The following is a 57,671-nucleotide window of genomic DNA, read 5'->3' as shown; positions in this document are numbered from 1 at the left end:
TAGCAGCAGTATCCTTATGTTTATTTTTCTATCATTGGAATCTGTTGGGCTGGCATTTTGGTTGAACCCTCCACCCAGGTGGAAGAGGAGAAGAAATATATTGGAGGCATGCATTTGATATGACCCAAATCCTTGTCGTGGACGACGATGTGCACATTCGTGAGCTGATTACCTTGTTTTTGCGGAATGAGGGATTTGAGATCGTAGTGGCTAAAGACGGTGCAGAAGCATTGGATATTGTTGAGAAATCCCCAATTGATCTGGTTATCCTCGATATTATGATGCCAAAATTGGATGGTTGGGAACTATGCCGGGAGATCCGGCGCATGGATCTGAATATGCCGCTCTTGATGGTTACGGTAAAAGGGGAATCGGCTCAGAAAGTGAAGGGATTCCAGCTTGGAACAGATGATTATTTGACGAAGCCCTTCGATCCACTGGAGCTTGTGATGAGAGTGAAAGCATTGCTGAAACGGTATCTGATTGTCTCTTCCCAAACGATTCAATTGGGGGGCATTACACTGAATCGCCGCAGCTTTCAAGTGATTCGAGGGGAGGAGACGCTTAATCTGCCTTTAAAGGAGTTCGAATTGCTGTTCATGCTGGCGAATCAGCCTGGGCAGATATTTACCCGGGAACAGCTAATTACGAAAATCTGGGGGAGCGACTATGAAGGGGATGACCGAACGGTTGACGTTCACATTAAGCGATTAAGGGAAAAATTCGCTGGTGATGCCCACCATTTTCAGATTGAAACGGCCCGAAGTCTGGGCTACCGGTTAGTGATCACATGATCAAGACCTTATACGTTCGCATCATTATCACATTTCTGGTTGTCATTATTTTCAGCCTGCTGTCGTCTTTCCTCATAGGGCTCTTTCTGTTCAAAAAAGAAGTAAACCATCTCGGTCAGAATGACATGATTGCAACAGGTGAGGAAATGATACGTCTCTATGAACAAACACACCCGGAGGACCGGGAGGCATTCATTAAAAGTATGGTGAAGATATCCACCTATCCCATTCATCTATATGATGTTTCCGGCAACGTAACATACTATGATCTGGACAATACGCAGACCGTTCAAATTGCACCAGAGGTGGTTCAAATGGTATTGCAGGGTCAGGTCTATCGTTCTCCGGCTGAGGTGGATCAGACCTTTATCGGTCTTCCTTTCCCATTCCAAGGGGAGCCGCAAGCCGTGTTTATGCAATATTCCCCGCAGAACGAAAATATCATTAATCGGATGGTCCTCCTGATATTATTACTCGCACTGTTTATCGGAAGCCTATGTATTTTTATTGCTGCAAGGTACTTGGTGAAACCGATTCAGGTATTGACTCGTGCAACCAAACAGCTGGCGAAGGGTGATTTTGACGTGGAAATCCAAACGAAACGTGTGGACGAAATGGGAGCTTTGACACACAGCTTTAATGAGATGGCGAGTGAGCTCAAACAGTTGGAACAGATGAGACAGGATTTTGTTTCCAATGTATCTCATGAGATTCAAACCCCGCTGACCTCTATTTCCGGATTTGCCATGGCGATGAAAAATAGTAACCTGGTTGCCGAAGCTGATCGTAACTATTACCTCGATATCATTATTACGGAGAGTGGACGGCTATCCAGACTTAGCGATAATCTGCTGGAGCTTGCATCTCTGGACTCCGATCATCATCCGTTCGAGGCGGCTACCTATAATCTTGATGAGCAAATTCGGCAAATTATCGTTACCTGCGAGCCGCAGTGGTCCACCAAAAATATTCAGGTTCATCTGGAGTTGGCAGAACCGATTCAAGTTACAGCAGATCGGGATCAGCTCGATCAGGTCTGGATGAATCTGCTGGGGAACAGCATCAAGTTTACGCCAGCAGGTGGGCATATTCATATACGGACGCACCAGTTAGAGAACAAAATTCTCATCACGATAACGGATACGGGCATTGGAATAGCGCCAGAGCAGCTCGATTATGTGTTTGATCGGTTTTATAAAACAGATCTGTCGCGAAACCGCAGCATCAGTGGTAACGGTCTGGGCCTTGCGATCGTCAAGAAAATCGTGATGCTCCATCACGGAACCGTCGAAATGAAAAGCCAGGAGGGTGAGGGTACGACGGTGCTGGTTCATCTGCCTATAGGATAATTAAAAAAAGTAGCTGAGGGCTGCCTAACATTAATTTGTTGGTAGCTCTATTTATGTTACTGTACACTGAATCCGCTTCCTTACATTCCTTGTTGTATTTCTGTGGTACATCTCGTACAATTTGGTGAAGTAATTCTGCATTGCGTTAATGTGAATGTGAAAAGGGGAGAATCGTTTGGAATCAAAGCAACTATCTAGAGGGCTAAAGCCCCGCCATGTAGAGCTGATTGCACTCGGAGGTACAATCGGGGTCGGATTGTTCATGGGATCGGCAAGTACGATCAAATGGGCAGGTCCTTCGGTGCTGCTGGCCTATTTGCTGGCCGGGATCATTATCTTTTTTGTCATGCGTATTATGGGGGAAATGTTGATTCAGGAGCCTGTCACCGGTTCATTTGCCACATTTGCTCATAAGTATATCAGTCCACTCGCCGGGTTCCTGACTGCCTGGAGTTACTGGTTCCTCTGGGTAACGGTTGGTATGGCGGAAGTCACCGCGATTGGGATTTATGTAGGCTACTGGTTCCCGGATATTCCACAATGGCTGCCTGCCTTGGCTGGGGTGCTTATTATTGCAGCAGCGAATCTGGCAGCGGTAAAGTACTATGGAGAATTCGAATTCTGGTTTGCACTGATCAAGGTGACGGCGATTGTCTTCATGATCGTGATTGGAACCGGACTGATCTTCTTCGGCTGGGGGAACGGAGGGCAGCCCATTGGGCTATCGAATCTGGTGAGCCATGGCGGATTTTTCCCAGGAGGGATCAAAGGTTTCCTCTTTGCCCTGTGTATCGTAACAGCTGCTTATCAAGGCGTTGAAATGGTAGGGATTACGGCAGGTGAAGCAGAAAATCCGAAGATCACGCTGCGTAAAGCGATCAAAAACATCGTGTGGCGTATTCTCATTTTTTACGTTGGGGCCATTTTTGTCATCGTGACATTGTATCCTTGGAATGAAGTGGGAGAGACGGGAAGTCCGTTTGTACTGACGTTTGCCAAAGTCGGGATTGTCGCTGCTGCGGGAATTATCAACTTTGTTGTGCTTACCGCCGCGATGTCGGGATGTAACAGTGGGATCTATAGTGCAGGACGTATGCTTTACACGCTTGCGGAGAATGGACAGGCACCGGCCTTTTTCAAAAAGCTGTCCAAAGGCGGGGTTCCCCGCAACAGTATTATCATTACGATTTCCTTGCTGCTGGTGGGTGTGGTACTCAACTACCTGATGCCGGACTCCAAACTGTTCCTGTATATCTACAGCGCAAGTGTTCTTCCGGGGATGGTTCCGTGGTTCGCACTCGCCTTCAGTCAGTTCAGGTTCAGAAAGCGTTGGGGCAATGAGATGGCTGAACACAATTTTAAATCCAAATGGTTCCCAATCAGCAACTATATCATCATCGTATATCTGACGCTCGTTATTATCGGTATGGCATTTAACCCGGATACGCGGCTACCCCTGATTGTCGGGGCTACATTTATGGCGATCGTTGTGATCGGTTATTTTGTATTTGGCATAGGAAAAAGACAGCGGGTAGATGAAGGTGAAGATCACTAGCCTCATATTATAAAATCGTTGATGTTAATATCGTAATATCATACGTGCATTCCTTGAATACATGGGAGAACCTTCGGGAGATCCAGTGTCATACAGGGAGTGCATTTTTTTTGTTTTCAAAATTCATGCTTGAATCTCCTGTTACTGGAGGTTTTATGATTGGAAATAGAAGAGATGCTGCACGATATATTTTAATTTCAGTTGTGGCAGAGAAGGGGGCAAGGAATAATGAGAACACTGGAATGGATTTATCTTATTTTCAATGTAGTAATGCTGGTGTGGTTGATTGGGGGCCGAAACAAACCTCGGAAAATGGTGTGGGGAGGATGGGTCATATCGGTTGTATTATTGCTGGTACATGGGGTGCTGGAGGGATTGCGTTGGCCCATGATTCCGGCGTATTTGCTCACACTGGTTCCACTGATTGTGTTAATGGCTAAAAGGTCAAAATCAGCCGTTATGCGGAAATTCGGACGTGTTCGAATCATCGGAACATCGCTGTTGGTATTGGTATACGCTGCTGTGACAATCGGGCTGCCACTCCTGTTCCCGGTATTTTCGTTTGATAAACCAACAGGACCTTACGGAATCGGTACGGTATCCTACGATTGGACGGATGAGAGCCGGGAGGAATTGCTGACGAGTACTACCGGAGACAAACGGGAACTGATGGTGCAGATCTGGTATCCAACGGATAAAGACACCAAGGGAACAACGACTCCTTATGTGAATGATCCGAAAGTGTATGCAACAGCCTTTAATGATGTGCTGAAGCTGCCAAAGCTTTTATTTTCAAACCTGAGTCAAGTCAAAACCCATGCTATTCAGGAGGCATCATTGTCTGATGCGGAAGCCAAGTATCCGGTCATTCTTTTCTCTCATGGCCTACACGGATATGAAAGCCAAAATACGTTCCAGGTGGAGCAACTGGTCAGCCAAGGTTATATTGTTGTGGGCATTAATCATACGTACAGCAGTCTGGTCTCGGTATTCCCGGATGGGCGTGTGTCGCAATTTGAATCGGAGGGCAAGGAAGGATTCGATCAACTGCAGTTCAGTTATATGGACAAGCTCAACGAGACATGGGTGAAGGATGCGCAATTTGTGCTGGATCAAGTGGAGAAACTGGCTGCCAATGACGCAAACGGGCGTTTTAACGGTCATCTAGATCTGGACAACATCGGCATGTTTGGACATTCATTTGGCGGGGCAACAACCGTACAGATGCTGATGGATGATCCTCGTGTCAAAGCAGGTATGAACATGGATGGCGTATTGTTTGGAGAGAAGCGTATTCCTGCTGAAGGTGTAGGCAAACCGTTTCTCATGATGAGCGCGGATACAACCGTTGCAGGTACAAGTGTCATGAGTGACGACGAGATTGCAGCTATGGGTACGACTCGTCCGGAAGCCGAGAAATATTACGAAGAAGTGTATGCACGTTATGAACCGGTGACCGCGGGAGGGAACTACTGGATGGAGCTGAGTAATACCAAACATTTAAGCTTCTCGGACCTCTATCTGGTATCTCCCATTCTGGAATGGTCACAGGGTGTAGATGCAAGGAAAGCACACCAAATTGTAAATGATAAAACAATCGACTTCTTTAACCACTATCTGAAAGGGCAACCGCTCCAGTTGGACAGTGAAGTGGGAGAACACACATCCTATTCATTGAAAAAAGGTTGAATGTAAAAATGGAAGAGGACTGGAATTCAGACTTCTTCCATTTGTTTTAACCGCAGTCGCATGCCTTCCTGCAACAGATTAATGCCGTCCACGATCTCGCTCCATTCAGGATTCACGATCTTGCAGAGCTTGTTAAAACGAAGGATGCGCTCTGTAACGGAGTCGAGCATATATCGAGCTTGTTTGCGGAAAAATGCTTCCGGATCTCCAGCATGTTCAATACTGGCGTACATCATCACAAAATCCCACACCATGCTCTGCACTGCAGGGCTATCTAACGGCCAACGTTTGTTTAGAGCTTCGGTGGCACGAATACGGATGGTCTCCATTTTTTTCACCCAGGCGTCTGCTTCAATCTGTGGATGATTCGCCATGGTGAAGAAGGGAAGTTCGAGGCGGGCCAGATCGGCGATGTAGGCCGGATCGTTGATGATTTCCTGGATTTCCTTCCATGCCAGTGTTTGCTGGGCAGACAGCTTTGTATCTTTCATCATGTATTTATCGAAAAAATGCAGAAACGAAACTCTCCATTCGTGGGGGATTCCGTCCAGCAGGTGAGATTCTTCCATTTTGGCGGAGATGAATTGTTTTCTTTTTTGAGCATTGACGGTCAGCGAATCCACCAGGCTTGAAACATGGGTAAGAGACTGTCCGGAATGAAGCGTATCTTCTACTTCCTGCTCTTTGGCTTGTTGCAGAATGGAGAGCATGGAATTCATGGTCCCGATCTGAGTTTCCAGGGCTTCAATTTGTAGATCCAGCGCCTGTGACACGCCAAGTTCACCGGACATCAGCTTGCGAATATCCGATATGCCAAAATTCAAATAGCGTAGCGTTGTGATAAGTTCCAGCCGCCATACGTCTTGCGGTGTATAAAGACGGTGACCACCTTCTGTATGAAAAGAGGGCCGGAGCAACTCGATTTCATCGTAATAACGAATCGTTTTGACAGTCGAGCCGATCATTTTGGCAGCTTCACCGATCGAATATGTATCTTTGCTTTGATTCAATAAAATCACCTCAGGATCTATTATACAACCTCCAGTTACAGGAGATTCCAAGTCGGAAGGTTTGCCATGGAAATGTTCAGAGCCAGTTTAAATTCCACCCATCTCGGTTACAAAGGAAAGAGTGCAACTTTTATGAAAACAACATAATAAATAAATTTAAATTTACACAGTCTATTTAAATTGAACTTATTTTCTACACAATAACGTAGAGGGCAGAGAAAGCCTGGAGAAGTGAAACGTTCGCCTTTATCACCGGATTTCCCCTTAATTAGGGATAGAAAAAATCTGGGAATAACAGCGATCGGAAGGTTGCTCTGACCGCGTAGTGACCAGTGTAGAATCATTTCGTTCTATTTATAGAGTGTAAATTAATCCGAGGAGGAATTGTACATGGCTAATCAAGACCAGCACACCATGCAAGATCCGACGACACAATATCCGAAGGCAACATCAGATTGGAAGCAGCAGCAGGATGAGCCCGGGCTTCAACGTGAAATGACTCCTGTACCTGATGCAGGTGAGAAAAGCTACAAAGGCAGCGGCCGTCTGACCGGACGTAAAGCTGTTGTAACCGGAGCAGACAGCGGTATTGGTCGGGCAGCCGCCATCGCTTTTGCTCGTGAAGGTGCGGATGTCGTTCTGGCTTACCTTCCCGAGGAAGAAGCCGATGCGAAGGAAGTGGTCAAGCTGATCGAAGAAGCAGGCCGCAAGGCTGTTGCGATTCCAGGTGACCTCAAGGATGAGAAATACTGCGAAGAACTCATTGAATCTGCTGTAAAAGAGCTCGGTGGGATCGATATCCTCGCCAACGTGGCAGGTAAACAGCAGTTTGTTGAGCAGATCGCCGACCTGACTACAGAACAATTTGATGCGACATTCAAAACCAATGTCTATTCAATGTTCTGGCTCTGTAAAGCAGCTGTGAAACACATGAAGCCAGGCAGCTCCATCATTAACACGTCTTCTATTCAGGCATATAAGCCATCTCCAATCCTGTTGGATTATGCGACAACAAAGGCTGCAATCAACACCTTCAGCAAAGCGCTGGCCCAGCAAGTCGGCAGCAAAGGCATCCGTGTGAACGTTGTCGCACCAGGTCCGGTATGGACGCCGCTTCAGGTGGTCGGTGGACAGCCCGTAGAGAAGCTTGCTGATTTTGGATCTAATACTCCGCTTGGTCGTGCAGGGCAGCCTGCGGAAATGGCGCCAGCGTTTGTGTTCCTGGCGAGTCAGGAATCGAGCTATGTGAGCGGTGAAACACTGAACGCCAATGGCGGTACAGTTAGTCCGTAATATAGGGATAGAGAAGGTACTACGTCTAGAAAGGGCGGAGTACCTTTTTTTATTCATAAAAGTTTAATAAATGTTAACTAACTACTATAAATTTAATTAGTATTTGGAAGTTGCAGGAAAACGATTAGTAAATGATAATTCCTTCTGGTACAATGCATGATAAAACGAAAAATGGAGTGGATCGGATGACGCCAGAACAGATTGTCAGAACCTTTTTTGAAGAAGTGCGCTCGGGTCGCAATCTTGATTATGCCAATACACTAATGGCCGAGCAGGTACTGGCTCACCAGGTGATCTCAGAAGAGGAAGTGACAGTCACAAGAACGCCCTCCGTCTATGCGGATCATGTGAGGGGAATGATTGAGGCGTACGGAGATTTTTCGCTGCAGATTCAGGAGTTGCTTGCACAGGGGGATAAAGTATATGTACGCTGGAGACAAGTGGGTACTCATGTTGGAGAAGTGGATGGATATGCACCGACCAACCTGCCCGTGATTGAAATGGCGAGTGCGGTATATCGAGTGGAGAATGAGAGAATTGCAGAATACTGGATTCAGATCGACAGGCTGGGGATCGAAAAACAATTGGAGCGCAATCAGAGCTGATAACCAGCTCTTTCACAGGAGAGATTTATTAAACTGTATAATACAGAGATATAGCAGGTGGAGGTGACATCATAAAACACATCACAAAAATGGCAATGGCTGTTCTAGCCGCCACCGCGATCATTACTACAGTAATAACAACAGCATCAATGAATAATGAAACAGTTGTCACTACATCCACGGCATTATCAGTAATTAATAACGAGGAGCTCGCAGGTACTGCGACTACGAAACAGTTTAATATCCCGGTGGGATTTGAATATGTGAAGGTGAGCTTTAAAAACACAGGTTCGAAAGTGTTTACGTTCACGATCAACCAAGGATCTACTGCTGGAACCGCAAAAATGAATTATACTGTCCCAGCAGATGGAAAAGAGCATACTTATTGGAGTGACCAAGCTTGGTCAAGGGTTTGTTTTATGTGAGCGTGTCTTCTGCACAAGGGATGTCCGGCAGATTGAGTGTGTGTCTGGGTACCGACCTCAATAAACTGAAAAGTTTGTAAATTCTAGCCCCCTCGGCTCATGGTGGTGAAGTGATGGTAGGATAGCCTAAGCTTTCTTGACCCTATACCAGTATGTATAGATTTCCGAGAATCCAAGTTTGGCATACAGTTTTATTGCGGGAGCATTATTAGCAACTACTTGCAGGTAACTGGAGGTAGCGCCATTCTCTTTTCCCCAGTGCAATAGATGAAGGATCATCTGCTCGGCTAATCCCCGATTCCGAAAGTTAGCGTCCGTAATAATGTCATACAGTCCAATATAGCCTCGTTCCACCACACCGAATCCACAAGCAACGACTTGTCCGTCGATGAACAGCGAGATGAAACCTGTGCGCGTACGGATGTTGGTCAACATTTGTTCCATCGTTCCCCGATGCAGATCATTTACCTGATTTAGTCTGCAAAAGTGATCCAGCCACTCTCCGGTTAACTGTTCGTCCATTTTTACAGCAGAGTGCTCAGGCTCCTTAATGGTATCCAAGCTCCGAGTCTGGACCCGGCTCAGATCCACAACATCATACCCCTTTTCATGTAAAAGCTGGTCGAGATGATCCGGCTGGATAAACGGCGTAATCTTGAATATGGTACTTAATTGATTGGAAGCGTAGATTCGCTCGCATTGCTCGATCTTTTCATGCACATCTTGGGTAGAGTAGTGAAGGGGTTGAATGGAGTTGGCGCGCTTCGTATATCCCTGTGCAAAACGCAGTACCCATCCGTCAAAAAGTAAGGTGGATAAGGGCTGCCAATGGTTGAGTGATAGTTCCTCAATGGTTTTATAATCCGAATTCGATGTAGGGATCATATCTATCCTCCTATCTTATAATTTTATAATAATACATATTAATGAATAAAAATTCAATATAAAATATGTAATAGCGCTGAACATTATGCATAGAGTCACAGAATGGGTTACAATTTGAATGAATAAATCCAAATTATGAAATTGAAATATCGAAAGAAGTGGAGCAGGTTATGCTATCTATTGAAATAAACAATCACATCATTAACTGTCACATCGAATATGGGAAACGGAAGAAAGCTTCCATTACGATGGATTTACCCTATATGGTCACAATCAAGGCTCCCAATGGTACCAGCGAAGACATGATCCGGCAGCTTGTTGCGCAACATGGGGAAGTAATTTTGACAAAATCTGCTCTGATGCAACAAGCGTTGGACGGTCCTCAAGCGAAAGAATATGAAGAGGAGGGCAAAGGGAAGTTTCTGCTCTTTGGCAAAGAACATGCACTGCATGAGTTAATTGACGTAGAGGGATGTTCGGAAGAGGAATTGCGTACGAATCTGAAGAAGTTTTATTTTGCCGAGTGTAAAAGAATGATCGGTGAGCGCATCGGCCGTTACCAGCAGGAGTTAAAGGTGAAGCCGAAGTCTGTGGATATCGTAGAATCGGCGACCAAGTGGGGAAGCTGCAGTTGGGATAAAAAGCTGACGTTTAACTACCGTTTGGCGATGGCTCCACTAGAGGTGATTGATTACGTGATCATTCATGAGTTATGCCACATCCATCATATGAATCATGATCGTTCGTTCTGGCGCCGTGTGGGCAGTATTATGCCCGACTACAAAGCCAAGGAGGATTATCTGATGCGAAATGGCCGAGCCATGACGTTGTGAAAAATGCCCATACCACGAATGGACGTGGTGGAAGGAGTTCAAGATGTCAGAGAGTACCTCTTTTGATGTGTTGGTAGATGAATATATCTCCCAATTTCCTTCGGATGTACAGGTCAAATTACAATCATTAAGACAGGTTATTCGCGATTCCGCTCCCAATGCCGTGGAGAAGATCAGTTACAAGATGCCAACGTATGCAGAGCACGGGAACTTGGTTCATTTTGCAGCCTACTCCAAGCATATCGGATTTTACCCAGGTGCCAGTGGGATCGAAGCGTTTAAGGAAGAACTCTCACGGTATAAAGGAGCCAAAGGATCGGTGCAATTTCCCTTGGATCAACCATTACCAGAAGAATTAATCCGCCGGATCGTGGAATTTCGGGTGCAGGTCAATGTGGAGAAGGCTAAGGAAAAGAAGCGAAAGAAGTAGTGGATTTGGGGAAACGCCTATCGATTTACTAAAGCAAGGGGAGAGCGCATGAACAAAGCCCTGATTGTATTGGATGTGCAATACGGGATTACGTCATTGAGAGATTTCTCAGCACAGCTAGGCAAAATTGAAGCGGTTATCGCTGAATTTGACCAGCGGAATGAACCGATCATTTACTTGAAACATGTAGACTATGATCACGAGGGGTCTTCACTTTTTTACAAGAATGCTGCGGGTCTGGAGATTGTAGTCGACACTGGGCGGCATACGGTTCTGGAAAAAAGTAAACCTAACGCCTTTAGCAATCCGGAGTTGAAGAATTGGCTTCATGAACATCAGGTGGAACATGTGTTTATTGTTGGATTTAACACAGAATATTGTTGCCTGTTTACGGCAATTACTGCGGAATATGAAGGATTCAAAGTCACTCTGATCGAGGATGCAACGGGTTCGGTAAACACAGAAGAGACGTATGAAATGCCAGGGTTGGATATTCAGGACTTTGTTGGTTCGATTCTAAACTGGTCCAATTGTATTGAGGTTCTATACTGGCATGAATATAAGAGAATGTACGATGATTAACACGGTTTATATGTGACTTCAAAGATTTGAGTATGGTATAATTAGAGCAGATTAGACGTAAAATGCAAAGAGAGCCGTGCTGGTAACACGACTCCTCTGAGCAATAGCCGCTTTTAAGGGCGGTGGGCTTCGGTAACATAAGGGCACGATGAAATAGACCGCGATCCTTTGCTATGGGGGCGGTCTATTTGCGTTTATCGGACAGAATGGCAACGATGAGCGTACCGAAGGTAAGCATCAACATGATTGCTTCAAAAACTGTCACAGGGCATCCCTCCCTTCATGGCGAGGTAGCCGACCGACCCTTTAAGCCTATTCTATTGCTTTGTTGATTATAGCATATTTTGTAAGAAGCTATGGCGTCAGAATCTTTGTATATGTAACTCGCTCATTAGTTGCAGGGCATCCCGAAACCCTTGTAAATAAATCTCTCTTTCCAGAAGTGTTTGCATAGAAAGTTGAGTATCTTCATATAAAAAAATGGTCTGATTCAGATGTTCAGGTAAAGCTTGACGGATGGTATGAAAATAATGATCAGATTCTTCAGATAGTTGGGTATAATCAGGCTGCGTGTGAGACAAATTGTTGTATAATAACTCTAAGCGCGTTCGGATTAACGGTTCTGCCAAAGATTCCAGAGATTCTATCATGCATTCTCCTACTTTCTATGAATTGAACTATAGAGATTTAATAACTCATAGAGTTATGATAACTTAATTAGTTATTAACGTCAAGAGTTACTATATTTTATGTTAAGGGATGTTTTCAGATGATCAAATTCACTCTCGAACAAGTTCTGAAGGATAAGGGTATGTCTATGTATGCTTTGGCTAAAAAAACAGGAGTTCGTCCGAATACCATTGGACAATGGGTAACGGATAGCGGTTTTGAAGTCAAATCGATCACAATCGAAACCCTTGAGAAAATTTGTATAGCACTGGAATGTCAGCCAGGCGACTTAATCAAGTATATTGACGAGAAGTGATGTTTAACAGGCAATATTAGGCTGAGGTGCACTTTTACAATCATGGGGTTATACCTGTTTTGTATGATTAAGATTCATTTATCTCGCATTATGGGAGAGAAAAGAATTAACATTGCCGATTTATCCCGATTTATCCCGACTAACCGGACTACATAGAAATGGGATTGCCAAATTATATAATGAGGAAACAGATGGTGTGAAGTTTGATACGCTGAATCGATTATGCGAGGCTTTGGATTGTGAGATCCAGGATATTATTGAGTTTATTAAGGATGAGAAGTGATCTTCAACGATTAGCTTAAAGCCCACACACTCTTTAAAAAAAATAGAAATACGGACCGTTACCTTATCCAAGGAATGGTCTTTTTTTGTGCTGTAAATCATCCTTCAATGAGCATTCTTAAGCACGAATCTGAATTCAGCCTTTTTTCAGGTAGAGGCATTATACTATTCCCGAATCCTGTACTGGAAAAGGAGTTTTGGCATGTCTAAGGTGATCCATAAGTCGCTTTATCTCATTCTGCTTGTTTTTGTCGGCGTGTTTATCGTATCGTCCCTGTTTGTCCGGGCGCAGTACAACTACACCTTGTATGGGGATAATCCGATTCTGGGTACGCAGCAGTGGAGTATTTTTATCCCGGTGATTGCTTTGCTTCTAGTATCGGGTATCGGGCTATACCGTCTTTGCCTGAAGCTGAACAAATACAGTCCAAAGGTTGTCATTCCGGTGGTGCTGCTATGTTCTCTTGCCATTCAAATCATCATTATCTTCGTGTTTCCACGAGTGCCTACGGATGATTCACAGACCGTGCTTTCACTCGCGATGAACATGCTTTACGATCACGATTATTCTTCGTTTGAATCGGGCGGATATCTGCACATGTTCCCGTTCAACTTTTCCACCGTCTTGTATCTAAAGACATTGCTGTACCTGTTCCCGGATAATTATCTGGTAATCAAGCTGTTCAATATTTTGTTTGCAACGGTAACGACATTAATGATTTATCTCATTTATAAACAGTTAAATCATAAGTCCGCGGAACGTGATTACGGGGTTCTGATCTTTGCAGCCACGTATCTGCCATCCCTGTTCCTGAACAACCTGATCTATAACGATGTTATTGCTACGGCATTTCTGACATCTTGTTTATACTTTTTGATTCGGTTTATACGTGAAAAGTCTTGGCAGACGATCGTTATTGCCGCCATTCTGCTCGCCATTGGCAACTACTTCCGAAGCATTGGCGTAATTGTGCTGATTGCTGCTATGTTAACCATCCTGCTGAATATGCGAAGTATTGGATTCAAGAAAGTGATTGCCTCCATCTTCGTGCTGGCTATGTTGTTTAACGTCCCAGGATGGACTCAGAATGCGGTATTAAAATCTTCAGGTGCTGTAAGTGAGCCTGTTGGGGAAAATTCAGCACCGGTCTATATGTGGTTGAACATGGGTATTAATTTGGAACGATTCGGCTTCTGGGACAACATGGAGAGCTACCAAATTTATCAAAGAGAAGCCAACTATAATAAAGCTGAAAGTACAGAACTGTACAAGCAGGAGATTGAACGCAAGTTGTCGGAAGCTAGCTTAAGTGACTTGGCCCAGATGTATTACAAAAAGATCATTTGGACCTGGACCGAAGGGACCTACCAAATGGATCGATATGGCATCGGCAACGAAAGCTCCTCGGGTATGGGAGGAGGAAGAGGTGGCGGAATTGCCGGCTCCTACAGTTATACCAATGCGGTAACAGACTTATTCAAGGGAGATTCCGTCTACCGGACGGGGGTGCTTTGGATCGTTTATGTGATGAATTTCATGATGTACTGTTTTATTTTCATTCGTTTGGTCGGTGCAATTCGTGGAAAGCGGTATGACGAAGTCTCTTTGATTCTAGTTATTCTCGGATTTATCGGGTTCTATATTCTGTGGGAGATTAAATCGAGGTATATCTACCCCGTATATCCGCTGCTGATTGTATTGTCGTACGTGGGATTTAAAGATGCGTATAATTTCATGTTTCATAGAAAACTTGGCTGGGAACGTCCTTCCCTGAGAAAAGGGTGATCCGTATGCGAAAAAATGGTTATCTCATATCGGCTATGCTCTTGCTGCTGACCTGCTCCGTTTTGCTCTCTGCTTGTGATGTTATTACTGCCCAGAACATTACGAATACCGGTTCTGCACAAGGCATGAACGGTGGCGGAATGATGAATGGCGGTGGCCCGGGCATGAATGGAGGAGCACAAAGGGGCGGAGGGCAAGGGATGAATGGCAGAACAGGCGGTCAGGACGATATGCGGGGGATGATGAATGCCGATCTTACAGGCAAAGTGATCTCTGCCACAGGGAGTACCGTCACGATCTCGTTGCTTGAGGTGGAGGATAACTCATCCACAGGCTCGACTAATGGAAATGAAAGACAACCAGGCTCCTCCAGAGGCGGAAGCATGGAAATGAAAGATACGGGCATTGAACTGAAGTTGGACATCAGTGAGGATGTGGATATCACGGAAGGCATGGGTGCCCCAGGCAACAACCAAAATGCTAATTCATCCCTTCAGGTGTCTGACCTGAAGGAGGGAGATGTCGTTATGGTTTGGTATAAGGAGAACACCGAGACCGTAGAGCGAATGGTTGTTACACAGTCTTGATATTCGTTGCCTAAGATCACTTGATGGAGTATTATGGAAATAACTTGATTTTCGGAAGGAGTGAGCGTCATGAAACGACGGGCTAAGATGATGCAAAGCGTTACTACAACAATTAAGGTGATTACGAACTGAATAGATCCGGCAGAGCAACGAACACATGGCGAAGCATTTGGAGTCTGCTAATGTGACGATCTGAAGTCTGCCGACATATAGGGATATAACTGCTCATTTTTCCTGGTATGCACGAGGTTTGTTTATTATGCAAGTAAACCCCATGTATCCAGAATTTTTAAAGCCGCAGGCATAGCCTGCGGCTTTTTGCGCGCAAAAATAGGATTCGGAACGCTAAAAGCGTTCTATATTAAATGACCACTAAGGAGATATGCCCATGTTAAAACTTAAATATTTATTCCATAATAACGATCTCGCCGAGATGATTTTGAAAAACTGGAGTTATGATCCGGAGTCACTGGACATGTTCCAGTATTATCGTATATCCTCCAATGCCGTGTATCCGTTCAGGGATCAGGGAGAGGTTTACTTGCTTCGTTTTGCCCCTGTAGAGGAGAAAAATCAAACCAATCTTGCAGCGGAGCTGGAGTTCCTGTCCTATCTTAAACTAAATCAATATGGCGCCATGGAAGCAGTACCTTCCCATGCAGGAAAAGAGCTGGTAGTGGCTCATGCGCCTTGGGGAATGTATTATGCCTCTGTATTCAAACGAGTTCCTGGTAACCAGATGGGCAGTATCGATATAAATGACCAGATCGTGCACAGCTTGGGTGAGGCATTGGGTAAGCTGCATCGTTTATCTTGTGAATACACACCCAAACAGGCAAAACGCTGGACGTATACCGATGTACTGGATTGGATGAAGGACGTTCTGGGGGGGGGGGTCCCTGGCGAGAATGCGGCGCTCAATGAGGTAGAAGTTCTCCGGAATTATTTTGCAAATTGGCCCGTTACAGAGCAGAACTTCGGGTTAATTCATTATGATTTTGAACTGGATAATGTCTTCTATGACGAGGAGAGTCATTCCTGTTACGCCATTGATTTCGATGACGCCATGTACCACTGGTACGCAATGGATGTGGAGCAGAGTCTGGATAGTTTACGGGATGAAATTCAGCCGGATGAATGGGAACAGAAGAAGCGAATATTCTTGCAAGGGTATTGGAAAGAAGCAGGAGACGCCTATGATATGGAGTCGATGTTCCCAGCATGTCGTCGCTTTGCCAATCTGTACGGTTATGTACGTGTGCTTCGATCTGGGGCAGAACAATGGGCAAATGAGCCGGAGTGGATGAGTGGATTAAGAGCAAGGCTGGATAAAGAGATGACAGTGAAATCAAAGCAGTTTGGTCAGCAGCAGCCCCTCCAACTACCGGCAAATTGATCCTCAGTACTTTTTCGGTCAAGATGATTAAGCTTAAATCTGGCATCTGCATAAGTGCAACGAAATAATGATTGATTTTTTATTCGTCTCCATTGTAACATTAGATTAAGCGCTATACCTTTTATTAGAACATCAATGTTGGATTACATGGTCAAGTGGAAACCGACAATTCGTTTCACCAATTGAATGAAGAGGACGGTCATAACGAACATGGACGACAAAAAGTTAATTATCTTTTTTGACAGCGGCGATACCATTGTTGATGAATCGACCGAGATTCGGGACGAAGAGGGAATTGTTCTGAGTGCGGATCTGATTCCGGGTGCGGATATTACGATTCAGAAGCTTCATGAAAAAGGGTACACGCTGGCCCTAGTTGCTGACGGCGATGCACAATCCTTCAAGAACGTATTTAAGCAGCATGGACTTCATGATTATTTTAGTGCAATGATTATTTCGGAAAATATTAAAGCCAGCAAGCCAAGCCCGCGGATGTTTAAGGCAGCAATTGGTGCCCTTGATTTGTCCGAAGGGGATTTTTCAAGAACAGTGATGATTGGCAATAATCTGAGTCGTGATATGAAGGGAGCCAACGCACTTGGCATCACCAGCATCTTTCAGAGCTGGACGCCACGTTATCCCCATGAGCCATTGGATGAAACAGAACGTCCAACTCACACAGTTGGTGAACCGTTAGAGCTGCTTGAACTTATTGAACGGCTAAATGCCGAAGTCAAATAAATAAATGTTTGCTTGCATGCCCTTGAGCAGAAGGATTGAATGTCATTCTACCTTCTGCTCAAGGGCTATTTTTACTTTTTCACATGAGAAAATGATAGAATGATCGTAAAATCCGGAATTGGGGTAGGTGTTCACATGGAGGAACCACATCGGAAGCCGTTGTTGTACTTGCAAACTGCCGATTTGGTGATGGAAGAAATCCGTAACCGGAAATTGCAGCCACATGATCCCGTGCCATCAGAAGGCGAGCTCGCCAAACTGTATTCTGTCAGCCGTATGACAGCCAAGCTTGCGCTGCAAATTTTGGAGAAACAAGGTATTGTCTATCGGTTGGCGCGGCGGGGGACATTTGTGTCGGGTGATTATTTGGGCGGCCCGGGTAAAGAGTTTTTGTCGGGGAATGTAATTACAGAGAAGAAGCCTATGAAGCGCAGAATTGCCCTGCTATTCCCCAATATGGATGATTACGTAGCCAGAATTATTGCATCCGTCGAGCGGGAAGCACGTAAATCAGGTTGCCAGTTGCTCATTCGAATTACTATGGATAAAGAGGATGAGAGCTTCTGCCTACAAGAGTTGTACGAGGAAGGAATCGATGGAATTATTCTGTTTCCAAGGGGACGAACACGCTGCAGTGAAAAGGTGCTGGAGCTTAATCTGCTGAATTATCCTTTGGTAATCATCGATAGGATCTTTCGTGAGGTCAATATTGATTGTGTGTACCATGACCATTATCAGGGAGCCTACAACTTGACGGAATATTTGATTGATAGAGGACATCGGGAAATTGGGTATATCTCTATGCCGTTTGATGGAGTGACGAGCCGGGAGGACCGCTATAAAGGTTATGTGCAGGCCATGCTGGACTACGCACTGCCTGTTAACGGTCGCAATATTTGCCTGGATTGTGCAGAGGATTACATGCTCAACCTGAATAGGCCGAATCTGCAACTCAAGGATTTCATTCAAAGTAATCCCGCAATGACAGCCGTTGTCTGTGCGGATGATTATATCGCGACTTCTTGTCTGTACACGGCCTTATCCATCCACAAGCAGGTACCTGAGGAACTGTCCATCATTGGTTTTTCCGACATCCAGTTGGCGAGTCTGCTGCCCGTGCCACTGACTACGGCAAGACAAACGACAGAGAAGCTTGGACAGGCAGCAGTGAATTTGCTGTGCAAACGTATGGAGAATTCCCGAGAAGGTGCTTTATCCATCAAGGTGAACACAACCATCATCGAACGAAGCTCCGTACGTAATCTTAATCAATGAGTGTTGATGCGGTTCCGTTATTCAAGCCAATTTAAACCTTCCTTATCTCGTTTTGATGATAAGGGAGGTTTTTTTATATGTCAGTGACATATGTGGTTTGCTATCTTATTCAAACTCAACAATGCAAAATTTGTTATGCTTGTTACCGTTTTATGCAAATATAATGTAAATAATAGTAGTTATATGAAGTTTATTTGGAGAAAAATTTACATTTATATCATTGTATATGTCAATGACATATATTAGTGTGAAGATATGCCACTTATCTTTCAAGGATGAAGGGAGGATATTTCGGAAAGCGCTACCATACATCCTGGGAAATGACCTGCAGAGCCAAAAGAAATGTAACGTACGAACGTTGGCAATAATCGAAATCATTATTCGAAGAGGAGCCCGAATATGACAATTAAATCCTTGCTTGCAGCTTCGTTCTTGGCAGTATCTCTTTTCTTTCCACTGGCGCAGCCCGCGCAGGCGGAAGAGGACAACGCCGTAACGGTTTACCAGGATGGAGATTTTGGAGGCAGCTCCCAACCGTTTGGGATTGGCCAGTTCAATGTGAATCAGCTTAACGTGGTTGGCAACGACAAAATATCTTCGGTAAAGGTAGCTCCGGGATATCGATTGACCCTGTATCGTGACAAGGATTTCTCCGGTGACACCAAAACCCTGACCGGCGATGCGGGATGGCTTGATGATTTTAACGACGCGACCTCCAGTCTGAAAGTAGAGAAGATTGGAGGCTCCAATAAACCAGTTATCGCATATTCCAATTCGCCTTATGGAGGTTTTGAGCAGCAGTTTGATATCGGCAGCTATAATGTGGATGAACTAAAGGCTGGAGTAGGCAATGATGCCATCTCTGCACTCCGGGTAGCCCCAGGGTATAAGGTCACATTGTACAAAGACTACAATTTCGCTGGATATTCCAAGGTTCTGACCGCAGATGCGATCTATGTTGGCGGAGATATCAATGATTCGGTATCGAGTCTGAAAGTTGAAGCCATCTCGCCGCTCGATGCCACCTCGGTTGCCGTCCCGGGTAACGATTACAGTGACACAGCCAAGCGTGAAATATTGCAAACCTTTGCTCCTAAAATCTGGTTTGCCCAAGGCGAAGTTTATTTCCCGTCCTCGGTAGAGCATACCCTGCCGCATGTGGATCGCTATGTGAATCCAGGTTCAGGTTTGTATGAATTTAAGACCAAAACGGAATTGAATCCATATACCCTGAAACTACCTTATTTTACGGGCGATCTGGCTAATGCGCCGATCTATGCGTTTTGGGTGGAGAAGGAGTATAACAACGTCGATCTGGTATATTTCCAGTTCAGTCCCTATGATCTTGGGAAAACGGTGTTTGGCACGGAAGTGGGAGATCATGTCGGAGACTGGGAGCGGGTCACGGTCAGATTGGCCAAGTTCACCGATCAGAACAGTAACTATGTGAAGCCGGTTCAAGTTTACTATGGCGCGCATTCTTTCGGTACAACCTACTCCTGGGGTGAAGTGGACAAAGTAAACAATACACATCCTGTTGCGTATTCCGCGTTTGGTTCCCATGGGATGTGGAAAGATCCTGGCAATCATGTCTATCAGGAACTCGTCGTGACCCAGTTGATTGATGTGACGAATCAGGGGACGGCATGGGATACCTGGAACAATATCCAGGCTTTTCAATATTATCCGAATACCCGAACAGGCAACGGTCTGGGTAATGCTTGGCCATCATGGCTGGACAGGGATTACAGCAATCCGAACAGCTTGTCTGTCTATAGATTCGGAAATCCGTCCCAAGGCTCCTTCTTTGGTCAGCCTCTACTTGCAGGGGGACCAACAGGACCGCAGGAAAAAGGCGCATTAACGAATGATGTTATTTTAGATTAGACGATAATTAACGAGGGGACTCGCTTTCACATGAAGCGGGTCTTCCATGCTTATTGTTCAAATAAACAGTATTAACTGTGAATCTAACAACGGAGGCTCAGACAACCATGACTAACCGTAAAAAAGTACATGTTGTTTTTAAAACTCACCTGGATATCGGATTTACGCACTTGGCGGAAAACGTCGTAAAGCAGTACTTGGAAGAGTATGTACCCAAAGCTATCGCTTTGTCCGCGCAGTTGGAAGCAGAGGGGGGACGAGAGCAGTTCATATGGACCACGGGTTCCTGGCTGATCCGTCATTATCTGAATCATGCGTCCGAAGAGGGTAAACAGGCCATGGAACAAGCGATCCGCAAAGGTCATATCGTATGGCATGCATTACCGTTCACAACGCATACCGAGCTGATGGACCCCTCATTATTTCGCTACGGATTGTCCATCGGATTGGACCTTGATAAACAATTTGGCAAAACGACCATTGCAGCAAAAATGACGGATGTACCCGGGCATACCCTGTCCATGGTGCCCTTGATGAGTGAAGCGGGTATCCGGTACATGCATCTTGGGGTTAATCCAGCTTCCATGCGCCCGGATGTGCCTAAACTGTTCAGATGGCAGGCAGCGGATGGCAGTGAGATCATTGTCAATTATGCGGACACCTATGGTGAGGCAGTCGAAATAGAAGGTATCGATGATATCTTGTTGTTTGCCCATACGGGCGACAATTGCGGACCGCCAAGCGCAGAAGAGATTCGTGAACAATTCCAGCATATCCAGGAAAGATACCCCGATGCAGAGATTATGGCGTCGTCTCTTGATGCATTTGCAGTGCACCTTGATCAGGTTCGGGACCAATTACCTGTTGTACGTGAAGAGCTCGGGGATACTTGGATTCACGGAGGAGGTACCGACCCGCTTAAAATAGCCCGATTCCGCCAGTTGCAGCGGTTAAGAGACAAGTGGCTGACCGAAGGCCGGATCGATCCGGCAAGCGCTGAATATAAAGGTATGAGTGATGCCATGCTGCTGGTTGTGGAGCATACGTGGGGGCTTGATGTGAAGAAATGGCTTCCGGATTTCCGGAATTATGCCAAGCCTGACTTCAACCGCGCACGGGAAATGAACGACGTCGATGTGGAGGATATTCCTGCAAAATTTCAATATATCGGTGCCTTCGCCATGGATGAGTTCGACAGTCATTCCAGCGGAATGTTCTCTTCGGAGACGAGCCGTCGTACCTATTCCATGATAGAGAGCTCTTGGGCGGAACAGCGGGGATATTTGGACACGGCTGTGGCGTGCCTGAGTGATGACAAGCAGAAGGAAGCGCGGCAAGCTTTTGAACAACTAAATCCAGTTAAAAGTGTGTTTTCCGGTAATGTATCTGCGGTAAGTCATCAAGTTTATAGCAGTGGTGGATACCGGCTGGCCTTCAATAACAATGGTGCACTGATTCAGCTGACGGACGAGAAGGGAAAGAATTGGGTGGACGCGAAGCATCCGTTCGGAGCCTATGCCTATGAAACCTTCGGGACGGAGGATTACGACAGGTATTTCCGTACCTATATGCAGAACCTGCCTGTGACCCATCCTTGGGCGGATGCCGACTTCAACAAACCTGGCTTTGAATTTGTGCGCCCACTGCCAAGCCATCAGGTGTACTTGCCAATCGTGACCGATATGCACAAGTCCGGCAATGCTCATAGCGATACGTATGGGTTCCGGTTGTCCATGCCAACAGAAAGTCATGAATTGTACGGAGCACCCAAGGAACTGGAACTGGTATATACGTTTTCACAGGCAGGAGTGGTAGAGGTTAGTTTGCAATGGTTTGGAAAAGAAGCGAATCGTCTTCCAGAGGCCAGTTGGTTTGGATGCGGACTGAAGGTGGATAACCCCAATCTGTGGATGATGGACAAGCTTGGAGGACGAATCTCTCCGTTGAATGTTGTAAAAGACGGCAACCGCAATCTGCATGCTGTAGACAAGGGAGTATTCTATGAGGGCACAGATGGTCAGGCCTCTATTGAAGCACTGGATTCCGCTTTGGTCGCACCTGGACAGAGAAGATTGCTGCAATTCGACAACTCGTTTGTTTCGCTTGAATCCGGATGGCAATTTAATCTGCATAACAATATCTGGGGCACCAATTTCCCAATGTGGTACGGCGAGGATGCCAAATTCCGCTTTCGACTAAATACAGCTGCAAACCGCAAATAAGAGAAGTTGATGTAGAATTTTACCAAAAATTGATGATCGGATAATAATCCTAGTACAATTGGAATCTATACTTGGATTTGTGAGTGAGGATGCTGTTTGAGCAGATCTGAACTGTTCGGAACTGTTTCTGAAATGAATTTGAAAAAACAGAATTTTTTTGTAAAATCCCTATTGCTTGAACGTAGTCATCCATGTATTATATACAAATAAAGCGTTTACATTTTCTTATATGTCAATTAAACCGGTTTAATTCTATGAGATGTTTTCCCGATTGAGAACCTCTATTGCATAAAAATTAAACCGGTTTAATTGTATCTACATCTGTACATAAAGGGTTTATTTCGTTAGGGAGGTGAGCGCCAACCAGAGCATATTCAGGCAAGTTAATGGCAAATCCAAACGTGGAGGGGTTTAGCTTGAAAAGGAAAATCAACTTGTTAATTGTTCTTGTCCTAATCACGACATTACTAGGGGGATGCTCTGCATCTTCGTCTAACAACGAAAATGAGGAATCAACAGTGAAAGAACCTGTTGTTACGGACAACAGTGCCAAAGAAGCCCCGATGCTGGCAAAGCTTGTCGATGAAGGTAAATTGCCTGCCCTGGCTGAGCGCCTGCCGGCTTCCAAAGACATTATGGTTGAAGAGGTCGTCGAGGAAATCGGGCAATATGGTGGGGATTGGAACATGCCTTGGACTGGTGTTCCTGATAAGTGGGGGATAGGCCAACCGACAGAGGAAGCACTGTTTCGTTTCAACAAGGAAGGAAACAAGGTTGAGCCGAACGTAGCCAAGAGCTATGAAGTGAATGATGATTCCACCGTGTTCACCATCCATTTGCGAGAAGGCATGAAATGGTCCGACGGTGTTCCTTTCACAGCGGATGATGTTCTCTTTTATTGGGAGCATATGTTGACCAAAGAGACCTTTGGTAAAAAGATCTATGACGCTTATTATTCCGTTGACCCTGTTACCGGGGATAGAGCGTTGGCTGAAGTGAAGAAGGTAGATGACTACACGTTTACCGTAACTCACAAATATCCAAGTGTGCTCTTTCTGGAACGTGTGGCCATCGATAACAAGTGGTTCTTCGCTCCTGCACACTTTCACAAAACCATTCTTCCTGAGTTCGTAGGGGATGCCAAAACATTGGAGATTACGAAGCAATGGGGCTATGAAGATCCCAAAGTATTCTTGATGGAAACCGGGTATACGGATTGGCTGCACTACCAGATTCCTACACTCCGGGCATGGGTGCCAACCAATGATCCTAATGGCGATCAGTTTGTCATGGAGCGCAACCCGTACTACTGGAAAACAGATAAAGAAGGTAAACAGCTTCCGTATATTGACCGGATTGTAGCGACTAAGATTCAAGATCCGAGCCAAAAGGTACTTGGAACGCTTGCCGGCGATTACAACCTGGTGATTTTTGATTCCAAAGACTTCACGGTACTGAAAGAGAATGAGAAAAAAGGTGACTACCGAATCATCCCTTGGACACAACCAGCTTGGTCCAGCGCGGGAGTACAGTTAAACCAGACTACGGAAGATCCGAATCTCCGCAAACTCTTCCAGGACATCAAGTTCAGGGAAGCACTCTCCATTGGGGTGGATCGTAACCAGGTGTCTGAGATTGTGACCAGTGGGCTGGGAGAACCGATTCAAGCTTCTGTACCGGAAGGCGTAATGGGCTATCAGGAAGGGTGGGCCCAGCAGTGGGCGGAATACGATCCTGAACGCGCTAACCAAATTCTTGACGAGTTAGGTTTGAACAAGCGGGATAAAGACAACTTCCGTCTGAACCCTGATGGTTCCGAGTTGACGCTTACGGTGATTGAGAGCACGACTGATACAGCACCATTCCTTGAATTGCTTAAGAAATATTACGAGGATATGGGTCTGCGAACGAACCTGAAAGTGGTTGACGGAGGTACTCATTTTGATATGAAATATGCCAACAAGATTCCGATGACTACCGAGAATATTTCTGTCGTCAACGTAGCCTTCCGACCGGATACCATGGTTCCGCTCCGTGTGATCACACCATGGTTCGGCCATTACGGCTTATACAGTCAATCTGGCGGCAAGGAAGGTGTCAAACCTGAAGGGGATGTCGCTAAAATCCTTGAGTATTGGGAAAAAGTGAAAGCAAGCAAGACACTGGATGAAATCAATCAGTATAGCAATGAGATCGTGAAACTGCACCAGAAGAATCAGTGGGTAATCGGATATGCGGGACCAACTCCGGTGCTGATTACAGCCTCGAATAAAATTCATAACATCCCTACGGATCTTATCTGGTCCGATGAGTATCGCTCGCTGGGTCAAGGCCATCCGGCACAATTTTTCATCAAGCAATAGCTGGTGAAGCATTCAGGTAAACAATAGTGAGGAAGGGATTTATCCTTGCTATTGTTTCCTTTTGTATCATTCACGCGGTGCAGAGGAGAGGAATAGATGTTTGAATACATTTTAAAACGAATCCTGTTGGCCATTCCTGTTGTTGTTGTGATCTCCTTTATCGTCTTCTACATTATTCAATTGCCACCTGGCGATTACGTATCCTCCTACTCGGCCAAGATGTCCGCTTCCGGCGATATCATGACCCAGGCTGAGATGAATGACATGCGGGCGAATCTGGGACTCGATCGGCCAATCTATGAACAATACTTCGTTTGGGTAAAGAAAATAATCCTGCATGGAGACTTTGGTTTCTCATTCAACTACAACAAACCGGTGATGGCGGTGATCCAGCAGTATATGGGACTGACTCTGGTCGTCTCGCTGGTGACAATGGCTTTCCATTATATAATCGCGATTCCGGTTGGGATCTACACGGCGGTAAAGCAGTATTCTGCGGGCGATTATTTCTTCTCCGGCCTGAGCTTTATCGGAATGGCAACGCCCAACTTTTTGTTAGCCATTATTCTCATGTTCTTTTCCTATAAGTGGTTCGGTAATCCATTGCTCGGCTTATTCTCCAACGAATACGTGAATGCGCCGTGGTCCCTGGACAAGGTAAAAGACTTAATGCAGCATATGGTGATTCCGGTTATTGTTATCGGACTTTCGGGTACTGCGGATCTGATTCGTATCATGCGCGGACAAATGCTCGATGAGTTGAACAAACCGAATGTTATTACTGCCCGCGCCAAGGGCTTATCAGAGATGCAAATCCTGTTCAAGTATCCGACACGTGCAGCCTTGAATCCTATTGTGAGTACCTTTGGCTGGTCACTGTCCTCCATCTTTACCGGCGCTACCATTACAGCAATCGTATTGAACCTGCCGATTCAAGGGCCAGTTATGCATAATGCATTGCTCGGTCAGGACATGTATCTTGCTGGAACCTTTTTATTGATCATGGCTTTGCTGACGGTTCTCGGAACATTGATTTCCGATATTTTGCTGGCTTGGCTTGATCCCAAAATACGTACAGAGTTCAGAGGATCCTAATGATGAGACCACTACCGTTATTTAAAGGTCAAAGGCCGGCAGTCCCAGTTACAGCAGCACCAAAAGAAACTGTATACAGCTCGCAGTGGCGGCTGATATATCAGAAATTCAAGAAACACAAGTTGGCCCGGATCAGCATGTACATTCTGGGCGCATTTTACATCATCGCACTGTTCGCACAGTTTATCGCGCCGTATGGGCTGCAAAGCTATGACAGCAAATATGTGAATGCCCCGCCAATGGGACTTCGATTCGTTGATGCGGACGGCAAGTTTCACATCAAGCCGTTTGTATATGAATTGAAGAGCGAGCGTGACCCCGAAACATTGCGTAAAATGTTTGTCCCGGATACCGAAAAAAAGCATTTCTTCAAGTTCTTTGTAAAGGGAGAAGAATATAAGTTTCTTGGTCTGATCCCCATGTCGACGCATTTGTTCGCTGTAGATGAGCCAGGGCGGATATTCCTGCTGGGTACGGACGGTATGGGGCGTGACCTGTTCTCCCGGATCGTGCTGGGCAGTCAAATCTCACTAAGCATCCCGCTGGTCGGCGTAGGCATTAGCTTTATTCTGGGTTTGATTATTGGAGGCATCTCCGGTTATTTTGGCGGCTGGATTGATTCCATGATACAGCGCATCATCGAAATCATACGTTCCTTTCCGACGCTGCCGTTGTGGATGGCACTATCCGCTGCAATTCCGCCACGTATTCCGGTCGTGACCATGTATTTATACATCGTTATCATCTTCGCATTTATTGGCTGGACGGATCTGGCACGGGTGGTCAGAGGCAAGTTCATTTCGTTGAAGAATGAAGATTATGTAATCGCTGCAAAGATCGCTGGTGTAGGAGACGCAAAGATTATTGTCAAACATCTGCTGCCAGGCTTCATGAGTTATTTAGTCGTGGCGACAACCCTGGCGATTCCGAGCATGATTCTGGGTGAGACGGCTATGAGCTTTCTCGGTCTGGGCGTTCGTTCGCCGGCAACCAGTTGGGGTGTGCTGCTTCAGGAGGCGCAAAAAATTGAAAATGTGGCCCTGTATCCATGGAAGCTCATTCCACTCGCTTTTGTCATTCTGACTGTATTGACCTATAACTTCATCGGCGATGGTTTGCGCGACGCGGCTGATCCGTACAAAAAATAATTGTCCAAATACTAGGCAAGCGAGGGGATAGCATGGCAACTCAAGCTGTTGAGAAGGAGCAACCTTTACTGTCCGTTCAAGACCTGAAGATTCGGATTCAGATGGAAAATGGCGTCATGAATGCCGTGGATGGAGTCGACTTCAATATATACAAAGGCAAAACCCTTGGACTTGTAGGGGAATCGGGCTGCGGCAAAAGCCTGACAAGTCGATCGATCATCAGCATCAATCCCAAGGAATGTGAAACGAGTGGAACAATCACTTACAATTCCGACTCTGAATCGACTCTCCATGGTCTGAATCTTTTGTCTCTTAAGCCGACGGGCAAGCAGATCCGCTCCATCCGTGGGCGCAAAATCTCGATGATCTTTCAGGAGCCGATGACGGCCTTCTCTCCGATGTATACCATCGGGAATCAAATCATGGAAGCGATTCGAATTCATCAGACGAGGAATAAGAAAGAGGCCAAAAGAATCGCGTTAGAGATGCTTAGCAAAGTCGGGATTTCCGATCAGGCCAAGCGTTTCGATCAATATCCGCATGAATTCTCGGGAGGTATGCGTCAGCGGGCGATGATCTCCATGGCATTGTCCTGTAACCCCGAAATTCTGATTGCGGATGAGCCTACGACAGCGCTTGATGTGACTATTCAGGCTCAGGTACTCGAACTTATGAAAAGCCTGCAGGCGGAGTTTGGCATGGCCATTCTGCTGGTGACCCATGATCTGGGTATTATCGCCGAGATGTGTGATGAGGTTGCGGTGATGTACCTCGGAAGAATTGTTGAGCAGGCTCCAATGAGGGAAATCTTCAACAATCCGAAGCATCCCTACACGAAAGGGTTACTTAAATCGATGCCTAGACTGGGAGGGAATAAAAGCAAACGGCTGGATTCCATCGAAGGTTCCGTTCCGATGCCGATCAACATGCCTCCAATGTGCGGATTCTATGATCGCTGCAAGGATAGAATTGAAGGCGTATGTAATCAACAAGTTGTACCGAAAACCGCGATTTCCGACCAGCATATGGTCAGATGTTTCTTGTACGCGGACCAGAGAGAAGGAGAAGCATAATGACCAAACCCATTCTTGAAGTCCTCAACCTGAACAAAAGCTTTCAGGTCAAATCCAAAAAAGCCCTGTTCAAAAAGCCTAAACCCATTCATATTTTGAATGAAATTTCATTTGAACTCCTTGAAGGGGAGACGCTCAGTATTGTCGGGGAATCTGGATGTGGAAAAACGACGCTCGGACGCTGTATCGTTAGAGGTGTGGATGCTTCTTCAGGCAGTGTAGTCTATCATGCGGAAGATGGAAAAGAAGTGAATTACCTAAACTTGAAGGGCAAAGAGATCAAAGCATATCGCAAGGATATCCAGATGATTTTTCAAGACCCGTATTCCTCACTCAGCCCCCGGATGAGCGTATTCGATATTATCGCCGAACCGCTGATTGCGAACTTTAAGCTGAGCAGGGCTGAGGTAGAAGCGAAAGTGATGGAGATTGCCGAGAAAACAGGTCTGAATGTAGGTTACCTGAAACGTTACCCACATGCATTTTCGGGAGGACAGCGGCAGCGGATAGCCATTGCGCGTGCGCTGATTACACAACCCAGACTGATTGTCTGTGATGAAGCGGTCTCTGCGCTGGATGTATCGATTCAGGCTCAGATTATCAACCTGCTCAAAGATTTGCAGGAGCAATTCAAGATCACATATATCTTCATCTCGCATGATCTTTCCATCGTACAGAACATTTCCGACCGGGTAGCAGTTATGCATCTGGGCAGAATTGTGGAACTGGCGACAACGGAATCATTGTTCTCGAATCCTCAGCATCCCTATACGGAGGCGCTAATGTCAGCCGTGCCCCAACCGAATCCGGATTTTAAAAAAGAACGAATTATACTGGAGGGGGAAGTACCGAATCCGGCCAATCCGCCAAGCGGCTGTCATTTTCATCCCCGATGCTCGTATAAGACGGATAAATGCATCCAGCACGTTCCTGAACTCCGTGAAGTAGGATATAATCATTTTGCTGCCTGTCATTATGCAGAGCAGCTTCAGCTTCGCGGCGTTCCAATCGAGACTGAGGATGAGATGCAATCCAGGACATCCTAACCAACGACATGAACCTGACGATACCATCAGTCATCTTTGAACTCGCGAGCACGAAATCGAACTAGTGTTGAGGAGAGGTTGTTCCTAATGGCAAAGATTGATGATGTAGCCCGTCTGGCGGGTGTATCCAAGGGAACGGTATCCAACGTATTCAGCCAGAAAAGGCCAACGAGCAAAAAGGTAACCGAGAAAGTACTGCAAATTTCGAAGGAATTGAATTACGTGCCGAATCATATTGCAAGAAGCTTGGTTACCAAGAAAACAATGGCGATCGGGCTTACGATTCCGCACGGCAAATTCTTTTTCAGCGTGTTCCATAATCAGTTTATCAATGGTGTCATTCTGGAAGCTTCCAATTACGGATATCGGGTGCTTCTGGATATGATTGCTGCCGAAGAGGTGAAGACACCCTCACTTGCGAGCTATCCTATTGACGGGGCTATTGTGCTGGGGCCTACAGAAGAGGATGACCGGATCAATCTGCTGTATCAGCATGACATTCCGTTTGTCACGATTGGCAAAATCATTAACAAGGGACTTCAGGGTGTATCTACCGTCAATAATGATAATAAACAGGTCATGCGCGATATTTGCGATTATTTGCTTGGACTGGGGCATCGGAACATCATGTTTCTGAACGCCGGGGAGCAGATGACGGTTTCCATTGAGCGGTCGGAAGAGTTCGTCAGGGTACTGCAGGAACATGGTGTGACGATCCAGCCCGGAATGATCCATTACAAACCAGGTATTCATTCAGACAAGTATATTAAATACGGCTATGATGAGACACTTCATAATGTGAAGAACCCCATGGGCAGGGTTACGGCCATTATTGCAGATGACGACCGTACTGCATTTAGCGCTCTTAATGCCATTAACGACGCGGGTCTTCGTGTGCCGGAAGATATCTCATTGTTTGTCATCTGCGGTGATCAGTCCATGATGCATCAGGTAAGACCTTCTTTGACGGGAATGGATCTGCAACCATCTGAGCTGGGTGTTCAGTCGGTAAGGTTGCTTATGCATAAGCTGGGTATTCTAGAGGGATCGTACGAGAATAACAAGATTGTGCCTAGCAAAATCATAGAAAGAAACTCTTGTTCCTCGATCAAGAATTAGCAAGAATGAGTTTCGGATGTCGTGAGGTTAAATATGATAACGTTTACATCCTGGATGGGCAATTCTGTACCTTTTGAATATTATGTTCGAATTCTGATCAGTGCTGTGCTTGGGCTGTTAATCGGATTCGATCGGACCCATAAGAACAAACCGGCAGGCGTAAAGACGTATACATTTGTCACGGTCGCTTCTGCGCTCATTACAATCGTATCCATTGAGAGTGTTGAAGTGTACGGACAGCTGCATAACCGAACGATGATGGACCCAATGCGTCTGGCGGCTCAAATCGTCTCGGGCCTTGGCTTTCTCGGAGCAGGGCTCATTATGAAGGCCGGATTTGAAGTGAAAGGTCTGACATCTGCAGCAATGATCCTATTTGCAGGTGGGGTCGGTATTGGCACGGGCGCCGGTTTCTACGGAATTGTGACCTTTTCGATGGCGGTAGCTTTCTTTTTCATCCGGGTTGGGGGTTGGATTGAGAAGTGGGAGCACAAGAAGCTGGTGGCAAAGGAAGAAAAGAAAGACTTGAGTGCTTAAATGGTTGAGTATTTTCTGCAAACGAATAAGCGTATTCGATAGAAAGTTTTGAATACGCTTATTTTATTCAAATAACGAAGAATGCATAGTTATCCCAATCCTTATCTAGAACACTAATTTATAAATTACATAACCTATCATCAATAATATAATGAGGATTCCAGTGCCTTTCCATCCCAACCCGCCAACTAAATCTGAGAAGCTTCCAAATTGAGCACGATTTATGCTATCACCAAACGTACCCATGGGGTTTCCCTTTAATTCTTCTTGTCTCAAATGTTCTCTCTTTTCTTCGCGTGTATCTTCTCGGAAATCCATGTAACCACCCCTGAGATTTAATTTTTTTTGGTAAACAGAACCTATATTCAAAAAGAGCACAGGTGATCCGGATAAGTCAGGAACGCTTTGTGCTCTTTGCTGTATTCAAATGATGTAGGACTTATGGTTAGATGCTAAGATCAAAATTGGGCTCACACATATAGTCGATCGGGTAGAGATCGTCTCTCGCCGAGATTAATGCACGGAGCTGAAGGTAGCGATGATGGGGCTGTTCCACAACACCACCGATAGAATAGGGGACAAGATCGGCTACAACGAAAACATCATCTGCATGGTTACATTTGAAGATTACGTTGTTCGGGTTACACACTTCCTCCATATAACTGTAGGTCATGACATGGAAGGAACGTGCTTTCCAATTCGTCTTAATCACTTTATAGGACTGTGTCCGTACAAGATCAAGGTAACGATTCAGTGCAAAGGTATGCTCGAACTGAGTGATGTACCCCTTTTTATCCACATCAATCGTAAATTCCACATCATAACTTACGTGAAACTCTTCCTGGTACGTTCCCTTCATCATCTTCATCGCATCAAAGTATGATCCGAATTCGGGATCTTCCATATAGGGAATGGCAATGAGTTCAGCGTTAACGTGATGAGTAATCTCGCTGTTGCTTGAAACACCCATATTAAACTTGGTAGGTTGAAGATCAATTGACCCAATCATGTTCCCTGAGAAACCGGGACTGCAACTTATTCGCATAGTCATCTCCTTCGTTGTTAGTTAATCATTAGACGAAAGAATGAAGGTAAAGTTGCACCAGAATAAGGAAACTAAGGCTGGTTATGCATGAACCCATTTCCAATCGTCTTGCTCTTTTGATACAGTATTTATAGTAAAACCCGGGAGGATATATTGTATATGGAACAATCGCTTCAGGAACTGCTGCGCAATGCGCGTGCGGAGGAGAATACCTTTTTGTACATGTTGCACGAGGAAGCGCGCATCGACCAGTTGTTATTCTGGAAGTATGTGAACAGTATTGTGGAATTGACCCGTCTTACCGCGGACCAGCCGTTGGATCGGGAAATGGCGAGCGCCGTTAGCTTCACGTATTCCAAAATCATGGAGCATCTGCAATGGCATCATTCGGATCGGGATGTGTACGAGATCCAACAGTTTCCCTATGAATATGCAAATCTCATGGTGGATTGTCTGGGCAGAGTGGTTGATGGTTTCTTTAAGGGCATCGTGCTGGAAGAAGAGAGATTTGACGAGGAGTTTCCAAATCCGGCCTCCACAGGGGAAATGGCAGAAGAGCAACCAGCCGTTTTGCAGCTGGGATATTATAAACAAAATACGAATGTGCACGCGATCGGTTTTCGAGAGGAAGATGGGACGTACCGAATTGTTTTGAATGAAGAAGAGGATCGGGAGCTTTTTGATTCCAAGCTGAGCCGCCGAGAGGTGGAGGGAACGTATCTCTTCATGGCTCCGGATGCCAGCAGCGCTCACCAATTATTTCATGAATGGGTGATGGGTAACCACACTCCATATCGTTCTGCACTTGATCTGAAAGGAGCCCATTCCATGAATGTGAAAGATAACTTGATTGAACAGCAGTCCCTAACTTTCGTAGGCATCAAAAGAACGTTCTCTTGTGTGGATGGCGAGAATTTGAGAGAGATTCCAAAGATGTGGCAGGAAGCTTTGGCGGACGGAATAGAAGATCGTTTAAACGAGTTTAATAACGGGGCCGTCTCCGGTTTGGTCGGCATTTGTATAGATCAGAGGGAATTACACAGCGATCAAATGGAATATTGGATCGCAACCTCACACTCCGGGGAAGTGCCTGAGGGTTTGTTTTCAATAGAGATTCCCGCGTCCCACTGGATGGTGTTCGAAGCCGATGAATTGGCGCCAGAAGCGATACAGCGGTTGTGGAAGTATATTATAAGCGAATGGTATGGAGCGACCCCTTACAAGCACGCGGGAATTCCGGAACTTGAGGTATACCGAGGTCAGGGTCTTCCTCCTCAAGTATGGATACCTGTTAAACCTTTGTCGTGATTTAACGCATAACAGGCCTGGTTATATCGTTATATAGATAAATATACTAGTACCAGAGGGTTTACTCATCATGGCTGCAGCATGTTCGATTCATTAGGAGGCTTAATATGTTATCCAATAAAGTGATTGATTATTGTCAAAATCAGGGCTGGTGGCATGAAGATGTGCCAGCAGAGTATGAAGAAGCTTTACGTAAACTGGGTATTGATCTTGAATCTGAGTTTGCACATTTTTATTTGCATGCTGATGATGGTCCGACCTTTTACAGCAGACATCAGGAAATCTATCAGATCTGCTGGGTTATGGAAAACACCGTTTATGTGGAGGACATGACGGTGGCTCAACTCACATTGGGATTGCCAGAAGCCTACATCCCACTGGACAGCTTTGAGGGAGAGGGTGGGTTCTTTTATAACCGTCAAACGGGAGATGTGGCTCTGGTGGAGCTTGGTGAGTCGATCGAACGTTTCCTGAGCGGTGAAAGTACACCGCAGTGGGCGAGCTTCAATAGCTTTCTGGAATGGTATTTCGAACTGGAGGAGGAGGTTACGGAGTGAAGGATCTGACACCGGAACATCCCGAACTGGAGAGACAAATTATTGAAACGGTAGAAGCAGGCAATGTTCTGGATGAAACCCAGCAGCATGAGCAAGCCCTGATCTATTATGACCAGGCTTGGGGGATGTTGCCCGAGCCGAAGACCGACTGGGAAATAGCAAGCTGGATCGCTTCCTGTCACGTGAATGCACATATGGACTTGGAGCAGTACGCACTGGCGAAGCCGTGGGCTGAATTAGCATTGCAAACCCGAGGTTCGGATATTAATACCGGGCCGTGGATTGAGCTGGGTGTAGTCTGCATGAGGCTAGAGCAGCATGATGAGGCTTTTGCAAATTTGGATCTGGCGTATGCATATGGCAAGGAAAGAGCGTTTCAAGGCAGCCCGCGTGACGTTTTGCAATATTATAAGGAACAAAAGGCGAAGCGTGAACGAAACTGATTCTATTGGATTACAAAAAGAAAAGGGTACCCTGTCTACCAGATCATTGGCTGTGGGGTACCATTTCTTGTGTTTGACTACAAGATCATACCGGAACGGAGGGGGCAGAAAGAATCTGGAGAAGCGAAGCGTTCACCTTTATCACCGGATTTCTCCCTAATAAAAAGGGATAAAAGAAATCTGGGGATAACAGTGATCGGAAGATTGTTCTGCCACTGTAGTGGTAAAGTATGATCCTTCACCAAGTTAATCTTTCGATCCATAAGGGAAAAATTCATCTACGAGATCCTGCGGCGATATGGACACAAAGACGTGATCCAGGTCGGTTTTGCTAGCGAAATCCATGATGTCTCCCGTATAATACCGTGGATCAATCAGATAAATCTCAGACACGACAGTCGACAGGAAGGAGATCATCGGCACTGCGAGAGAGTCCTTGATGAACAGTACCTTGAGTCCGTTCGGTTTGTCTTTGTTCACCACATGAACGATTCCCTGATTTCCGTACAGGTACGTAAAGTACTTATCAGCGGTTAGATCATAGGTAGCTCCTTGCACATTCAGCGGATAGGTCGTAAGCAGAGCATCCTCAAAGCGGCCGTTCAATGTGGCTTCCGTCTCGCCGGTTTTGAAGTAAAAGGAATAGTCCGTTTTGAACTTCGGATAAATTAGATCAAAGTCATCGTCACCAGCAAAGTATTTCCCGGCTTTTCGACCCTGTGATCCAATGAAAATGTCCTGATACGGAACCACATTATAGTTATTTAAGTCCGTGAAATAATGATCCGGGTCCAGCGGCTTGTCGTACATGCCGTCCAGATGATTCACGAGCTGGCCGAAGGCCCAGAACGCGGTCTTGATTTTCCAGTGGTGATCCGTGGTGAAAAAGAGATCCTTTGCCGGAATACCACTTTCCAACAGCCCTTCGCGCAGATCCACCGTATCAATGCCATCCTGCTTGAGATTGGCCAGAAAGCCATCGGCGGTTTCGTTGTTATAATTGTAAGGAATGCCTTCCGGGAACTGCGTATACCCACGTACGTATTTGTCTGGTGTCATCACATAGGTCAGCTTTGTTTTGGGGTCCAAATGTGCTCCCAGCGCTGCAACTCGATCCGACAGATCTTTCGTATCCGTTGGCCCTGTAGCGAAGTAGGTATAGTGCAGCTTGCCTTCCATGTCTTTTACGACTTCGAAGTTGTTCTCCTCGTTCTTCCACATGAGTGACTGCATATATCCGTACGCTTCCACGAAGCCGAACTTATCGAAGACATGTTCATTAATGTCGTTATCCAGTTCGTGAATCAGTTCTTTGGCTTCAGAAAAATGGAAGTCCGCTGAAGCCAGCGTCTTTTGGATCGGCCCGAAGGATTGAATAATGTTCAGAACAGAGAATGTCACGAGCACGAGAATGAAGAGGAAAGCCGTGATTCTCTTTTTGGCAAAAAAGTTGTGCATGGTTGTGCCTTCTCTCAGAAATTGAAATAAATAAACGGATTGTATGTACCTTTGACCAGATACGATACACAGACCAGGAATAAAACGATGATCGTGACCGGGTACACCAGTTCCAATGGTTTGCTGAAACGGGCGCCGTCGACCATCAGTTTGTTCATTCGCGGGGCAATCGGCATGCAGAACAGAATACCGAGGATGAAGAAGAGTGCGTACTCTTTCAGGAACATCCAGGTTGTATCACTCCAGAATCCATTGCCGTACAGTCCGAACATGTTGCCCAGATAGTTGCCAGCTTGCAGCAGATCCGGTGAACGGAAGATCACCCACCCGATGACCACAATAAACATGGCATAGAGATGCCGCAGCGGGTTGAAGCGGGTACCTTTATCAAAGTTAGAGATTTTCTCCAATGCAATGAATGCGAAGTTAATCAATCCCCAGACTACAAATGTCCACTCCGCACCGTGCCACACGCCAGTCAATCCCCAGACGATGAGCAGATTGCGAATCATTTTATCCTTGTTGGTGACACGTGATCCCCCGAGTGGGAAATAAACATATTCCTTGAACCAGGTGCCAAGCGAGATATGCCAGCGGCGCCAAAATTCAGTGATGGACCGGGAGATATACGGATATCTGAAGTTCTCTTCGAACTTGAACCCGAACATGAGGGCGAGACCAATCGCCATATCGGAGTATCCTGAGAAATCAAAATAAATCTGCAACGTATAGGCGATGGCTCCAAGCCATGCCAGACTTGCTGGAATATCTGAGGTGCCACCCATGCTAAAGATGTGATCGGCGACAATCGCCATGCTGTTGGATAACAGCACCTTTTTCCCCAGACCGACAATGAAGCGGCAGCAGCCCAGTGCGAACTTGTCCCAACTTTCCTTACGGTTGACCATCTGATCGGCAATTGTGTTATAGCGCAGAATCGGACCGGCAACGAGCTGAGGGAAGAAGGAAATATAAAGCGCGACATAAAAGAGATTTTTTTGCACAGCACCATGTCCGCGATACACATCGATGACGTAGGAAATTCCGTGGAAGGTGAAGAACGAGATCCCTAGCGGTAACGCAATATTCGGGATATTTAGGCCAAAGCTTGTATTCTCATTCACAATACGCAGTGCAAAAGCCATGTATTTAAAGACGAACAGCATACCCAGATTGACGATAAGCATCAACGTAATGATGGTGTAAGCGGCATTCCGTCGTTCTCTGAACTTGTCCACAAGCAGGGCGAAGATATAGTTGAAACAGATGGAGGCCAGCATGATGAGGACAAACCACGGTTCACCCCATGCATAGAAGAACAGGCTGGCAACCAGCAGCAGCATGTTTTTGGCCGTAATCGAGAATCTCAGTATGTAATACAGCCCCAGCACAAGCGGCAGAAAATAAAATAGAAAGATTACACTGGAAAAGAGCACTGCCTTTCCTCCTTGAGGATCATATAAGGGAGCACGTTGTATCAATTGATGCAACATGCTCAATTAAAAATAGACAGACACCCGCATCTTAGGATGCGAGTTGGTCTGCAAGGTTCGTTTACATGCGAAAAGGTCGCCGTGCTTGTCGATCATTGCGGGAACGTCGCTTTCTGGCACCCTGGGCATTCCGTTGTCTTCTCCACATCCAGTAGAGGACGAGTCCATGGATTCCGGCAGCTGTTAACAAGAGACGAATAAACCATCCCACCGATGTTTTCATCAGTGGGTCGGCAGGGCTGAGCACCTTGGTAACTTCAGATGGGTCAGGAATAGAACGTGGCGTCCCGTCTTTCTCCTGAACATTCATCGCTGAAGAGCGATCCAGCATGACGGTCTTTGTCAGATTCCATTTGCCATTTACAAGTGCACGTATGGTGGCCTGCTCAGCATCGACATCGGTATGCAGCGTCAGCAGTCCATCCGGTGTAATGGATGCTCCCTGAACGGGGGTGTTGAGCTGGAATTTTACATCGGGCGTTTCTTCTGAGGAAGATTGAACACCGTATTGGACAATGGATTCACCAGCTACGGGCTTCACCACACGTTCGTCACCAGTTATTTGCAAGGTGGTGAGCCCATTCTCCACAACAGCTTGCTTCTTGGACAATGGCTTGATGTTGCCGATGCGGAAGCTCAGCTTGGCGTTTTCGGGAGTTGTGGTTGTAATGCCCCAGCCAATGACTTTACCCAAGTTCACCTGACCTGCCGTGCTGGCCTTGTCCTGGACCATTAGGCTGGAAAAGGGGATGCGGATTTGTCCGACAAATCCCGGTTCCAATGCAATCAGGCCAGATAACGGACGAACCAGTTCAGCGTGTCCGGTTGATTTCTCGACTACGATGACGTTTCGATCATCAGACACAGTAAGGGAGGTTTTATCCCCTCGGGTCAGTACGATATTAAGAGGCAACCTTCGGTCCGATTCATTGCGGATGGAGAAGGTCAAAGCCCCATAGCCTGACCAGTCTCGATTCTGCAGCTCATAAACGTAGGCCGAATAGTATCCTTTTTTGAGCCCCTGCGTGGAGGTCTTAATCTGAATACTGCCTTGGTTATCAACGCTGGCGTCTACCTTGGCTCCATTGCTCCATTCATGGAGTGTACTCCTACTCACCTTAAGCTGCTCTGCCTGAACAGCCTGGATGGGATACATGTTCCATAACACAACAAGACTAGCGACAAGTGTAAGTTGTTTCCACTTCTTGATCATGCTTTCTTGCCTCCCCTCTATAGATAAGCCATCTCGTTCAGTTCGTCTGGAGAGATGTTGTTCTTGCCCTGGGATGCAGGGCCTGTTTTATCCAACTGGATATGTTCCTTATTCCACTGTTTCAGCAGAGCTTCCAAGGTTGGCATCTGATGGTTGCGAGCAATATCTCGAATATTGGTCACGCGGTACAAATTGCCTCGTTTGTTACGCAGGGACTGCACCCACACGCATTCCAGTGAGATGTCTTCGCTAAGCGGAAGTTGGATCTCATTGACCAAATCATGAGGCTCCATCTCCACCAAGACGAATTCATAGTTGAAATCCATCAATGTCACGGTTCCATGATCTGCCGTTGGCAATTCGCGATTTAGCGCAATTCGTGCCAGCTTCCGGTTGGACATGAACTCACTCTGACCCCGACGTACAAAATTCAGACGAATATCTTCAAATGTACTGATATCCTTGTCCAGCTTCTGAGGCAGTGTAGGTTCGCGATCATAGATGATGTGCAGCAGCTGGCGCTGCTCTTGTTCCGTGATATCCTTAACGGTAAAAGCATATTTCCAACGGTTTCCGATCGAAGCGACATGTGCCACCTTGCCTGTAAACTCGCTTGAATACCGGTCATTTACCAGTTTAATGCCAATCTCCAGATCACTTGGAATGTACTTCGGTGTATCCAGCATGACGGAAATGCCGCCTTCCGAGAGATCGTGAGTGATGCAGGAGATGATCTCCCCTTCCGTTGTGAGCGTGCAATCCACAGCAGCCATTGAGCGCTCGTGATTGCGGAACACTTTGCGTCCAGCCAGAAAGAAGATCGACATCATGATGTTGTAGAAATTAATCAATAACCAATACAGTACAACGAGGAAACCAATTGTTCCCTGGCTAAATGTCCAGTGGATACAATTCACGATTCCGATAATGGATAGTACCGCCAGAATCAGATGAGGAATCATCTGTTTAATCTGATAGTTCCGATCATCATTTTGCGCACCGTCTTTGCGGGTAACGACGAATTTGTTCATCGTGATGCCCAGAGTTTCCAGAATGACGGCGGGCAGAAGGGAAGGGAACAGAATGGTCTCATATACATTGGTCCATTTGGTGGTTCGAATATTGCCGGATAACATTCGCAGACAGGTGTTGGTCAACAGATACATCGGCAACCAGAACACGAGAATCTCCAGAATGGTACATTTCACAACCAGAACGCCGAACACGGCAAACAGTATGGGTGACATGATGTACAGCAGTCGTTTTAACCCGGAGTACCAGTAGGTAATGGAAGAAATGTAGTTCAGTTTTTGCGCAAAACTAAGTCCTTTTTTGAAGAGAAGGTTCATTTTTTTACCTGTCTGGATACAACCGCGCGCCCAGCGCTGACGCTGTTTGATCAGACTTTTCAGATCACCGGGAGCAAGTCCGGAGGCCAGTACTTTATTGGTAGCAAAGCAGCGATACCCTTTGCTCTGCATTTCAATACCAGTGGCAAAATCCTCTGTAATGGAACCGGTATAGAATCCGCCGACGTCTTCCAGTGCCTGTCTGGAGAGTACAGTATTTGTTCCGCCATAGATGACGGAATTGGATTTGTTGCGTCCCACTTGTACGTCCCGATAGAAATAGTCCTGTTCATTCGGTATCCGGTTCTCGGAGTACAGATTGTACTGGAACTGATCGGGATTATAGAAACTCTGTGGTGTTTGCACAAAACCAATTTTTTCTCCGGTCAGAAAATAGGGAACGCACGACGTCAGAAAATCATGTTTTGGAATCATGTCTGCATCAAAGGTGACGATTAGTGGGGAAGACGTATGCTTCATGGCATTGTTCAGGTTACCCGCCTTGGCATGTACATGCTCTGTTCGCGTAAGGTAGTTAATGCCCAGATGAGCAGCCAGTTCCCGCATCTCGGGGCGGTTGGAGTCATCACACAGATGGATATGTACTTTGGAGCGATCAGGATAATCCATGTTCAGACAGCCATTAATCGTTTTGAACAGAAGCGATGTGGGTTCATTATAAGTTGCGATAAATACATCCACATCCGGATATAAGGCTTCGTCAACAACGGGAAGTTCGGGATATTCGAGCCGGGTCATATTGTAAAAATGGACGGCCAGTTCGAACATACCTATAAGTTCGACAATGAGGAGGGCAAGACCTGCGGTTACGGCGAGAGGGCCATGTCCAAAAGGAATGGTGAAAAATGTACGCCAAATGACGTAAATACAAGACATAATCACAGTAGCTGTGACAAGTATCTTGTTGCGTGTACTTAAGTAGTTCAAGTGAATACCTCTTCCTGATTTTTCTGAGTAGTGCCGCCTATCGGAATAAAAAGAATGTGATCATTGTACTAGACGATTCTGAACAAATTCTGAAAAAAGAGATAGGACCTCGTTAAATATAGAGCCATTGGTTCAATTTTTGATGGTTAATTTTGTCGTATCACAATAATTATTGTAGTTATTTGTCGAAATTTGCGCAATATGTTTATTTATTTTTTTCGCAAAAATGAAAGTGGGGCTTGGATGTTATCTGAAAACACAAAAATGACGAGCTCAATGTGCAATGTCATTAAGTTAAGTAACTTAGTGATATTGCCCCAAGGACTCGTCATTTCTGCTTCAGTCTTCTGCCAATGTGATCAGCAAAAGGCATATATTCATTTCAAATTTAGTCGGAGATGTTGCGCGTATAATACTCAATAATATCCTTGCGACGGATAATACCGAGGAACACACGGTCCACATCCACCACAGGCACAAAGTTTTGATCTGCTGCCAGCGTCAGCATATCCTCCATTTCTGCCTTAATAAAGACACATTCATTATATACACGGTTGTCGATCTCATGCACTTGGACCTGATCCATCGTCTCAAATGTCAGTCCGGGAGTGCTCCGCATTTTCCATAACAAATCGCCTTCGGACAGGGTGGCAACATATTTTCCATCCTGGTCAATCACGGGAATGGCGGTATAATGCTGCAATTCAAGCTGCTCGATCGCATCTTTCATCGAAGCGGAAGACTTGATATAGGCCACGTCGGCTTTGGGGAGTAAAAAATAGCTGATTTCCATCATCGGGCTCCTTTACTGTAATCTCACTCTCCTTATTTAAACATATTATGTGAGCTTTCGGCTATTTTTAATGATAAATTCGTCAGATTTGTTCCATTGTTTAATTGAGGCTGGAAATCTATAGTGTATATTAGAGGTGATGTGATCATGAAATCGAAACGTAAAATTATTTATGGACTGCTTCCCATCTTATTTGCCGGTGGAATCGGAATGTACTTATACATGCAGAATAGCAAAACAGAGGAAGTAAAGCCTGAGGTAACCGTTAATCAGTACATAGAGCATCTGCAAAAGAAAGAATTTGATCAACTGTATACCCTGATGACGCCTGCTTCATTGACAGAGTCCGGCATGAACCGTGAACAATTTGTGGAAAAATACAATGCAATCTATTCGGGTATGGAGGTTTCTGCGATTAAAGCAGAATTGAAACCGAAAGTAATCGAAGAGGCATCGGACGGCACTGGTAATGAAAATAAAAACCAAAACCAAAACCAAAACCAAAACCAAAACCAAAACCAAAACCAAAACCAAAACCAAAATCCGGATGCCTACGAAGTGGACTACAGTCTGCAGTTAACGACCTTCCTCGGGGAAGTGGACGAGACGCATACACTGAAACTGGTGCGTGAAGAGCTTGAGGAGGGTGGCAAAGTCTGGCGGATCAACTGGAAGCCATCCATGATTCTGACTGACATGGTCAAGGGAAGCAAAGTTCGGGTGAAAACCCTTTTCCCGGAACGAGGAGACATTGTTGATCGTGAAGGGCTGCCCCTCGCAACAAAGGGAAATATATATGAATGGGGCATCATACCTGAGAAGCTGGGAGAAAATCCGGAGCCGATGATCGCCCGGATCGCGGAGCATTACAAAGTAACAGAAGCTATGATTAACACCGCACTTGCACAGAAATGGGTGAAGCCGGAATATTTTGTCCCGATTGCTTCAACAGAGGACTCCCGGGTGCCTACAGCACTGGCTGGTGTGCAAGTTCAATCCAAGGAAATACGATATTATCCTCTTGGTGAGGCTGCTGCTCATTTAATCGGTTATGTACGCAAGGCCACCAAGGAAGATTTGGAGAAAGATACGGAAGGATACTATCGTGCGGAAGATTGGATTGGCAAAGCCGGACTGGAGCAATCCCTGGAGAAACAGCTTCGCGGCGAACGAGGTGGCCTGATCGAGATCACTGATGAATCTGGAAACACTCGCTCTGAGCTTATTCGCAAGGATGCAGTGGATGGAGAGAATATTCAACTGACGATAAGCTCTGAGCAACAGCGCAAGTTGTATAAGACATTATCGAGTGGTGGTGACGCCGGAGCAATGGTGCTGATGAACCCAACGGATGGTAATCTGCTGGCACTGGCAAGTGCGCCTGCCTATAATCCGAACAAGATGGTTACGGGACTGACACAGGCAGAGTGGGATGCCTATTCAGCAGATGAAAAGCTTCCTTTTATCAATCGGTTTACGAACCGTTATGCACCAGGTTCAACCTTCAAAGCCATTACGGCAGCGGCAGGTTTGATGGAGAAGGTTACCACAGCGGACAAATCGCATGATATCTCTGGTCTGCAATGGCGCAAGGATGAGAGCTGGGGCGGTTACTATGTGAAACGTGTGAAAAGTGTATCCCCGGTGAACATGGTTGATGCGCTGGTCTACTCAGACAATATTTATTTTGCGAAGGAAGCTGTTGAGATGGGCAGCGCCAAGTTCATAGATGGCATTCAGAAGTTCGGTTTTGGAGACAACTTTGGACTGGATGAACTGTATTTGAAACCAAGTCAGTATGCAAACGAGGCACATCTCGATTTGTCATCCGAGGTGCTGCTCGCTGACACATCCTATGGACAGGGAGAAATGTTGATGTCGCCGATCCATCTGGCATCCTCCTTCACCCCTTTTATTAATGAAGGAAAAATGGTGAAGCCTGTACTGATAGAGGAAAAGGAAACCGCCGAACCGGAAGTTGTGATTACACCTGAAGTCGCAAATACGGTTAAGGATGCCTTGGGCGAGGTCGTGACCCGATCGGGAGGAACGGCTCATTCCTTGAACTCACTCCCTGAAGGACTGGCGGCTAAGACAGGGACTGCCGAGCTTAAGGCCAAGAAGGGGGAAAAAGGACAGGAGAACGGTTTTGTTGTGGTGTTTGATACCGAATCACCATCCTTCCTTATAGCCGCAGTCATTGAACAAGTGAACGGACGAGGCGGCAGTCATTATGTTTTGGATAAATTAAAGCCTTTCCTGGAGAAAAAGGGAGTAACGCAGTAAATTGATTTGCGATTTACGATGTATCTTTAGTATTTGAAGAGCCCATCCACCATTCATGTTACTAAAATGGTGGATGGGCTTTATTTTGCCTTTATGTTATAAGATTTATTTCCGAGCTGTCAGCATAAAACGTGCCGAGTTCGTTCGAATCCCTTTATCGCAGCGATTATGCTCAACAAACTGTTGGAAATGCTCTAAGTCGGATTCCTTCTCTCCAAAACCGGGAATGATCGGTGCATGGGTCAGTAGGAAAAGCAGATCATCAGGCGTGGCGTAATATTCTGTTGCATTATATTCGTGTGCCTCAATGTCACGAAAACCCGCTTCGCGAAGTTCACGTTTGTATCGTTCCATTAATGTGCCAGGCTGAACGCCCAGCGATTGTCCACGGTCAAAAGCCTTGGAGAGATTATATTTATCATGTTCACTGACTTGTTGGGTAAGGAATACACCGCCATCAGCCAATACCCTGAATACTTCTGTAACGCAGAAGTCGCAGTGTCTGGAGGAAACCACATTAAAGAATTGATCTGGAAATGTCAGTTGCTCTGCATTCATATGCACAAAACGGACATTCGACCTGGAACCAGATGCCTTAAGATTACGCTGGGCAGTCTCAATCATTCCCCGGGAAAGGTCGATTCCAACCAATAACAGTGCGGCATTCGAGATGGAAAGAACAGCTTCTCCACCACCTGTACCAATATCAAGCAATAGATCAGACGGTTCGGTGCAGCGTATAACTTCCTCGTAGAAATTCCATTCGATGCCTTCTGAAGTCACTTTCAGGGAGCTGAAGTCCCAGCCATTCAATTGCCCAATACGTTCGTAAAAAGTAGTATAGTCCATCTTTTTCTTCATTATATGATTCCTCCAATGTGAGTTCTTGATTCTAGACAGATGTTGTACCAAATCGTTACGATTAGATGCCGAACAGGCTCAAAAGGGCAGACGTATCCCATGTTAGCTGGTACGCGTTTTGACCCAGCCCGACGACTTATTACTTCGAACGATTCGGAATAACATCCGTGTCACCTCACAGTTTGGAATATCGTTATTATAATGAATTGACAGCGTATACGCGAGATGTTAATTTGAGGTGAAATCCATTCTATTAGATTGAGGTGATCGATGGTGGCTGTTCGCGCTAAGCAGATTTTTGTTAATTTGCCCGTTAAGGATTTGAAGAGGTCCGTTGATTTTTTTACCAAAGTAGGGTTTGAGTTCAATGTGAATTTTACAGACGAGTCTGCGACTTGCATGATCATTGGAGACAACATCTATGCGATGCTGCTGGTGGAGGATCGTTTTCAATCTTTTATTTCGAAAAAAATATCCAACGCGGCGGACACGGCGGAAGTCATCGTAGCCTTGTCGGTGGAGAGTCGTGAACAAGTCGATCTGATTGTACAAGCTGCCCTGGATGCTGGCGGCAAGCCGTATAATGATCCTCAAGATCATGGGTTTATGTATGGGTGGAGTTTTCAGGACCCGGATGATCATCTATGGGAAGTTTCCTATATGGATCTAAGTAGCTTTCCTACGCAAGAATAGAATACATTTGTCAGTGCCTTCCTATTAACAGGGAGGCACTTTTTGCGTTCATATATCCCAATAACATATGGTGTAATTTACCTTTTTACTATATGATAAGTGTCGATTCATGTATAAATAGCATAGTATACATACGTTCTTTTTGATGGAGGGATCAGGGTGTATTGTCACGTATGTGGGACCAAAAGCAATCCAGGGGACAGCACATGTAGAAAGTGTAGAACGAAATTAAAAGATTCAAGCTCTACAGATGAACAGATTTGGGCAGAAACAGCAGTTGGTCTGGAAAGTGGAACGGGCAAAGCATTAGATCAGTTATCCAGACAGCATCAGTCTGCACCGAAGCAGAGCAACACGGCACAAGGCCGAGCATTTAGCTGGATTATTCCACTGCTTCTGGCAGCGGTGATGGGGGCCTTGTTGACTTATTATTACAAGCAGGAGATGGGCATCAATGCGGAGGTAAAAACACTGCATCAACAGGCGGAGCAGGCGGGCTTGGACGGAAAATATCAAGAGGCGCTTCAACTTCTGGACTCGGCTCTTGCGAAACGGCCAAATGTTGATGGACTTGTGCAGGATCGCCAAATTACAGCCAAAGCCTTCAATCTAATGAATCAGCTGAACGAAGCTGCGACAAGTTTGAAAACGGGAAAACTTGCTGCAGGTGACAAGACACTTCAGGCTGTAGCAAAAGTGTTGAAAGAGCGAGAAGAACCGGTATTTGCCAAGGTACGTACGACTCTAAACAACAACAAGGTGACACTGGCTGTCCTGAAGGTAAAGAAAGAAATCGATAGTTTGACAACCGTACAGGCACTTGCTGAGAAATTGGACACGGTATCGAAATTGAAAGGCAAGGAAGCAGAGGCGGTTCAGAAACAAATCATCGACAAGCTGGCTGGCCTTAGCTATAAGCAAGCTGAACAGCAAGTGAAGAAAAAGGATTTTACGGCTGCATTGCAAACCGTTGATTTGGGACTGTCCTACGCGCCCGAGGATGACAAATTGACAGCATATCGCGAACGGGTGCTGAGTGAGAAGAAGGCTTTTGAAAAAGCAGAAGCCGAACGAATTCAACTTGCTGAGCAACAAGCGGCAGAAGAAGACCTGAAAAACCGCACAGCAGCGGTGAGTATTGTAGACGTAGAAGCGACGCTTGATATGTATGGCGATCTGTATATAAGCGGCTCAATCGTGAATAATGCCACTCGTCCTATCTCTTCCGTGACGGTTATGCTGGACATCTACAGCTCAGACGGGGCATATCTCGGTCAAACCTATGCGGATGTGTATCCAAGCTGGCTTGATGTAGGGGATCAGGGATTTTTTGAAACGTATTATTACGGTGTGTACGAGGAAGCTGAAGTTTCTGTAGTGAACGCAACGTGGTATCTGGAATAGGAGGACAGGTTGGAATGGCCAAACGAACATGGAGTACGATTATATCCAGTGCAATTATTATTGGAGCGGGAGCAGGAGGGGTGTTCTGGATTCATCAGTATTCAGCAGATCAACTGCAGGATGGACCAAGACTGGCTGTTGTCACTACGAAGGAAACGGCAACCACAGCGTCTAAACCGTCCTCCCAGACAGCCGTGAAGAAAACACGTAAACAGATTATTGAAGAGAGTCAGAAGAAAGTGGTTACGATTGAGAGCAGCAGCGGACTGGGTTCCGGTTTTCTCTACAATGATCAGGGGGATGTGGTAACTAATGCTCACGTGGTGGAGGGGTCGAAAGAAGTAACGATTCGAACCCTGAATCATGAGGAGTATAAGGGAACCGTTATCGGGATTGGAGAAGAGACGGATGTTGCTGTCGTCAGGGTGCCTGATCTGAAAAAAGTTAAACCGTTACCTATCGCCAAATCCAAAGCGGAGACGGGTGATGAGATTCTCGCTCTGGGTAGTCCGCTGGGTCTGGAGAACACCGTAACTACAGGCATTATCAGCGGAGTTGGACGCAGCTTCGAAATTGCCCCGTATATCTATAGTAATCTGTATCAAATCTCGGCGCCTATTACACACGGCAACAGCGGTGGCCCACTGATCAGTACAGAAACCGGTGAAGTATTGGGCATTAATTCAGCCGTTGTGGAGCAGGAAGGTGGAATTGGGTTCAGCATTCCTATCACCAGTGTATTGAAGCAGGTCCAGGCATGGTCTGAGAAACCATCATCGTCTAAAACGGCGGTTCAGACGAGTGGCAGTCAGGGATCGGGAGCAGACTCAGCTTCTTTGGAAGCGGAGGGTCTGGTGACCGAATTTTATATGAACCTGAATCTGAATGACTATGTTACCGCCTATGCCTTGCTTGGCAGTGAGTGGCAGAGCGGTATAAGTTATGCCAAGTTCCGTGAAGGTTACATCAACACCAGTTATGTTACCATTGCCGAAGTTTCGTCCTCAGGCAAGTCAAATGATGAAATAGAGGTCACTGCGGTTATTACAGCGGATGAACGAAAAGACAGTGAATTGGTCACCACGAAATATAAAGTTACGTATCAAGTCGGTTATGAAAATGGACAACTGAAAATACTTCATGGTCAAGGGAAAAAAGTGAAATAAAGTTGTGGAGGGAGAATGGGCACCAAGCCGATTCTCCTTTTTGATTGCTTAAGTATGATGGTTCTGTTAAAATACAGAACGAACGTTCAGTATGCAAGAGGCGGAGTGAAATGGATGAGTATGAATAAAAAGCAAATTCAAACCGAGCAGACCAAGAAGAAACTTGCGGATGCCTCAAGAGCTCTTTTTGTGCAAAAAGGGTATAAAGCAACTTCCATTGAAGATATTGTGGCTGCGACAGGCAGTAGCAAAGGCAATATCTATTACCATTTTAAAAGTAAGGAAGGCCTCTTTCTGTATCTGATTGATGAGTGGGATCGGGAATGGGAAGAGAATTGGGCGGCCAAGGAGCATCTGTATCATACTTCTACAGAGAAGATCTACGGCTTGGCAGAACAATTAATCCTCGACGATATGAATCACCCGCTAACCAAGGCGGCAGATGAGTTTTTTACCGGGGAAAAGAAAGAAAATGATATTGAAGAGCGAATATCTTTGATGTTTGAGCGGCATATTCAATTTAACAAACAATTGGTGGAACAGGGGATAGAGAGCGGAGAGTTCAAGGCAGACAACGCAGACAATCTTGCGCTCATTCTGGAAAGCACCATTATTGGACTTAGTCAACTGTCGCGCGGAATGGAGCCAGAACAGGCTCTTGCCTTATACCGCCAGGCGGCTAGCGTATTCTTATATGGAATAGCAAAAGATAAAGCTTAAGGCAACATTTTGACAACTACGGAGGATGGAATCATGGCATTACTTACACGGAACAGGGGCGCATTGCTGCTGTTAATGTTTAATATTTTTCTCGTTTTTACAGGTATAGGTCTTGTTGTACCTATTATGCCTGCGTACATGGATCTACTGCATATCACCGGGTTCACGGTTGGTTTGCTGGTAGCAGCATTCTCCTTCACGCAGTTTCTGTTTTCTCCAGTTGCGGGCCGTTGGTCTGACATCTTGGGACGTAAAAAAATTATTGTTGGCGGCATGTTAATCTTTGCTGTATCGGAGTTTATGTTTGGTGCTGTGAATGCACCATCGCTGCTCTTCGCGGCCCGGATGCTTGGCGGAATCGGTGCAGCAATGATCTTCCCGGCAGTTATGGCGTATACCGCAGATATTACGACAGATGAAGAACGCGGTAGAGGCATGGGATTAATCAATGCGGCAATTACTACAGGATTTATTATTGGTCCGGGGATCGGCGGATATATCGCGGACTTTGGCATTCGGATTCCTTTCTATGCCGCAGGTATTGCAGGTTTGCTGGCATCCATCATTACATTGATTATTTTGCCGGAATCGACCAGAATTACCGGAGAGCAAACCAAACCTGTTGCGGGTGCAGCGAAGGTCAAAAGCCCGGGCATGGTTTCCCAGTTGCTGCATTCGTACCGGGAGCCTTACTTTTTCAGTTTGATTATCGTATTTGTCATGGCGTTTGGTCTGGCTAACTATGAGACGGTATTTTCACTGTTTGTGGATCACAAATTTGGCTTCACCACCAAGGATATTGCATTCATTATTACGTTTGGTTCCATTGCGGGAGCTGTGGTGCAGGTCTCCATGATTGGCTGGCTGTTAAACCGGTTTGGTGAGAAAAAAGTCATTTCGGTCTGCTTGCTTTTTGTAGCCGTATTTGTACTGTTGACCTTGTTTGTGAACACCTACTGGATGATTCTTGTCGTAACGTTTATCGTCTTCCTTGGTATGGATATATTGCGTCCGGCAATCAGTACGCAGATGTCCAAACTGGCGGAAGAACAGCAAGGCTTTGTGGCCGGATTGAACTCAGCCTACACAAGTTTGGGGAATATCGCAGGTCCAATTGTAGCGGGAGCACTGTTTGATGTGAATATCAACTATCCTTACGTTTCAGCAGCTGTTGTTCTGGCAATCTGTTTCCTGTTATCTCTGCGGGTATTAAGAGGAGTTAACTCCACAGGCAACGCCAAAGCAGAAATGTAATCCTGATTTGAATATGAATGAGTGAGTGAACCAACACAAAAAGCCAGTCGGCTACACATGAACGATGTGTAAACGACTGGCTTTTTATTTTATAGTATTAACGCACTTCTCCATTGGTTTCAATCAGTTTTTGATACCAGTGGAAGCTCTGTTTGCGGATACGTCTTAATTCCTTGATATCGAATTCTTCCCGATCCACGTAGATGAATCCATAACGTTTGCTTGATCCCTGATGTGTACTTACCAGATCAATCGCAGACCAAGGGCAGAAGCCGAATACATCTACACCGTCTGTAATAGCCAATTGAATCTGCTCGATATGTTTATTGAAAAACTCGATGCGGTAAGGGTCGTTGATCACGTCGCCTTCCTCTAGTTTATCAAATGCACCCAGACCATTCTCGGTAACGATCAATGGCAGATGATAACGGGAGTAGATCTGGCGCAGCGTTGAGCGGAAACCAACGGGATCAATTTCCCAACCAAATTCAGTCTTTTGCAGATTTGGATTTACAGATCCTCTGTAAGCTCCTGGCTCCCCGACGATTTCATGCTGGTCTCCTGTATGGGAGAAGTCATTGCCATCATTCAAGCTTTCACCAACGGTCTGTGATGTATAGTAGTTAAAAGCGATAAAGTCAGGGTTTCCTTGAGCCAGGATGTCCATGTCTCCATCTTCAATAACAGGGGTATATCCTTTTTCTTCGAGATAACTCCAGGCAATATGATTGTAGCGTCCATATACTGCCATATCGAGATAGAGCCAGTTGCGAATGGCAGCATAGTTATCAGCAGCGAGCGTATCTTCCGGTTTGGAGCTCGCGGGATAGATAACACCGATATTGGGAGCTGGGCCGATTTTGGCTTCAGGCAGCATCTCATGACACAGAACCATGGCTTTGGCTTGAGCGACCAGCATGTGGTGATTTTGCTGATACAGAGTTTTTTGTGGATCAACAAGTGTTGTATCCAGGGTACCCAGAGAGCCGGGGTGAAGGATTAGCATATTTTGTTCATTGATGGTCAGCCAATATTTGACCCGGTCACCGTAGTTTTCATAAAGTGTTTTGGCATATTGTTCAAAGGCATCTATCGTTGCACGGTTGGACCAGCCCCCTTTTTCTTCAAGCGCATAAGGAAGATCAAAGTGATACATGGTCACAATGGGCTCAATACCGTATTTAATCAACTCATCAATCAAGGAATCATAAAATGCCAGTCCCTTTGGATTTACTTCACCTGCTCCTTGCGGATAGATGCGAGTCCAGGCGATGGAGAAACGGTAGGCTTTGAAGCCCATTTCGGCCATCAGGGCCACATCTTCTTTGTACATATGATAGTGATCACTGGTTACCTTGAAGTCGGTTACGCCTTCCACATGATTGCCCATGTCGATGACAGAAGGGCCTTTGCCATCTTCATCCCAGGCTCCCTCAATTTGATAGGCGGAGGTTGATCCTCCCCAGAAGAAATCTTTAGGAAATGGTTTAAGTTGAGTATGCTTCATTGTTAGTTCCTCCTAAATTGAATACATATGATATAAGTTGTGTTAGACAAGAGTTAGACAACCAAAGTCAGCAGGACATCGTTTTTCTGTACATGCTCTTGAGTCGTTTCGAATACATCCACTTCCTGCTGCGTGAGAGTAACAATGACAGGAGTCACGGTTTCGTATCCGGCCTCTTTAATTTTATCGATTTCAAATTGGATCAACAGATCGCCTTGTCTAACGATATCGCCTTCCTGAACGACAGGATTGAAATGTTTTCCCTTCAGCGCCACCGTGTTAATACCAATGTGAATCAAAATCTCGGTACCTGCGTTGGTCGTTAATCCCATGGCATGTCCAGTTGGGAAGAGTGAAGTTACAACGCCATCCACGGGAGCGACGACTTCACCAATCTCAGGAACAATCGCCAATCCTTTGCCCATGGCACCTGTTGAGAAAGCAGGGTCGTTAATGGTGCTCAAGGCTACAGCTTTACCTGTAAGAGGACTATAAATTTGTTCCTTTTTGATTTCAGTTGTTTTTGTCTCAGGTACGACAGGAAGTTCTTCCGGTGTACTTTCAGTCGATGTATTGGAGACAGATTCATTTTTTTCGGAAGCTGTGTCTTTGGTTTTGCTTTCATATCCGAACATCACGGTCAATATCGCTGCTACAGCAAAGGAGCAGGCAATCGCAATCACGTAGACAACCGTTGGTGTATAGACAGGAATGGCAAATATATTGTGGAACACATAAGCAGTCATTTTAACGCCAAAGTGACCATTAATGGCACCGCCGATCGCACCTGCAATGACAACGATAGGAATCACTCGTTTATAACGCAAGATCAGACCGTATACGATCGGTTCAGTGACACCTGCAAGTAAACCGGTAAGGCTGGTGGAACCTGCAAGGGTTCGCAGGGTTTTGTTCTTTTTGGCTTTCAGGAAAATACCAAATGCTACACCGATTTGTGCAAACACAGCTGCAGCTGCCATGGCTTCAATCGGATCGCCGCCAACCCCGATATTCTGAATCGTGATTGGTGTGAAACCCCAGTGGAGTCCGAAGACAACCATGAAGGTCATGAATCCACCCAGTACAACTCCTGACAAAATGCCGCTGACACCAATAAGCCAAGTTACGCCGGAGGAGATCCAGTCACCTACCGTGGTGCCGAATGGTCCGAAGGCCATTGCGGACAAAGGAACCATAATCATCAGAGCAATCATCGGTACCAGGAACAATTGCAGATCTTTCAAAATGATTTTCTTCAGTAGTTTGTCGAGTACAGCGTATATGCTGATCGATATGAAGATCGGGAATACGCTGGCTGAATAATTCATCATGACAACGGGTATGCCGAGGAACGATACATCCGAGCCTTTATCCATCAGTCCAGTAAAGTTCGGCTCCATCAGAGCGGCACCAATTACACCGGCTACATAAGGATTGGCTTTCAGTTTCATACCAAGTGTGATACCGAGGAAGATAGGCAAGAAATAAAAGACTGCGTTCCCGGCAGCAGATAGAATCAGGTACGTGTCACTTGTATCAGACATCCATCCAAGCATAGTCAGGACAGTCAACAAAGCTTTTAACATACCTGATCCTGCCATGGCCGGGATTAAAGGTGAGAAACTTCCGGATATAATTTCAAAAACTTTGGATAAAACCGATGTTTTTTCTCCTGTGGACTCAGCAGATGAGGAAGCATCCCCTCCAAAATCTCTGTTCTTCATGATCTCTGCATATACATGAGCCACATTGCTGCCAATGACGACCTGGAACTGTCCGCCGCTTTCGACAACGGTAATGATACCATCGTGTTTCTCGAGCGTTTCGCGTTCAGCCTTTTTCGAATCCTTCAGATCGAATCTCAGCCGGGTTGCACAGTGGACAAGACCATTGATATTGGCTTCTCCGCCGACGAGACGAACGATGTCATCCCCCATTTTTTTATGATCCATGTTCATTCTCCTTTGTTGTTAAGATTGCCTGAAAACAAAAAAATACCTAAACGAATGGCTATGATCATCGGAAAGATGACCCGTTGCCAATCATTTAGGTATCGCCTGCTTTACCAGTAACAATCCTTGTCGTTAAGTTGTGAGACCAACTATAAATGACGCCGAAATCGTTTGCAAGCTTTTTTTATTCAGCGTCCAGCATTTCGTTACGGGAAGTGACACGGTGAATATGGATCGTCAAATACACTTTTTCATCAATGGACATGGCGCTTTCAAACTTCTCTTCAAGGTATTGATTAATCAGTTGTGTACACTGAAAAGCCTTGGCATATTTGTCTTTAACCTGCTCATACAGGAAGTTATCACCCGATGCAAATTGCTCCTGTTCATTACTCAGCATTCTCTGCACAAAGTATTGCAGATGGGTAATAAACCGGGAATAATTAAATGAATTTTCATCCAGGGCGATGTGGTAATGATTGGTGACAATGTTGAAAATATCATCAATAACCTCGGTAATTTCAACCGTTTGTTTCATACCCTGACCATCTTGGCGAGCGTTGACAAAATGCATGGCAATAAAGCTGGCCTCATGTTCATCCATTTGGATGCCGAATTGTTCCTGAATCAGATCTACTGCATTCATGCCAATCCCAAATTCCTTTTTGTAAAACTTCTTGATTTGCCACAAAAGGGAATTCTTCAGTCCGACGGATTTGCGGTACCTTGTAATGGCGAATTGAATATGATCAATTAACGATATATAGATATTATCACTAAAAATATCGCCCATTTCCTTTTTGGCGTAGCCTACAATTTCGTCAGCTAATTTTAAATATTCAACCGATGTTTCACCGATCAGGTCAATCAATTTTTGCGGTATTTTATCCGATTTCAGCACAAAGGTTTTCTCGATTTTATCCTCATCCACGGGCTGTCCATTTTTCTTCTTGAAACCTAGACCGTTGCCGATGACAACAAACTCTTGGCCTACCTGATTCTCGGCACGAATGACGTTGTTGTTGAAAATCTGTCGGATGATCATGTATGTGTTCACCTCAATAGCTCGTAATAATAACAAAAAACCCAAACAAAGGCTTATTAGACAGCCTTTTGTTTGGGTATCGCCTGCTTACCAGTAACAATCCCGAAGAAGACACAGCTTCCTCTTTCAATTATGTCCACTATACCGCTTTCATAACAGAATAACAATACAATGATTTATGGAAATGAACGTAAAGACGTCAATTTTTGTTATAATAAGAAAGCTGGAAGTGAAGAAGATGGGCTGGGTTGCATAATAAGTTACCGAGGACGGTCATTTTTAAGCATATACAGGATTATTGGAGTGATAACATGAGCAAAGCAAAAGGAAAAGGCGGTACCGGCCGTGGTACTGGCAAAAAAGGCTGGAACCGTTGGCAAGCCGCCGCTAACCGGGCGAAAAGTGCCCCGAAGCCTTATAAAAGTAAAGGCACAAAGAATAAAACCGATGCCGAAACGCCAAGTGACAAGTCCGTGTAAATGGGCACGAGATAGAGTAGAGAAGGGAACTGACCTGAATACAGGGATGGTCTCTTTTTTATTTCATCGCAAGCGCATCATATTAAACGAATAACAAAAAACCGAGACGCAGGAGTACCCTCAAGCATCTTGGTTTTTGTTATTAACGTTCTTATGGTTTACTTGGTATTCAGCTCTAGTTGGCCCTTACTTTAAAGAAGGAGATCAGTTCTTGCAATTGGCCCGATACAGCCGAAAGTTCATCAGAGGCAGCAACAATGGAGGCCATGGATGATTCCTGTTCGGCAATGGATTGCTCAATCTGTTTGCTGCTATGTGCTGCTTTGCTGACGCTCGCAGACAACTCATCCGCAGTAGCGGACATTTCCTGTGTGCTGGCGGATATTTCTTCGGTAGAACTGGAGATATCCTGAATTTGGTTAGCGACTTTGTTCGTAGCTGCCAGAATATCTTCAAAAAATTGCCCCGTCTCCATAGTGACCTGAGATCCCTTCACCACTTCTTGGGAGCCAAGCTGCATAGCTTCGGCAGATTGAAGGATATCGCGCTGAATGCCGTCAATTAAGGTACGGATTTGTTTGGCAGAATCCTGGGACTGTTCAGCGAGCTTGCGGACTTCTCCTGCGACAACCGCAAACCCTTTTCCTTCCTCACCTACACGAGCCGCCTCAATGGAAGCATTCAGGGCGAGCAAATTAGTCTGATCTGCAATTTGCGTAATCATATTTACGATGCTGCTAATTTCGTTGGAGCGGCTTTCCAGAGACTGTATCGATTCCGACGTGTGCTTCACCGCACCAGAGATCAGTCTCATCTGCTCAACCACTTGTTGCATAATCTCATGACCTGTATTGGAACGTTGTTCCATGCTTAATGCCTCATCCGCTACATCTGCAGAACTGCTGGCAATCGTCTGCACAACGGTAGACATTTCTGTCATTGCTCGGGCACTTTCCACGCTCGCCTGATCCTGGGAGCGAAGGCCGTGAGAGATGTCCCGAATATTGCTGCTGATCATCTGGATATTATCATTATTTTTCTCAGAAATATCTAGTAATTTCTTGGATGAGTCAGAGAGGTGATAGGATGTCGTTTGGACTTTGAACATCGTGTCATTGAATCGCTGAATCATCGTATTGAATTTTTCATTGATAATTCCCAGATCATCCCGTCCGGTTTGGATGGTTACATCCAGATTGCCTGCGCTTGCAGTCTCAATACCCTTCATAAGGTCACGGATTGGCTTAAGTGTTTTCTTTAATAGAATAAACTGCAGTACCATAAACAGGACCAGGAAACCGATAAGGAAAATACTACTGTATGTAATCAGCTTATGAAGTCCTTTTGGAACTGCGTTTGCATCAACGTCGAAGTAAAGTGCGGCGTACATTTTTCCTTCGGCATTTTTAATAGGGTACATAATCGTAGTCCAAGTACCGTATTCGTCCGTATAAAAGCTGCTTAATGCAGGTTCCTCGTCGTTTTTCATACCTTCAAGAGCTATAACATTTTTCTGTGGTAATGGATACATTGAACCTGCTGCCATATTGCTTTCTTCAAAAGGCCCCAACAAATTAGTAGGAATCGCAATGATGGACGTTTGATTTCCTTCCTTCAGTTCAGTGCCGAAGATATAGGCTTGTGCAATATTGGGATATAGCTCGTGGATGGAATCCAGGTATTCTCTTAATTCTTTCTGAACAGGTCCAGAATAACTTTTCTCTTTTACTGCTTCAATTACTTTGTCTGTATCCAGATCATCAAACCATTTCTGTGTTGTAACTTCAGCCTGCTCGTACAATTGTTGACTCAGAATATTCTTTTGCAGTTGATATCCCGCAGTAATGAGGATAACCCCAATCAACATAATACTGCCGAATGAAATAACGAGATTTTTAGCAAAGAAGGGAAGAGTACTCCACCTCATCTTATTTAACAACATAGTTCACTCCTTTTTCTAATTATGACCATCTGGATGCGTGTTCGCTCTACGTATGGTGCTTCGTATCCATGTGATATATCGTAATAGGGTTAGACTAATGTTAGTTTTTGAATGAAAATGATGCTTTAGTACCAAGCTTTTCAGAATTTTCCTCATTTCTTTCATTATTGTGTTCATTATTAAAAAATGCGCAAATCTATAACGGTAATTTCTTTGAAGATTGGGGAAATTAAATGCCAAAAGGAATAAGGTCCCTTCATTTTAAAAAGTGAATTGTGCATAACATGTATATACATAAAGGGGAGAGGGATTTATGTTGAAATAAAGATATGCGCATATATGAAATACATTAATACGCAAAAATGACTCTAAACGAGACTTGGCGAATATCGAAAAGATCAATGAACGATATCCTATTACTGTAATGAAAGACAACAGTATATAGATGAAGCTAACTTAATAAGTAGTGACATTAATGAAGAAAAGTTTTCTGGCCCTACAAGACAAAATGTTCATTTGAGCTTAGGCGTTAGGATTACAGCCAGTATAGGCTATCCCATAGAACGCATAGAGCGGTTCCGTAGATTCCGTTAACTTAACAACCGCTGGAGACATTTATATTAGGAAAGTAGATCAACTAAATATATTGAAATAAAATTAATTTATAATATGGGTTGTAATTAGTATTAGAACATGATATATTATTAATCCGGCCAAGAAAACACGAGAAACACGGTGCGGCAAGCGAATGAAATAAGCTTCG

General features: G+C 45.4%; 52 protein-coding genes and 1 pseudogene (1 of these 53 running past the window's edge). 37 read left to right on the top strand and 16 right to left on the bottom strand.

The features are described 5' to 3' along the window. The 5 genes from AC4PM4_RS27705 to AC4PM4_RS27685 form a co-directional block, all read left to right on the top strand. Positions 1-65, top strand: partial view of a serine hydrolase domain-containing protein gene (locus AC4PM4_RS27705; RefSeq protein ID WP_491615036.1) — the 3' end only. 1,909 nt of this gene lie to the left of the window's left edge; 65 of the gene's 1,974 nt are visible here — the last part of the coding sequence; its start codon lies off the left edge, out of view; the stop codon is at positions 63-65. A 54-nt stretch (positions 66-119) separates the two neighbouring features. Further along, the gene (locus AC4PM4_RS27700) at positions 120-794 is read left to right on the top strand and encodes a response regulator transcription factor (protein WP_063567131.1); all 675 of its coding nucleotides are present in this window, start codon (positions 120-122) and stop codon (positions 792-794) included. After that, positions 791-2,143: a sensor histidine kinase gene (locus AC4PM4_RS27695; protein ID WP_491615035.1), complete on the top strand. Its 1,353-nt coding sequence runs from the start codon at positions 791-793 to the stop codon at positions 2,141-2,143. Before AC4PM4_RS27700 ends, AC4PM4_RS27695 begins: the two co-directional genes overlap by 4 nt. 175 nt (positions 2,144-2,318) lie before the next feature. Further along, entirely contained in the window at positions 2,319-3,698 is a 1,380-nt protein-coding gene (locus tag AC4PM4_RS27690; protein ID WP_488732333.1) for an amino acid permease, read from the top strand. Positions 3,699-3,926: 228 nt separating this feature from the next. Continuing rightward, positions 3,927-5,387, top strand: coding sequence for an alpha/beta hydrolase family protein (locus tag AC4PM4_RS27685; protein ID WP_491615034.1), 1,461 nt, complete (start codon positions 3,927-3,929; stop codon positions 5,385-5,387). Positions 5,388-5,413: 26 nt separating this feature from the next. On the opposite strand, the gene AC4PM4_RS27680 is transcribed toward AC4PM4_RS27685, so the two are convergent. After that, positions 5,414-6,397: a MerR family transcriptional regulator gene (locus AC4PM4_RS27680; RefSeq protein ID WP_491615033.1), complete on the bottom strand. Its 984-nt coding sequence runs from the start codon at positions 6,395-6,397 to the stop codon at positions 5,414-5,416. Between the two features lie 390 nt (positions 6,398-6,787). On the opposite strand from AC4PM4_RS27680, the gene AC4PM4_RS27675 reads away from it, so the two are divergent. From AC4PM4_RS27675 to AC4PM4_RS27665, 3 genes are all read left to right on the top strand, one after another. After that, on the top strand, positions 6,788-7,690 hold the full coding sequence (locus AC4PM4_RS27675; protein WP_063567142.1) for an SDR family oxidoreductase: 903 nt from the start codon (positions 6,788-6,790) through the stop codon (positions 7,688-7,690). Positions 7,691-7,875: 185 nt separating this feature from the next. Further along, a complete protein-coding gene (locus AC4PM4_RS27670) occupies positions 7,876-8,295 on the top strand; it encodes an ester cyclase (protein WP_090955311.1) in 420 nt (139 codons plus the stop codon). Between the two features lie 89 nt (positions 8,296-8,384). After that, the gene (locus tag AC4PM4_RS27665; RefSeq protein WP_090955257.1) at positions 8,385-8,720 is read left to right on the top strand and encodes a hypothetical protein; all 336 of its coding nucleotides are present in this window, start codon (positions 8,385-8,387) and stop codon (positions 8,718-8,720) included. 126 nt (positions 8,721-8,846) lie between these two features. Here the strand turns inward: AC4PM4_RS27665 and AC4PM4_RS27660 are convergent, their stop codons facing one another. After that, a complete protein-coding gene (locus AC4PM4_RS27660) occupies positions 8,847-9,605 on the bottom strand; it encodes a GNAT family N-acetyltransferase (RefSeq protein ID WP_491615031.1) in 759 nt (252 codons plus the stop codon). Between the two features lie 170 nt (positions 9,606-9,775). Here AC4PM4_RS27660 and AC4PM4_RS27655 point away from each other — a divergent pair, with 170 nt between their 5' ends. Genes AC4PM4_RS27655 through AC4PM4_RS27645 form a run of 3 tightly spaced genes read left to right on the top strand, consistent with a single transcriptional unit; the run spans position 9,776 to position 11,450 of the window. Continuing rightward, positions 9,776-10,438: a M48 family metallopeptidase gene (locus tag AC4PM4_RS27655; RefSeq protein ID WP_465115376.1), complete on the top strand. Its 663-nt coding sequence runs from the start codon at positions 9,776-9,778 to the stop codon at positions 10,436-10,438. A 43-nt stretch (positions 10,439-10,481) separates the two neighbouring features. Continuing rightward, positions 10,482-10,868: an iron chaperone gene (locus tag AC4PM4_RS27650; protein WP_491615030.1), complete on the top strand. Its 387-nt coding sequence runs from the start codon at positions 10,482-10,484 to the stop codon at positions 10,866-10,868. 48 nt (positions 10,869-10,916) lie between these two features. Continuing rightward, complete coding sequence (locus AC4PM4_RS27645) at positions 10,917-11,450, top strand: isochorismatase family protein (RefSeq protein WP_072735665.1); 534 nt, start codon at positions 10,917-10,919, stop codon at positions 11,448-11,450. A gap of 184 nt (positions 11,451-11,634) precedes the next feature. On the opposite strand, the gene AC4PM4_RS27640 is transcribed toward AC4PM4_RS27645, so the two are convergent. Further along, positions 11,635-11,715, bottom strand: coding sequence for a putative holin-like toxin (locus tag AC4PM4_RS27640; protein WP_350338901.1), 81 nt, complete (start codon positions 11,713-11,715; stop codon positions 11,635-11,637). A gap of 97 nt (positions 11,716-11,812) precedes the next feature. Further along, a complete protein-coding gene (locus AC4PM4_RS27635; RefSeq protein ID WP_072735664.1) occupies positions 11,813-12,100 on the bottom strand; it encodes a DUF6809 family protein in 288 nt (95 codons plus the stop codon). A gap of 119 nt (positions 12,101-12,219) precedes the next feature. On the opposite strand from AC4PM4_RS27635, the gene AC4PM4_RS27630 reads away from it, so the two are divergent. The 16 genes and pseudogenes from AC4PM4_RS27630 to AC4PM4_RS27555 all read left to right on the top strand — a co-directional run bounded on the left by AC4PM4_RS27630 (position 12,220) and on the right by AC4PM4_RS27555 (position 30,992). Continuing rightward, positions 12,220-12,435 carry a helix-turn-helix domain-containing protein gene (locus AC4PM4_RS27630; RefSeq protein ID WP_072735663.1) on the top strand — a complete coding sequence of 72 codons (216 nt, stop codon included), beginning with the start codon at positions 12,220-12,222 and terminating at the stop codon, positions 12,433-12,435. A 63-nt stretch (positions 12,436-12,498) separates the two neighbouring features. Then, positions 12,499-12,718, top strand: a pseudogene (locus AC4PM4_RS27625) (helix-turn-helix domain-containing protein). A 201-nt stretch (positions 12,719-12,919) separates the two neighbouring features. Beyond that, complete coding sequence (locus AC4PM4_RS27620) at positions 12,920-14,503, top strand: glycosyltransferase family 39 protein (RefSeq protein WP_491615028.1); 1,584 nt, start codon at positions 12,920-12,922, stop codon at positions 14,501-14,503. A 5-nt stretch (positions 14,504-14,508) separates the two neighbouring features. After that, complete coding sequence (locus tag AC4PM4_RS27615) at positions 14,509-15,090, top strand: hypothetical protein (RefSeq protein WP_400349193.1); 582 nt, start codon at positions 14,509-14,511, stop codon at positions 15,088-15,090. Positions 15,091-15,478: 388 nt separating this feature from the next. After that, the gene (locus tag AC4PM4_RS27610; protein WP_491615027.1) at positions 15,479-16,486 is read left to right on the top strand and encodes a phosphotransferase enzyme family protein; all 1,008 of its coding nucleotides are present in this window, start codon (positions 15,479-15,481) and stop codon (positions 16,484-16,486) included. A 210-nt stretch (positions 16,487-16,696) separates the two neighbouring features. After that, complete coding sequence (locus tag AC4PM4_RS27605) at positions 16,697-17,227, top strand: HAD family hydrolase (RefSeq protein WP_063567152.1); 531 nt, start codon at positions 16,697-16,699, stop codon at positions 17,225-17,227. 135 nt (positions 17,228-17,362) lie between these two features. Next, positions 17,363-18,502 carry a GntR family transcriptional regulator gene (locus AC4PM4_RS27600; protein WP_491615026.1) on the top strand — a complete coding sequence of 380 codons (1,140 nt, stop codon included), beginning with the start codon at positions 17,363-17,365 and terminating at the stop codon, positions 18,500-18,502. Between the two features lie 399 nt (positions 18,503-18,901). After that, positions 18,902-20,389 (top strand): Vps62-related protein, encoded by a 1,488-nt coding sequence (locus AC4PM4_RS27595; protein WP_491615025.1) that lies wholly within the window; start codon positions 18,902-18,904, stop codon positions 20,387-20,389. A 107-nt stretch (positions 20,390-20,496) separates the two neighbouring features. After that, positions 20,497-22,611, top strand: coding sequence for a DUF5054 domain-containing protein (locus AC4PM4_RS27590; protein ID WP_491615024.1), 2,115 nt, complete (start codon positions 20,497-20,499; stop codon positions 22,609-22,611). Between the two features lie 416 nt (positions 22,612-23,027). Continuing rightward, a complete protein-coding gene (locus AC4PM4_RS27585; protein WP_491615023.1) occupies positions 23,028-24,974 on the top strand; it encodes an ABC transporter substrate-binding protein in 1,947 nt (648 codons plus the stop codon). A 96-nt stretch (positions 24,975-25,070) separates the two neighbouring features. Then, complete coding sequence (locus AC4PM4_RS27580) at positions 25,071-26,069, top strand: ABC transporter permease (RefSeq protein WP_491615022.1); 999 nt, start codon at positions 25,071-25,073, stop codon at positions 26,067-26,069. Beyond that, positions 26,069-27,217: an ABC transporter permease gene (locus AC4PM4_RS27575; protein WP_231952914.1), complete on the top strand. Its 1,149-nt coding sequence runs from the start codon at positions 26,069-26,071 to the stop codon at positions 27,215-27,217. Before AC4PM4_RS27580 ends, AC4PM4_RS27575 begins: the two co-directional genes overlap by 1 nt. A 32-nt stretch (positions 27,218-27,249) precedes the next feature. Further along, a complete protein-coding gene (locus AC4PM4_RS27570; RefSeq protein ID WP_063567158.1) occupies positions 27,250-28,290 on the top strand; it encodes an ABC transporter ATP-binding protein in 1,041 nt (346 codons plus the stop codon). Next, complete coding sequence (locus tag AC4PM4_RS27565; protein ID WP_072735653.1) at positions 28,290-29,336, top strand: ABC transporter ATP-binding protein; 1,047 nt, start codon at positions 28,290-28,292, stop codon at positions 29,334-29,336. The genes AC4PM4_RS27570 and AC4PM4_RS27565 overlap by 1 nt, the downstream gene beginning before the upstream one ends. Positions 29,337-29,423: 87 nt before the next feature. Further along, positions 29,424-30,455 carry a LacI family DNA-binding transcriptional regulator gene (locus AC4PM4_RS27560; RefSeq protein WP_400349208.1) on the top strand — a complete coding sequence of 344 codons (1,032 nt, stop codon included), beginning with the start codon at positions 29,424-29,426 and terminating at the stop codon, positions 30,453-30,455. Between the two features lie 33 nt (positions 30,456-30,488). Beyond that, positions 30,489-30,992 carry an MgtC/SapB family protein gene (locus AC4PM4_RS27555; RefSeq protein WP_079697238.1) on the top strand — a complete coding sequence of 168 codons (504 nt, stop codon included), beginning with the start codon at positions 30,489-30,491 and terminating at the stop codon, positions 30,990-30,992. A 105-nt stretch (positions 30,993-31,097) separates the two neighbouring features. On the opposite strand, the gene AC4PM4_RS27550 is transcribed toward AC4PM4_RS27555, so the two are convergent. Both AC4PM4_RS27550 and AC4PM4_RS27545 read right to left on the bottom strand, forming a co-directional pair. Further along, positions 31,098-31,310, bottom strand: coding sequence for a DUF6366 family protein (locus AC4PM4_RS27550; RefSeq protein ID WP_491615020.1), 213 nt, complete (start codon positions 31,308-31,310; stop codon positions 31,098-31,100). A 127-nt stretch (positions 31,311-31,437) separates the two neighbouring features. After that, positions 31,438-31,962 (bottom strand): hypothetical protein, encoded by a 525-nt coding sequence (locus AC4PM4_RS27545; protein WP_491615019.1) that lies wholly within the window; start codon positions 31,960-31,962, stop codon positions 31,438-31,440. Positions 31,963-32,196: 234 nt separating this feature from the next. On the opposite strand from AC4PM4_RS27545, the gene AC4PM4_RS27540 reads away from it, so the two are divergent. The 3 genes from AC4PM4_RS27540 to AC4PM4_RS27530 all read left to right on the top strand — a co-directional run bounded on the left by AC4PM4_RS27540 (position 32,197) and on the right by AC4PM4_RS27530 (position 34,345). Continuing rightward, complete coding sequence (locus tag AC4PM4_RS27540; protein WP_491615018.1) at positions 32,197-33,345, top strand: effector binding domain-containing protein; 1,149 nt, start codon at positions 32,197-32,199, stop codon at positions 33,343-33,345. A 107-nt stretch (positions 33,346-33,452) separates the two neighbouring features. Continuing rightward, a complete protein-coding gene (locus AC4PM4_RS27535; RefSeq protein ID WP_063567163.1) occupies positions 33,453-33,902 on the top strand; it encodes an SMI1/KNR4 family protein in 450 nt (149 codons plus the stop codon). Beyond that, complete coding sequence (locus tag AC4PM4_RS27530) at positions 33,899-34,345, top strand: hypothetical protein (RefSeq protein ID WP_079697240.1); 447 nt, start codon at positions 33,899-33,901, stop codon at positions 34,343-34,345. The genes AC4PM4_RS27535 and AC4PM4_RS27530 overlap by 4 nt, the downstream gene beginning before the upstream one ends. A gap of 246 nt (positions 34,346-34,591) precedes the next feature. Here the strand turns inward: AC4PM4_RS27530 and AC4PM4_RS27525 are convergent, their stop codons facing one another. From AC4PM4_RS27525 to AC4PM4_RS27505, 5 genes are all read right to left on the bottom strand, one after another. Beyond that, positions 34,592-35,803 (bottom strand): alginate O-acetyltransferase AlgX-related protein, encoded by a 1,212-nt coding sequence (locus AC4PM4_RS27525; protein WP_491615017.1) that lies wholly within the window; start codon positions 35,801-35,803, stop codon positions 34,592-34,594. Between the two features lie 14 nt (positions 35,804-35,817). Continuing rightward, complete coding sequence (locus AC4PM4_RS27520) at positions 35,818-37,239, bottom strand: MBOAT family O-acyltransferase (protein WP_491615015.1); 1,422 nt, start codon at positions 37,237-37,239, stop codon at positions 35,818-35,820. A gap of 118 nt (positions 37,240-37,357) precedes the next feature. Then, entirely contained in the window at positions 37,358-38,509 is a 1,152-nt protein-coding gene (locus AC4PM4_RS27515) for a hypothetical protein (RefSeq protein WP_079697243.1), read from the bottom strand. 17 nt (positions 38,510-38,526) lie between these two features. Next, positions 38,527-40,806, bottom strand: coding sequence for a glycosyltransferase (locus tag AC4PM4_RS27510; RefSeq protein ID WP_090955289.1), 2,280 nt, complete (start codon positions 40,804-40,806; stop codon positions 38,527-38,529). 388 nt (positions 40,807-41,194) lie between these two features. Then, entirely contained in the window at positions 41,195-41,599 is a 405-nt protein-coding gene (locus AC4PM4_RS27505; protein ID WP_063567168.1) for a CBS domain-containing protein, read from the bottom strand. 147 nt (positions 41,600-41,746) lie between these two features. Between AC4PM4_RS27505 and AC4PM4_RS27500 the strand changes: the two genes are divergently transcribed. Then, positions 41,747-43,885 (top strand): penicillin-binding transpeptidase domain-containing protein, encoded by a 2,139-nt coding sequence (locus AC4PM4_RS27500; protein WP_491615013.1) that lies wholly within the window; start codon positions 41,747-41,749, stop codon positions 43,883-43,885. Positions 43,886-43,990: 105 nt separating this feature from the next. On the opposite strand, the gene AC4PM4_RS27495 is transcribed toward AC4PM4_RS27500, so the two are convergent. After that, a complete protein-coding gene (locus AC4PM4_RS27495; protein WP_491615011.1) occupies positions 43,991-44,746 on the bottom strand; it encodes a class I SAM-dependent methyltransferase in 756 nt (251 codons plus the stop codon). Between the two features lie 273 nt (positions 44,747-45,019). Here AC4PM4_RS27495 and AC4PM4_RS27490 point away from each other — a divergent pair, with 273 nt between their 5' ends. The 5 genes from AC4PM4_RS27490 (at position 45,020) to AC4PM4_RS27470 (ending at position 49,983) form a co-directional block, all read left to right on the top strand. Then, positions 45,020-45,439 (top strand): VOC family protein, encoded by a 420-nt coding sequence (locus AC4PM4_RS27490; protein WP_063567181.1) that lies wholly within the window; start codon positions 45,020-45,022, stop codon positions 45,437-45,439. Positions 45,440-45,598: 159 nt separating this feature from the next. Beyond that, the gene (locus AC4PM4_RS27485) at positions 45,599-46,843 is read left to right on the top strand and encodes an FxLYD domain-containing protein (RefSeq protein ID WP_072735643.1); all 1,245 of its coding nucleotides are present in this window, start codon (positions 45,599-45,601) and stop codon (positions 46,841-46,843) included. A gap of 14 nt (positions 46,844-46,857) precedes the next feature. After that, positions 46,858-48,009, top strand: coding sequence for a S1C family serine protease (locus AC4PM4_RS27480; protein WP_491615010.1), 1,152 nt, complete (start codon positions 46,858-46,860; stop codon positions 48,007-48,009). A gap of 120 nt (positions 48,010-48,129) precedes the next feature. Then, a complete protein-coding gene (locus AC4PM4_RS27475; RefSeq protein ID WP_063567182.1) occupies positions 48,130-48,729 on the top strand; it encodes a TetR/AcrR family transcriptional regulator in 600 nt (199 codons plus the stop codon). Positions 48,730-48,762: 33 nt separating this feature from the next. Further along, positions 48,763-49,983, top strand: a complete 1,221-nt coding sequence (locus AC4PM4_RS27470; RefSeq protein WP_063567173.1) for an MFS transporter — start codon at positions 48,763-48,765, stop codon at positions 49,981-49,983. A 97-nt stretch (positions 49,984-50,080) separates the two neighbouring features. Here AC4PM4_RS27470 and AC4PM4_RS27465 read toward each other — a convergent pair whose 3' ends face one another. The 3 genes from AC4PM4_RS27465 to licT all read right to left on the bottom strand — a co-directional run bounded on the left by AC4PM4_RS27465 (position 50,081) and on the right by licT (position 54,487). Continuing rightward, entirely contained in the window at positions 50,081-51,490 is a 1,410-nt protein-coding gene (locus tag AC4PM4_RS27465; RefSeq protein WP_072735891.1) for a glycoside hydrolase family 1 protein, read from the bottom strand. 53 nt (positions 51,491-51,543) lie between these two features. After that, a complete protein-coding gene (locus tag AC4PM4_RS27460) occupies positions 51,544-53,442 on the bottom strand; it encodes a beta-glucoside-specific PTS transporter subunit IIABC (RefSeq protein WP_491615008.1) in 1,899 nt (632 codons plus the stop codon). A gap of 184 nt (positions 53,443-53,626) precedes the next feature. Then, positions 53,627-54,487, bottom strand: a complete 861-nt coding sequence (licT, locus tag AC4PM4_RS27455) for a BglG family transcription antiterminator LicT (RefSeq protein WP_063568380.1) — start codon at positions 54,485-54,487, stop codon at positions 53,627-53,629. 311 nt (positions 54,488-54,798) lie between these two features. Here licT and AC4PM4_RS27450 point away from each other — a divergent pair, with 311 nt between their 5' ends. After that, entirely contained in the window at positions 54,799-54,966 is a 168-nt protein-coding gene (locus AC4PM4_RS27450) for a DUF3934 family protein (RefSeq protein WP_064642109.1), read from the top strand. 175 nt (positions 54,967-55,141) lie between these two features. Here the strand turns inward: AC4PM4_RS27450 and AC4PM4_RS27445 are convergent, their stop codons facing one another. Continuing rightward, a complete protein-coding gene (locus AC4PM4_RS27445) occupies positions 55,142-56,893 on the bottom strand; it encodes a methyl-accepting chemotaxis protein (protein ID WP_491615007.1) in 1,752 nt (583 codons plus the stop codon). Positions 56,894-57,671 lie beyond the last annotated feature (778 nt).

Source organism: Paenibacillus sp. MDV22-iso6 (genome assembly GCF_058408365.1).
This window is presented reverse-complemented; position numbering and strand designations above follow the sequence as displayed.

Excerpts from the sequence above, each read along its gene's own strand:
- AC4PM4_RS27575 (WP_231952914.1), top strand. The coding sequence starts at position 26,069 with ATGATGAGACCACTACCGTTATTTAAAGGTCAAAGGCCGGCAGTCCCA.
- AC4PM4_RS27505 (WP_063567168.1), bottom strand. The coding sequence starts at position 41,599 with ATGGAAATCAGCTATTTTTTACTCCCCAAAGCCGACGTGGCCTATATC.
- AC4PM4_RS27600 (WP_491615026.1), top strand. The coding sequence starts at position 17,363 with ATGGAGGAACCACATCGGAAGCCGTTGTTGTACTTGCAAACTGCCGAT.
- AC4PM4_RS27495 (WP_491615011.1), bottom strand. The coding sequence starts at position 44,746 with ATGAAGAAAAAGATGGACTATACTACTTTTTACGAACGTATTGGGCAA.
- AC4PM4_RS27630 (WP_072735663.1), top strand. The coding sequence starts at position 12,220 with ATGATCAAATTCACTCTCGAACAAGTTCTGAAGGATAAGGGTATGTCT.
- AC4PM4_RS27540 (WP_491615018.1), top strand. The coding sequence starts at position 32,197 with ATGGAACAATCGCTTCAGGAACTGCTGCGCAATGCGCGTGCGGAGGAG.
- AC4PM4_RS27675 (WP_063567142.1), top strand. The coding sequence starts at position 6,788 with ATGGCTAATCAAGACCAGCACACCATGCAAGATCCGACGACACAATAT.
- AC4PM4_RS27645 (WP_072735665.1), top strand. The coding sequence starts at position 10,917 with ATGAACAAAGCCCTGATTGTATTGGATGTGCAATACGGGATTACGTCA.
- AC4PM4_RS27650 (WP_491615030.1), top strand. The coding sequence starts at position 10,482 with ATGTCAGAGAGTACCTCTTTTGATGTGTTGGTAGATGAATATATCTCC.
- AC4PM4_RS27480 (WP_491615010.1), top strand. The coding sequence starts at position 46,858 with ATGGCCAAACGAACATGGAGTACGATTATATCCAGTGCAATTATTATT.
- AC4PM4_RS27700 (WP_063567131.1), top strand. The coding sequence starts at position 120 with ATGACCCAAATCCTTGTCGTGGACGACGATGTGCACATTCGTGAGCTG.
- AC4PM4_RS27450 (WP_064642109.1), top strand. The coding sequence starts at position 54,799 with ATGAGCAAAGCAAAAGGAAAAGGCGGTACCGGCCGTGGTACTGGCAAA.
- AC4PM4_RS27525 (WP_491615017.1), bottom strand. The coding sequence starts at position 35,803 with ATGCACAACTTTTTTGCCAAAAAGAGAATCACGGCTTTCCTCTTCATT.
- AC4PM4_RS27695 (WP_491615035.1), top strand. The coding sequence starts at position 791 with ATGATCAAGACCTTATACGTTCGCATCATTATCACATTTCTGGTTGTC.
- AC4PM4_RS27555 (WP_079697238.1), top strand. The coding sequence starts at position 30,489 with ATGATAACGTTTACATCCTGGATGGGCAATTCTGTACCTTTTGAATAT.
- AC4PM4_RS27635 (WP_072735664.1), bottom strand. The coding sequence starts at position 12,100 with ATGATAGAATCTCTGGAATCTTTGGCAGAACCGTTAATCCGAACGCGC.
- AC4PM4_RS27560 (WP_400349208.1), top strand. The coding sequence starts at position 29,424 with ATGGCAAAGATTGATGATGTAGCCCGTCTGGCGGGTGTATCCAAGGGA.
- AC4PM4_RS27665 (WP_090955257.1), top strand. The coding sequence starts at position 8,385 with ATGGCAATGGCTGTTCTAGCCGCCACCGCGATCATTACTACAGTAATA.
- AC4PM4_RS27655 (WP_465115376.1), top strand. The coding sequence starts at position 9,776 with ATGCTATCTATTGAAATAAACAATCACATCATTAACTGTCACATCGAA.
- AC4PM4_RS27565 (WP_072735653.1), top strand. The coding sequence starts at position 28,290 with ATGACCAAACCCATTCTTGAAGTCCTCAACCTGAACAAAAGCTTTCAG.
- AC4PM4_RS27570 (WP_063567158.1), top strand. The coding sequence starts at position 27,250 with ATGGCAACTCAAGCTGTTGAGAAGGAGCAACCTTTACTGTCCGTTCAA.
- AC4PM4_RS27605 (WP_063567152.1), top strand. The coding sequence starts at position 16,697 with ATGGACGACAAAAAGTTAATTATCTTTTTTGACAGCGGCGATACCATT.
- licT (WP_063568380.1), bottom strand. The coding sequence starts at position 54,487 with ATGATCATCCGACAGATTTTCAACAACAACGTCATTCGTGCCGAGAAT.
- AC4PM4_RS27465 (WP_072735891.1), bottom strand. The coding sequence starts at position 51,490 with ATGAAGCATACTCAACTTAAACCATTTCCTAAAGATTTCTTCTGGGGA.
- AC4PM4_RS27500 (WP_491615013.1), top strand. The coding sequence starts at position 41,747 with ATGAAATCGAAACGTAAAATTATTTATGGACTGCTTCCCATCTTATTT.
- AC4PM4_RS27545 (WP_491615019.1), bottom strand. The coding sequence starts at position 31,962 with ATGGGTGTTTCAAGCAACAGCGAGATTACTCATCACGTTAACGCTGAA.
- AC4PM4_RS27445 (WP_491615007.1), bottom strand. The coding sequence starts at position 56,893 with ATGAGGTGGAGTACTCTTCCCTTCTTTGCTAAAAATCTCGTTATTTCA.
- AC4PM4_RS27535 (WP_063567163.1), top strand. The coding sequence starts at position 33,453 with ATGTTATCCAATAAAGTGATTGATTATTGTCAAAATCAGGGCTGGTGG.
- AC4PM4_RS27685 (WP_491615034.1), top strand. The coding sequence starts at position 3,927 with ATGAGAACACTGGAATGGATTTATCTTATTTTCAATGTAGTAATGCTG.
- AC4PM4_RS27670 (WP_090955311.1), top strand. The coding sequence starts at position 7,876 with ATGACGCCAGAACAGATTGTCAGAACCTTTTTTGAAGAAGTGCGCTCG.
- AC4PM4_RS27515 (WP_079697243.1), bottom strand. The coding sequence starts at position 38,509 with ATGATCAAGAAGTGGAAACAACTTACACTTGTCGCTAGTCTTGTTGTG.
- AC4PM4_RS27620 (WP_491615028.1), top strand. The coding sequence starts at position 12,920 with ATGTCTAAGGTGATCCATAAGTCGCTTTATCTCATTCTGCTTGTTTTT.
- AC4PM4_RS27550 (WP_491615020.1), bottom strand. The coding sequence starts at position 31,310 with ATGGATTTCCGAGAAGATACACGCGAAGAAAAGAGAGAACATTTGAGA.
- AC4PM4_RS27470 (WP_063567173.1), top strand. The coding sequence starts at position 48,763 with ATGGCATTACTTACACGGAACAGGGGCGCATTGCTGCTGTTAATGTTT.
- AC4PM4_RS27475 (WP_063567182.1), top strand. The coding sequence starts at position 48,130 with ATGAATAAAAAGCAAATTCAAACCGAGCAGACCAAGAAGAAACTTGCG.
- AC4PM4_RS27460 (WP_491615008.1), bottom strand. The coding sequence starts at position 53,442 with ATGGATCATAAAAAAATGGGGGATGACATCGTTCGTCTCGTCGGCGGA.
- AC4PM4_RS27660 (WP_491615031.1), bottom strand. The coding sequence starts at position 9,605 with ATGATCCCTACATCGAATTCGGATTATAAAACCATTGAGGAACTATCA.
- AC4PM4_RS27610 (WP_491615027.1), top strand. The coding sequence starts at position 15,479 with ATGTTAAAACTTAAATATTTATTCCATAATAACGATCTCGCCGAGATG.
- AC4PM4_RS27580 (WP_491615022.1), top strand. The coding sequence starts at position 25,071 with ATGTTTGAATACATTTTAAAACGAATCCTGTTGGCCATTCCTGTTGTT.
- AC4PM4_RS27615 (WP_400349193.1), top strand. The coding sequence starts at position 14,509 with ATGCGAAAAAATGGTTATCTCATATCGGCTATGCTCTTGCTGCTGACC.
- AC4PM4_RS27590 (WP_491615024.1), top strand. The coding sequence starts at position 20,497 with ATGACTAACCGTAAAAAAGTACATGTTGTTTTTAAAACTCACCTGGAT.
- AC4PM4_RS27595 (WP_491615025.1), top strand. The coding sequence starts at position 18,902 with ATGACAATTAAATCCTTGCTTGCAGCTTCGTTCTTGGCAGTATCTCTT.